The 57,671-nt window shown below is 64.6% G+C and carries 47 protein-coding genes and 1 pseudogene (1 of these 48 running past the window's edge); 26 read left to right on the top strand and 22 right to left on the bottom strand.

Going from position 1 to position 57,671, the window contains the following annotated elements; all coding sequences use genetic code 11:
• From mtaB to MF134_RS22040, 4 genes are all read left to right on the top strand, one after another.
• Positions 1-415 carry the 3' portion of a tRNA (N(6)-L-threonylcarbamoyladenosine(37)-C(2))-methylthiotransferase MtaB gene (mtaB, locus tag MF134_RS22055; RefSeq protein WP_255341574.1) on the top strand. The gene continues 911 nt to the left of window position 1, outside the view, so only the last 415 of its 1,326 coding nucleotides appear in the window; the start codon falls outside the window, past its left edge; the stop codon is at positions 413-415.
• Positions 408-728: a hypothetical protein gene (locus tag MF134_RS22050; protein WP_255341573.1), complete on the top strand. Its 321-nt coding sequence runs from the start codon at positions 408-410 to the stop codon at positions 726-728. The genes mtaB and MF134_RS22050 overlap by 8 nt, the downstream gene beginning before the upstream one ends.
• Positions 662-2,032: a signal recognition particle-docking protein FtsY gene (ftsY, locus tag MF134_RS22045; RefSeq protein WP_457590046.1), complete on the top strand. Its 1,371-nt coding sequence runs from the start codon at positions 662-664 to the stop codon at positions 2,030-2,032. Before MF134_RS22050 ends, ftsY begins: the two co-directional genes overlap by 67 nt.
• An 81-nt stretch (positions 2,033-2,113) precedes the next feature.
• The gene (locus MF134_RS22040) at positions 2,114-2,764 is read left to right on the top strand and encodes a septation protein A (protein ID WP_255341572.1); all 651 of its coding nucleotides are present in this window, start codon (positions 2,114-2,116) and stop codon (positions 2,762-2,764) included.
• Positions 2,765-2,771: 7 nt separating this feature from the next.
• On the opposite strand, the gene MF134_RS22035 is transcribed toward MF134_RS22040, so the two are convergent.
• The 4 genes from MF134_RS22035 to MF134_RS22020 form a co-directional block, all read right to left on the bottom strand.
• Positions 2,772-3,605: a CDP-alcohol phosphatidyltransferase family protein gene (locus MF134_RS22035; protein WP_255341571.1), complete on the bottom strand. Its 834-nt coding sequence runs from the start codon at positions 3,603-3,605 to the stop codon at positions 2,772-2,774.
• On the bottom strand, positions 3,605-4,303 hold the full coding sequence (locus MF134_RS22030) for a phosphatidylserine decarboxylase (protein WP_255341570.1): 699 nt from the start codon (positions 4,301-4,303) through the stop codon (positions 3,605-3,607). The genes MF134_RS22035 and MF134_RS22030 overlap by 1 nt, the downstream gene beginning before the upstream one ends.
• A gap of 176 nt (positions 4,304-4,479) precedes the next feature.
• The gene (locus MF134_RS22025) at positions 4,480-6,294 is read right to left on the bottom strand and encodes an ABCB family ABC transporter ATP-binding protein/permease (RefSeq protein ID WP_255341583.1); all 1,815 of its coding nucleotides are present in this window, start codon (positions 6,292-6,294) and stop codon (positions 4,480-4,482) included.
• Between the two features lie 256 nt (positions 6,295-6,550).
• Positions 6,551-11,275 (bottom strand): LysM peptidoglycan-binding domain-containing protein, encoded by a 4,725-nt coding sequence (locus MF134_RS22020; RefSeq protein WP_255341569.1) that lies wholly within the window; start codon positions 11,273-11,275, stop codon positions 6,551-6,553.
• Between the two features lie 292 nt (positions 11,276-11,567).
• Here MF134_RS22020 and rpmH point away from each other — a divergent pair, with 292 nt between their 5' ends.
• From rpmH to yihA, 6 genes are all read left to right on the top strand, one after another.
• Positions 11,568-11,702, top strand: a complete 135-nt coding sequence (gene rpmH / locus MF134_RS22015; RefSeq protein WP_207350729.1) for a 50S ribosomal protein L34 — start codon at positions 11,568-11,570, stop codon at positions 11,700-11,702.
• 31 nt (positions 11,703-11,733) lie between these two features.
• Positions 11,734-12,123 carry a ribonuclease P protein component gene (gene rnpA, locus MF134_RS22010; RefSeq protein ID WP_255341568.1) on the top strand — a complete coding sequence of 130 codons (390 nt, stop codon included), beginning with the start codon at positions 11,734-11,736 and terminating at the stop codon, positions 12,121-12,123.
• The gene (gene yidC / locus MF134_RS22005; RefSeq protein ID WP_255341567.1) at positions 12,123-13,925 is read left to right on the top strand and encodes a membrane protein insertase YidC; all 1,803 of its coding nucleotides are present in this window, start codon (positions 12,123-12,125) and stop codon (positions 13,923-13,925) included. Before rnpA ends, yidC begins: the two co-directional genes overlap by 1 nt.
• Positions 13,926-14,196: 271 nt before the next feature.
• The gene (locus MF134_RS22000) at positions 14,197-14,742 is read left to right on the top strand and encodes a hypothetical protein (protein ID WP_255341566.1); all 546 of its coding nucleotides are present in this window, start codon (positions 14,197-14,199) and stop codon (positions 14,740-14,742) included.
• Positions 14,743-14,851: 109 nt separating this feature from the next.
• A complete protein-coding gene (locus tag MF134_RS21995) occupies positions 14,852-15,490 on the top strand; it encodes a CatB-related O-acetyltransferase (protein ID WP_255341565.1) in 639 nt (212 codons plus the stop codon).
• Complete coding sequence (gene yihA, locus MF134_RS21990) at positions 15,487-16,149, top strand: ribosome biogenesis GTP-binding protein YihA/YsxC (RefSeq protein WP_255341564.1); 663 nt, start codon at positions 15,487-15,489, stop codon at positions 16,147-16,149. The genes MF134_RS21995 and yihA overlap by 4 nt, the downstream gene beginning before the upstream one ends.
• A gap of 9 nt (positions 16,150-16,158) precedes the next feature.
• Here yihA and MF134_RS21985 read toward each other — a convergent pair whose 3' ends face one another.
• The 4 genes from MF134_RS21985 to MF134_RS21970 form a co-directional block, all read right to left on the bottom strand.
• The gene (locus MF134_RS21985) at positions 16,159-16,644 is read right to left on the bottom strand and encodes an arsenate-mycothiol transferase ArsC (protein ID WP_457590045.1); all 486 of its coding nucleotides are present in this window, start codon (positions 16,642-16,644) and stop codon (positions 16,159-16,161) included.
• A gap of 278 nt (positions 16,645-16,922) precedes the next feature.
• The gene (locus tag MF134_RS21980; RefSeq protein WP_255341563.1) at positions 16,923-17,408 is read right to left on the bottom strand and encodes a UPF0262 family protein; all 486 of its coding nucleotides are present in this window, start codon (positions 17,406-17,408) and stop codon (positions 16,923-16,925) included.
• Positions 17,409-17,418: 10 nt separating this feature from the next.
• Positions 17,419-18,711: a histidinol dehydrogenase gene (gene hisD / locus MF134_RS21975; protein ID WP_255341562.1), complete on the bottom strand. Its 1,293-nt coding sequence runs from the start codon at positions 18,709-18,711 to the stop codon at positions 17,419-17,421.
• A gap of 92 nt (positions 18,712-18,803) precedes the next feature.
• A complete protein-coding gene (locus MF134_RS21970; protein ID WP_255341561.1) occupies positions 18,804-19,256 on the bottom strand; it encodes a DUF2948 family protein in 453 nt (150 codons plus the stop codon).
• Positions 19,257-19,501: 245 nt separating this feature from the next.
• On the opposite strand from MF134_RS21970, the gene MF134_RS21965 reads away from it, so the two are divergent.
• The gene (locus tag MF134_RS21965) at positions 19,502-20,695 is read left to right on the top strand and encodes an acyltransferase family protein (protein WP_255341560.1); all 1,194 of its coding nucleotides are present in this window, start codon (positions 19,502-19,504) and stop codon (positions 20,693-20,695) included.
• A 106-nt stretch (positions 20,696-20,801) separates the two neighbouring features.
• On the opposite strand, the gene MF134_RS21960 is transcribed toward MF134_RS21965, so the two are convergent.
• Positions 20,802-22,130 carry an O-antigen ligase family protein gene (locus MF134_RS21960; protein WP_255341559.1) on the bottom strand — a complete coding sequence of 443 codons (1,329 nt, stop codon included), beginning with the start codon at positions 22,128-22,130 and terminating at the stop codon, positions 20,802-20,804.
• On the bottom strand, positions 22,099-23,079 hold the full coding sequence (locus MF134_RS21955; RefSeq protein ID WP_255341558.1) for a glycosyltransferase family 2 protein: 981 nt from the start codon (positions 23,077-23,079) through the stop codon (positions 22,099-22,101). The genes MF134_RS21960 and MF134_RS21955 overlap by 32 nt, the downstream gene beginning before the upstream one ends.
• Before the next feature lie 211 nt (positions 23,080-23,290).
• On the opposite strand from MF134_RS21955, the gene MF134_RS21950 reads away from it, so the two are divergent.
• The 3 genes from MF134_RS21950 to MF134_RS21940 are packed head-to-tail and all read left to right on the top strand — an operon-like array spanning position 23,291 to position 26,300.
• Positions 23,291-24,532 carry a glycosyltransferase family 4 protein gene (locus MF134_RS21950; protein ID WP_255341557.1) on the top strand — a complete coding sequence of 414 codons (1,242 nt, stop codon included), beginning with the start codon at positions 23,291-23,293 and terminating at the stop codon, positions 24,530-24,532.
• On the top strand, positions 24,532-25,338 hold the full coding sequence (locus MF134_RS21945; protein ID WP_255341556.1) for a WecB/TagA/CpsF family glycosyltransferase: 807 nt from the start codon (positions 24,532-24,534) through the stop codon (positions 25,336-25,338). The genes MF134_RS21950 and MF134_RS21945 overlap by 1 nt, the downstream gene beginning before the upstream one ends.
• Positions 25,339-25,343: 5 nt before the next feature.
• On the top strand, positions 25,344-26,300 hold the full coding sequence (locus MF134_RS21940) for a DUF6492 family protein (protein WP_255341555.1): 957 nt from the start codon (positions 25,344-25,346) through the stop codon (positions 26,298-26,300).
• Here the strand turns inward: MF134_RS21940 and MF134_RS21935 are convergent.
• On the bottom strand, positions 26,272-27,594 hold the full coding sequence (locus MF134_RS21935; RefSeq protein ID WP_255341554.1) for a lipopolysaccharide biosynthesis protein: 1,323 nt from the start codon (positions 27,592-27,594) through the stop codon (positions 26,272-26,274). The genes MF134_RS21940 and MF134_RS21935 overlap by 29 nt on opposite strands.
• A gap of 90 nt (positions 27,595-27,684) precedes the next feature.
• Between MF134_RS21935 and MF134_RS21930 the strand changes: the two genes are divergently transcribed.
• On the top strand, positions 27,685-28,791 hold the full coding sequence (locus MF134_RS21930) for an endo-1,4-beta-xylanase (protein ID WP_255341581.1): 1,107 nt from the start codon (positions 27,685-27,687) through the stop codon (positions 28,789-28,791).
• Between the two features lie 141 nt (positions 28,792-28,932).
• Positions 28,933-31,020 carry a GumC family protein gene (locus MF134_RS21925; RefSeq protein ID WP_255341553.1) on the top strand — a complete coding sequence of 696 codons (2,088 nt, stop codon included), beginning with the start codon at positions 28,933-28,935 and terminating at the stop codon, positions 31,018-31,020.
• A 63-nt stretch (positions 31,021-31,083) separates the two neighbouring features.
• Here the strand turns inward: MF134_RS21925 and MF134_RS21920 are convergent, their stop codons facing one another.
• The 4 genes from MF134_RS21920 to MF134_RS21905 form a co-directional block, all read right to left on the bottom strand.
• The gene (locus MF134_RS21920; protein ID WP_255341552.1) at positions 31,084-31,647 is read right to left on the bottom strand and encodes a type 1 glutamine amidotransferase domain-containing protein; all 564 of its coding nucleotides are present in this window, start codon (positions 31,645-31,647) and stop codon (positions 31,084-31,086) included.
• 159 nt (positions 31,648-31,806) lie between these two features.
• Positions 31,807-32,364, bottom strand: a complete 558-nt coding sequence (locus MF134_RS21915; protein ID WP_255341551.1) for a regulatory protein RecX — start codon at positions 32,362-32,364, stop codon at positions 31,807-31,809.
• 4 nt (positions 32,365-32,368) lie between these two features.
• Complete coding sequence (locus tag MF134_RS21910) at positions 32,369-32,641, bottom strand: hypothetical protein (protein ID WP_255341550.1); 273 nt, start codon at positions 32,639-32,641, stop codon at positions 32,369-32,371.
• 59 nt (positions 32,642-32,700) lie between these two features.
• Entirely contained in the window at positions 32,701-36,159 is a 3,459-nt protein-coding gene (locus MF134_RS21905) for an indolepyruvate ferredoxin oxidoreductase family protein (protein WP_255341549.1), read from the bottom strand.
• 402 nt (positions 36,160-36,561) lie between these two features.
• On the opposite strand from MF134_RS21905, the gene MF134_RS21900 reads away from it, so the two are divergent.
• The 3 genes from MF134_RS21900 (at position 36,562) to MF134_RS21890 (ending at position 40,293) form a co-directional block, all read left to right on the top strand.
• Positions 36,562-37,203 (top strand): TRAP transporter small permease subunit, encoded by a 642-nt coding sequence (locus MF134_RS21900; protein ID WP_255341548.1) that lies wholly within the window; start codon positions 36,562-36,564, stop codon positions 37,201-37,203.
• Positions 37,200-39,173 (top strand): TRAP transporter large permease subunit, encoded by a 1,974-nt coding sequence (locus MF134_RS21895; protein WP_255341547.1) that lies wholly within the window; start codon positions 37,200-37,202, stop codon positions 39,171-39,173. Before MF134_RS21900 ends, MF134_RS21895 begins: the two co-directional genes overlap by 4 nt.
• Before the next feature lie 124 nt (positions 39,174-39,297).
• The gene (locus MF134_RS21890) at positions 39,298-40,293 is read left to right on the top strand and encodes a DUF4424 domain-containing protein (RefSeq protein WP_255341546.1); all 996 of its coding nucleotides are present in this window, start codon (positions 39,298-39,300) and stop codon (positions 40,291-40,293) included.
• Between the two features lie 259 nt (positions 40,294-40,552).
• Here the strand turns inward: MF134_RS21890 and MF134_RS21885 are convergent, their stop codons facing one another.
• Positions 40,553-41,707, bottom strand: coding sequence for a polysaccharide biosynthesis/export family protein (locus tag MF134_RS21885; protein WP_255341545.1), 1,155 nt, complete (start codon positions 41,705-41,707; stop codon positions 40,553-40,555).
• Positions 41,708-42,332: 625 nt separating this feature from the next.
• Here MF134_RS21885 and MF134_RS21880 point away from each other — a divergent pair.
• The 7 genes from MF134_RS21880 to MF134_RS21850 all read left to right on the top strand — a co-directional run bounded on the left by MF134_RS21880 (position 42,333) and on the right by MF134_RS21850 (position 49,924).
• Entirely contained in the window at positions 42,333-43,184 is an 852-nt protein-coding gene (locus MF134_RS21880; protein WP_255341544.1) for an ABC transporter permease, read from the top strand.
• Positions 43,185-43,591: 407 nt separating this feature from the next.
• Positions 43,592-44,713: a hypothetical protein gene (locus tag MF134_RS21875; protein ID WP_255341543.1), complete on the top strand. Its 1,122-nt coding sequence runs from the start codon at positions 43,592-43,594 to the stop codon at positions 44,711-44,713.
• On the top strand, positions 44,710-45,531 hold the full coding sequence (locus tag MF134_RS21870) for an ABC transporter ATP-binding protein (protein WP_255341542.1): 822 nt from the start codon (positions 44,710-44,712) through the stop codon (positions 45,529-45,531). Before MF134_RS21875 ends, MF134_RS21870 begins: the two co-directional genes overlap by 4 nt.
• Before the next feature lie 48 nt (positions 45,532-45,579).
• A complete protein-coding gene (locus MF134_RS21865) occupies positions 45,580-46,908 on the top strand; it encodes a glycosyltransferase family 4 protein (protein ID WP_255341541.1) in 1,329 nt (442 codons plus the stop codon).
• A 132-nt stretch (positions 46,909-47,040) separates the two neighbouring features.
• Positions 47,041-47,610, top strand: a complete 570-nt coding sequence (locus MF134_RS21860; RefSeq protein ID WP_255341540.1) for a glycosyltransferase family protein — start codon at positions 47,041-47,043, stop codon at positions 47,608-47,610.
• A gap of 29 nt (positions 47,611-47,639) precedes the next feature.
• Positions 47,640-48,353 (top strand): glycosyltransferase family 4 protein, encoded by a 714-nt coding sequence (locus MF134_RS21855; RefSeq protein ID WP_255341539.1) that lies wholly within the window; start codon positions 47,640-47,642, stop codon positions 48,351-48,353.
• Between the two features lie 374 nt (positions 48,354-48,727).
• Complete coding sequence (locus MF134_RS21850) at positions 48,728-49,924, top strand: hypothetical protein (protein WP_255341538.1); 1,197 nt, start codon at positions 48,728-48,730, stop codon at positions 49,922-49,924.
• A 275-nt stretch (positions 49,925-50,199) separates the two neighbouring features.
• Here the strand turns inward: MF134_RS21850 and MF134_RS21845 are convergent, their stop codons facing one another.
• The 6 genes and pseudogenes from MF134_RS21845 to MF134_RS21820 form a co-directional block, all read right to left on the bottom strand.
• Positions 50,200-53,079, bottom strand: a complete 2,880-nt coding sequence (locus tag MF134_RS21845) for a DNA translocase FtsK (RefSeq protein ID WP_255341537.1) — start codon at positions 53,077-53,079, stop codon at positions 50,200-50,202.
• A 134-nt stretch (positions 53,080-53,213) separates the two neighbouring features.
• Positions 53,214-54,617 carry a cytochrome P450 gene (locus MF134_RS21840; protein ID WP_255341536.1) on the bottom strand — a complete coding sequence of 468 codons (1,404 nt, stop codon included), beginning with the start codon at positions 54,615-54,617 and terminating at the stop codon, positions 53,214-53,216.
• 88 nt (positions 54,618-54,705) lie between these two features.
• Positions 54,706-55,983 (bottom strand): NAD(P)/FAD-dependent oxidoreductase, encoded by a 1,278-nt coding sequence (locus MF134_RS21835; protein WP_255341535.1) that lies wholly within the window; start codon positions 55,981-55,983, stop codon positions 54,706-54,708.
• 2 nt (positions 55,984-55,985) lie between these two features.
• The gene (locus MF134_RS21830) at positions 55,986-56,150 is read right to left on the bottom strand and encodes a DUF3096 domain-containing protein (protein ID WP_255341534.1); all 165 of its coding nucleotides are present in this window, start codon (positions 56,148-56,150) and stop codon (positions 55,986-55,988) included.
• A gap of 112 nt (positions 56,151-56,262) precedes the next feature.
• Positions 56,263-57,042 (bottom strand): 3-hydroxybutyrate dehydrogenase, encoded by a 780-nt coding sequence (locus MF134_RS21825; protein WP_255341533.1) that lies wholly within the window; start codon positions 57,040-57,042, stop codon positions 56,263-56,265.
• A gap of 214 nt (positions 57,043-57,256) precedes the next feature.
• Positions 57,257-57,671: pseudogene (locus tag MF134_RS21820) on the bottom strand (methyl-accepting chemotaxis protein); the annotation flags it as partial.

Raw genomic sequence — 57,671 nt, 5'->3', positions numbered from 1 at the left:
CGAGACCGAGGCGATGTTCGAGAATTCGCTGAAGCTCGTCGAGGAATGCGGGCTGACCTTCCTGCACGTCTTCCCCTTCAGCCCGCGCGCGGGAACACCGGCCGCGAAGATGCCGCAGCTTGCAAAGCCGGTGATCAAGGAACGCGCCGCCCTCCTGCGTGCCGCAGGCGAGATCGCCCACGAAGCGCATCTTCAAAGCCGGGTCGGCACCCACCAGAATATCCTGATCGAGCGGGAAGGCCTTGGCCGCGCCGAGGATTTCACCCTGTGTCGGATCGACGCCGGCCTCCCCGGGAGGATCGTCGACACTATGATTACCGGTATCGCCGATGGCGTCCTGACCGGAGTGCCGACGCTGACCGAAGGTTCTGCCCGGCCATCCTCGAATGAAAGAACGAACGACAGTCATGGCTGAGAAAAAAGGCTTCTTCCGGCGCATCTTCTCCTTCGGATCGGCGAGCGAGGAAGCACGCACGCCCGAGAACGGACAAACACCGCGCCCGACCGACACCGAACTCGGACGGCCGGAAGCCCCGGATCCGGAGGTTCGCCCCCAGGCGGCCGCCCATTCGGTGGCCGATTCCGAAGCGGGTGCCGATCTGTCCGACGATACCGGCGGCATCACCCCACTTTCCGAAGTGGCCGAGCCGAAGCCCGAAACATCGAACGTGCCCGAAACAAGCGGCGAGGCTCAAAAAAAAACGCTGATGCGCAGTCGCTGGACCTAGAAGACCCGGAAGACGACAGCGATTTCTCCTTTCTCGACAAGGAACCGGAGCCGGTCGAAGCCGACGGTGACTTCACCTTTCTCGACGAGCCGGTAGAGCCGATCGAAAGCGAGACGCGCGAGCCGTCACAGGACGCCACCGAAACCGCCCCCGACGTAGCCCCGGCAACGCCGGACGATCATCTCGGCGTCGAGCCGGCCGAGCCCGGCGAGGACGAGGCCGACTTTTCCTGGCTCGACGAGGAGTTGCCGCCGGAAGAGGAGGACACGCCTTCCTCCACTGCCGTTGCGCCTCAGCCACCCCGCGCGCCGATGCCGGACGATGCCGGCTTCCGCCTGCGCGAGCGAGCCGAGCCGACACCCGGCCCCGCCGAAGCGCCGCGGACGTCCTGGGTGCAGCGCCTGCGCGAAGGTCTGTCGCGGTCCTCGAACCAGCTGTCCGGCTCGATCACCTCGCTCTTCACCAAGCGGCGGCTGGACGAGGACACGCTGCAGGATTTCGAGGATGTCCTGATCCAGGCAGACCTCGGCGTCGAGACCGCGATGCGCATCACCGACCGCCTGTCGGAGGGTCGTTTCGGCAAGGAGATTGCCGGCGCCGAAGTCCGTCGCATCCTGGCGGAGGAAATCGAGAAGACGCTCGATCCGGTCGCCCTGCCGCTGGAACTCGATCTCGAAAAGAAGCCGCATGTCATCCTGGTGGTCGGCGTCAACGGCACCGGCAAGACGACCACGATCGGCAAGCTTTCGGCGAAACTCACCCGCGCCGGCCTCAAGGTGACGCTCTGCGCCGGCGACACCTTCCGCGCGGCCGCGGTAGAGCAGTTGAAGATCTGGGGCGAGCGCACGGGCGCTGAGGTCGTCGCCAAGCAGATCGGTGCCGACGCGGCGGGGCTTTGCTACGAGGCCTATGACCGGGCTTTGGAAAACGACTCCGACGTCCTGATCATCGACACGGCCGGCCGCCTCCAGAACAAGGCCGAGCTGATGGCCGAACTGGAAAAGATCAACCGCGTGCTCGCCAAGCGCGAGCCGGACGCCCCGCACACCGTCCTCCAGACCCTCGACGCGACGACCGGCCAGAACGCGCTCAGCCAGGTCGAGATCTTCCGCAACGTCTCCGGCGTCAATGGCCTGGTCATGACCAAGCTCGACGGCACCGCCCGGGGCGGCATCCTGGTCGCCATCGCGGCGAAACATCGCCTGCCGGTCTATTTCGTCGGCGTCGGCGAAGGCGTCGACGACCTCGAGCCGTTCAAAGCCCGCGACTATGCCAATGCGATTGCGGGGATCGAGCGAGCCTGACGCGATCGATTCTCCGTTTTCCGATTCAACGCCTATCAATCGCCTGGGTCATCGCCCATATGAGCGGCGCAAGAGGTGAGCATGAAAGACCATATCTTCGAAGAAGACCCGAACGCGCCCGGCCGCAAGGAAGTGAACCCGCTTCTGAAATTCGCGCTGGAGCTCGGGCCGCTTCTCGTCTTCTTCTTCGCCAATTCCCGCGGCGAGCAGCTCGCCGCCATGTGGCCGGCGCTGGGCGAACTGGGCGGGCCGATCTTCATTGCGACCGCCCTCTTCATGGCCGCGATGGTGATCTCGCTCTCGGTCTCCTGGGCGATCACGCGGACGCTGCCGATCATGCCGCTGGTCACGCTCGCGGTGGTGCTGGTCTTCGGCACGCTCACGCTCTGGCTTCAGGACGAGACCTTCATCAAGATGAAGCCGACCATCGTCAACGCGCTCTTCGCCGCCGTGCTTCTGGGCGGCCTGCTCTTCGGCAAGTCGCTGCTCGGCTACGTCTTCGACCAAGCCTTTAAGCTCGACGCCGAGGGCTGGCGCAAGCTGACCCTGCGCTGGGGCCTGTTCTTCGTCTTTCTGGCCATCATCAACGAAGTCGTATGGCGGAACTTCTCGACCGATTTCTGGGTCGGCTTCAAGGTCTGGGCGACCATGCCGATCACCATCGTTTTCATGCTCACCCAGTTTCCTCTGATCAAGCGCCACTCGCTGGAGCCGATCGGCGGCGGGAAATAGGCGCGCCTCAATCCGCCTTCGGGAAGGTCAGCCGGTTTTCCCGCTGGGTACGCCGCTCGAACTCGCGCCAGGAGAACGGGATCGAGAGATAGTAGGCGAGCGCCGTCACCGTCAGGGTCGCCCAGAAGAAGCTGACCAGCGTCGCGACATAGAGGACGACGAGCAGCATGATCGGGATCGCGTAGCTGCGGGGCACGCGGATGCCCGCCCCCTTCCCGGACCAGGTGGGGATGCGACTTGCCATCAACAGGCCGACGAAGACGAGATAGAACGCCGTGAAGCCAGCCGTGACCTGCGGCAGACCGGCGTCGATGCCGATCAGGCTAACATACATGGGCAGAAGTGCGAGCGCGGCACCGGCCGGTGCGGGAACGCCGACGAAGAAGGCCCCGTGCCATTTCGGCCGGTGCGGATCGTCGAGCATGGTGTTGAAGCGCGCAAGCCGCAGGGCACAGCCCGAGACGTAGAGAAGCGCCGCGGTCCAGCCGAAGGCGCCGGCCTCCTTGAGCACATAGGCATAGAGCACGAGCGCCGGCGCCAGGCCGAAATTGACGATGTCGGCCAGTGAGTCCATCTCGGCGCCGAACCGGCTCTGGCCCTTCAGAAGCCGAGCGACACGCCCGTCGATGCCGTCGAGAAGCGCCGCGCCCAGAACCATCGCGATCGCCAGCTCGAACCGCCCCTCGAAGGCCAGCCGAATGCCGGTCATGCCGGCGCAGATCGCAAGGATCGTGATCAGGTTCGGCACGATCCGGCGAAACGGAATCCGGCGGGATCGCTGGCCCTCCGGCTCGTCGGGCGAGCCGGGATCGAAAGGCGGAAAGAGCTTTTCGAGTGCCATCAGTCGCGCCTCGCCGGCCAGGATTTGAGATTCTCGCCATATTCGGCGATCACGGTTTCTCCGGCATAGGCGCTCTGGCCCTCGGCAACCCGGGCCCGAACATCGCCCGGCAGATAGATATCGAGCCGAGAGCCGAAACGGATGAGGCCGAAGCGCTCGCCCGCCTCGATCCGGTCCTCCTGCTGCGACCAGCAGATGATGCGCCGCGCAATCAGGCCGGCGATCTGAACGACGCCGATCTCGCCCTTCGGGGTCTCGATGACCACCGAATTGCGCTCGTTCACCTCGCTCGCCTTGTCGAGCTCGGCGTTCTTGAACTGGCCCTCACGGTAGATGATGCGGGCGATGCGCCCGCGCATCGGCGCGCGGTTCACATGGCAATCGAACACCGTCATGAAAACCGAGACGCGCAGGACCGGCTCGTTGCCGAGCCCGAGTTCCACCGGCGGTGTCACATGCCCCACCAGCGAGACACGGCCATCGGCCGGGCTGATCACCAGATGGTCGGCGACCGGGGTCACGCGCTCGGGATCGCGGAAGAAATAGGCGCACCAGAGGGTGAGGATCAGGCCCAGCCAGAACAGCGGCTGCCACAGAAAGCCGAGGACGATCGAAGCACCGAAGAAGGCCGCGATGAAGGGATAGCCGGCCCGATGAACCGGGACGAGGACATTGCGGATGGATGCGATGATATGCACGGCGTTCAAGTGTCCTTCTGGTTTCGGCGGCCCTTCTGTCTCCGGCGGCAGGGGCGGAATTGTCTATCTTCAAGTGTCCGAGGTGGCAAACGAGTGCCGCCTTTGCCGCGCAGAAACGCAACGCGGCCATGTGCGAGCCCGTTCCGCCGCGTGACTCGCGCAGCGAGACCGCCGGCTCACACCGGATCCGTGCGCCGCCGCTCGATCACGCCGAACTCGTCGGATTCCCGCGCCTTGCGCAGCGCTTCTTCGGCCTCGGTCGCCTCGCGCTGCATCGCCCACATTTCGGCATAGAGGCCGGCATTCGCAAGGAGTTCGCGGTGCGAACCGCGTTCGACGATCTCGCCGGCCTTGAGCACCAGGATCTCGTCGGAATCGATGATGGTCGAAAGCCGGTGCGCGATGGTGAGGGTCGTGCGGTTCTTCGAGACCAGGTCGAGGGCCGACTGGATTTCCTGCTCGGTATGGGTGTCGAGCGCCGACGTCGCCTCGTCGAGGACGAGGATCGGCGGCGCCTTGAGGATCGTGCGGGCGATCGCCACGCGCTGCTTCTCGCCGCCGGAGAGCTTGAGACCCCGCTCGCCCACCATCGAGGCGAAGCCTTCCGGCAGGTCGCGGATGAAGCCGGCGATCTGGGCGAGTTCCGCCGCGCGCTCGACCTCCTGATCGCTGGCGTCCACGCGGCCATAACGAATGTTGTAGGCGATGGTATCGTTGAAGAGCACCGTATCCTGCGGCACGATCCCGATCGCCGCGCGCACGCTTTCCTGGGTCACCTGGGCGATGTCCTGCCCGTCGATGGTGATGCGCCCCGAGCCGACATCGTAGAAGCGGAACAGAAGCCGGGAGATCGTCGACTTGCCCGCGCCCGAGGGTCCGACGATCGCGACGGATTTGCCCGGCGGGACCTCGAAGGAAACGCCTTTCAGGATCGGGCGGGCCGGATCATAGCCGAACTTCACGTTCTCGAAGCGGATCGCGCCCTCTGACACCGCCAGCGGCTCGGCATCGGGCCGGTCGACCACCTCTTCCCGGATGCCGAGAAGCCGGAACATCTCCTCGATATCCGTCAGCCCCTGACGGATTTCGCGATAGACGAAACCGATGAAATTGAGCGGGATCGACAGCTGCATCAGCATGGCGTTGACGAAGACGAAATCGCCCAGCGTCTGGGTGCCGGCGCGAACCGCCATCGCCGACATCACCATGACGATCGCCATGCCGGTGCCGAAGATCACGCCCTGGCCGAAGTTCAGCCAGCCGAGCGAAGTCCAGATGCGCGTGGCCGACACCTCGTAGCGCGCCATGGACCGGTCGAAGCGCTCGGCCTCCATCGCCTCGTTGCCGAAATATTTGACGGTCTCGAAGTTCAGGAGTGAGTCGATCGCCTTGGTATTGGCGTCGGTGTCGGAATCATTCATGTCGCGGCGGATGCCGATCCGCCAGTCGCTCGCCTTGATGGTGAACCAGCCATAGAGCCAGATGGTCACCGCGATCACCGCGACATAGAGAAAACCGTAAGCGAAGGCGAAGATCGCAGCGACGAGGATGAACTCCAGGATCGTCGGCAGCGTGTTGAGGATGGTGAAGCGGACGATCGCCTCGATCCCCTTGGTCCCGCGCTCGATGATCCGCGACAGCCCGCCGGTGCGCCGCTCCAGATGGAACCGGAGCGACAGGCGGTGCATGTGGACGAAGGTGCGGTAGGCGAGCCGGCGCACCGCGTGCTGACCGACGCGGGCAAAGAGCGCATCGCGGAGCTGGTTGAGCCCGACCGAGACGACGCGAGCGACATTGTAGGAGACGACGAGGGTGATCGCGCCTGTCAGAGCGAGGGGGAGCCAGCCGGGGGTCTCGCCCGCATTGTCGAGGGCATCGGTCGCCCATTTGTAGAAATACGGAACGCCGACAGTCAGGAGCTTGGCGAGGACCAGGAAGATGGAGGCGTAGATGACGCGCATCTTGAGGTCCGGCCGCTCGGCCGGCCACATGTAGGGCCAGAGATTGAGGAGGGTCGACAGGGTCTTGCCGCTGTCGCCGGAAACGCGATCATCGCGATTGTCAGCCAAAAGTTTCCCCTTCGCGGCCGGCAGGCGGCCGCGCCGTTATCCCGTCTGGACCGTTCTTTGGAACCGATCTAATGCCGCGCAAGGCAAAGGTCGACCGGTAAGCGCTCCGACATGAGAGCGCAGGCCGGGCTTTCGCCGCCGCCCCTGGAAGGCGGCAGCAGGTGTCCTGGCGCCGGGACTATCCGTCCGAACGGCCGCTCCCGGCTTCGCCGGAGGATTCCTCGTCGTCCCCCTCGGGCATCTGGAAGACCTGCCCGGGATAGATCAGGTTCGGATCGCGGATCTGGTCGCCATTGGCCAGATAGATCACCGTGTAGCGCCGGCCGGCGCCATAGGCGTCCCGCGAAATCCGCCACAGCGTGTCGCCCTTGCGGATGATCACCCGGCTGCGGTTTGCCGTCGACAAGGCCGCCTGGCGGCGTGTCGGAACCCGGCTCGACTTGTCCGAGGCCGCGGTCTCGCCAAGCTGAAGCGCCGGCGCATCGGCCGGGCCCGGCTCCGAGGCCTCGTCCATGGCGGCGGAAGCTGCCGGGACGCTCTCGTCCTGGACCTGCGACGGCTCGGCGACAGCGACCCTGTCCGGCTCTCGATTGCGGCCCGCGACAGGGTCGTCGCCGAACCTGCCCACGTCCGGCTCAATGCCCTGAGCTGGCAGGGCTTCGAAATCCCCGGAAGGCGACAGTCCGTCCCGTGCATCCTGATCCCGATCGGCCGTGCGCGGTTCCTCGACGGCAGCGGACGGCTGGTCGGCCGCGTCAGCGGGGCCGGCGTCCGCCGCGGCGGAATCGGGCGAAGCCGTTGTCTCGGCCGTTTCCGTCGTCCCTGCCGAATCCGGGCCATCCGCATTGGCGACGTCCGGCGACCCCGCCGGCTTGCCGGTCGCGGCCGCATCCGTCGTCGGCGCGGAGCCTTCGCCGGACTCTCCACCGGGTTGCGGCCGCGCCGCCTCCACACCGTCTCCCGCCTCGGGGCCCGATGACGCGGCCGGCATCGTTTCGCCCGGGCCCGAGGGGCTCGGATCACCCGCCGGGGCTTCGGCGATCGCCGGTCCGTCCTCGGCCACGGCGTCATTTGAAGTCACCGACGACGCCGGCACGTCCGGCTCCTCTGCCTGCCGCGACACACGCCGACTCTTGCGCGCGTTTCCGCCATCGACGTGGGAGCCGTCCCCCTGACCCGGCGCGGCACCGGCCTGACCCGAGCTGTCGTCGGCGACGGCGGCCAATTGCGACCCTTCCGGACGATAGAACGGCACCTCGACCCGTGCGACGACGTCGCCGTCGGGCGCCAGCCGGTCGACGCGGATCGTGTGGTCGCCGACACCGAGATCCTGCGCGGAGGAGATGACGAAGCGGCCATTGGCGTCGGCCCGGCCGCCGGCAAAGGGCTCGTTGTCCACATAAACGCGGAACGCCGTGCCGGGCTCGGCCGAACCGGCGATGAACATCCGGTCGCCGTCGATCTCGACCGCCTCGACGCGCAGCGGGCTTCCAAGCCGCGTTCCGCGGTTCGACGTTGCGTCCTCCTCCGGCCCCGCGGCTTCATCCGGCGCGGCGCCGTCGCCCGGCAAAGCGGCCATGGTCTGATCGCTCGCGGCGCCATCGGATTGCGGCGTCTCGTCGTCGTTCGTAGAAGCCAATGGAGCCTCGTCGCTCGACGTGCTTGAAGATGCAGGTGTTTCCGTCATGGGGGGCGCAGGAGCCGCCGACCCGTCAGAACCAGCCTCATCCGAGGCGGCGGCGTTCTCTGCCGCATCCGATCCCGACGACAACGCCCGCGGCACTTCGATCAGCCGCGAGGCCTCGCCGGGCCGCTCGACCATGGCCAGGAGTTCGTCTGCATTTCCGTCCTGCGGCACGCTGACAACGGCCGTTTCGCCGGAAACCTTTTCGTCACCGTCCGGCGTCTCCGAATGGATCCGGATCGAATGGTCGCCAGCCGCCAGCGGTTCGTCGAGAACGATGACGAAATCACCGCCCCGCGTCGCCTTTTCGGTGGCAAGCGTCTTGTCTCCGTCGCGCAGCGTCACGGTGCTGCCCGGCTGCGAACGCCCGGCAATCACCGCAGACCCGTCCGGCTCGACCCGCAGAAGATCGAAGCGTGGTTCGTCTTTGTCCTGCGCATCGCTCGCCTCGCGGCCGGGCGACGAGGGACGCGTTGCGTCTTCGGTGTCGATACCAGCGACATCATCTCCCTCAGGCGGAGCAAGCGTGGGAAGCGAGGGCGCCGGGTCCGTCCGCGCTACGGCGCTATCCGGATCAGACGGCAAGGCATCGGACGGCGCCGAACGGTCCTCAGAGGCCGTGTCCGTCGGAGATGCGATCGACGGGGTCTCTGCCGCGCCATTGCCAGCCGCAGCGTCCGCGGCGTTGTCAGCGCTCGAGGACGGCTCGGGAGAAGAACCGCCGGAATCCTGGTCGCGACCGGCCGCAGCATCCGGCGCATCGGCAGCCCCCTCTTCGTCAGATGCGGAGTCCGCAGCATCCGCCTCGTCCGATGGAAGCGAGGCCGGAGGCGCCGTTAGGGCCGAGGAGTCCGGCTGGTCGGAGGGCGTCGCGGCGCCCTCCTCCGCGTCCAGGGCCGCCAGCGGTCCTGTCGCGCTCGCCTCGCCATCGGATGCTGCGGCATCCGCCGGGTTCGGCTCGGTCGCCGTGCTGGAATTGTCAGCGCTCGAGATCTGATCGCTGCTGCCGGACGTGGCATCGTCTTCCGGGCCGTTCGATGCCCGAGACGCGGCCTGGCGCTCGGCTTCGTCGAGTGTCGGTGCGGGAACCGGCGCCGTTGTTTCGGCCGAGACTCCTTCGCCCGCATCCGACGGGGCCCGGCCGGGGGCCGGGATCGTGTCCGCGGTTTGTTGGCTCGCGGCCTCGGGAGTGTCATCGACGGTGCCGACGTCCTCCTTCTCAACGCCACCGTCCGGACCAGCTGCAAGGACATCCGTAGCCGGCGCCGGCGCGGTCTCGGCCGCCCCGGCGGGAGTCTGTGCCTCGACGGCATCCGTGGCGGGCTCCTGCCTGCCGGGTCCGGAGGTTCGGCCCCCTGTGGGCTCGACCATGGCGGTATCCGTGGCGCCGGGCTCGGAGCCTGCTTCCGCTTCGCCTGCGTCGGCAACGGCATCCGCGTCTCCCGGCGCCCCATCGTCATTCGCCGCCTGCACCGCGGTATCGCGGTCGGTCGTGGCGTCGGATGGACTTGAAGGGCCTGGAGTCGGCGTCGTCGCAGATCCGGGCGAATCGGGAACGGCCGCGCTCGCCGGTTCAGACGATCCGGCGGTCTCCGCTTCGGTGGACTGCAGCGGATCATCCGACACCGGGCTCGAATCCGCTGTGGGCCCTGGCTGTTCGCCATTCGAGCTTTCAGCCGTCGTACCCTCCTTGGTCGCGGCATTTGCCTGGGACACTTCATCTTCGCCCGCGGAGCCGGGCGAAGATGCGGCGCTGTCCTGCTGCTCGCCGTTTCCTGTCCCGCGGGTAGACCGATCCGCCGTTTCGTCGGCCGCAACACGGTCGTCGGGAGATGGCGCGGCATCGCCGGTACGGGTCTCGACGAGCGCCATCGCATTCTCGCCGGTAGTCTCGGTCGCACTGGACCGGTCCTCAGCGTCGGCGGATGCCGGAGCCGATTGGTCCGAGGCGTCTTCTGAGGAGGCGGTCTGCAAGGTGCCCCCTTCGGACCCATCCGGCGCAGTCGACCCTGCGGAATCGGTCGACGTCGCAGATGTCTCGTCATCGCCCCGCGCCTCACCAGACGGAGGCGGCGAGGATGGTGCGGCGCCCGTAGCAGTATCGGAAGTCTGGCGATCTTCGGCCGAAGCGGACTCGTCCGACCCATTCGCAGCGTCGGAGCGGTCATTGGAGGCAGCCGCAACACCACCACCCGCGCGCGCATCCTCACCACCATCATCGCCGGCCAGAGTTGAAGGTGTCGCGCCATCCGCCAAAGCGTCTTCCGCTTCCGGATCGCGCAGAGCGGTCGCATCATCGGCGGGCGCCGGAGCCGCAGCCGCCAAGGAATCATCCAGGGCGCTTGACCCCACTTCGGAATCATCCTCCTCACCTGAGGCCGCCTGCGGCGGTCTCGCGGCCTCGGAGTCCCCCGGTGCCGTGGCCGAATCGCCGGCAGATGATGCGTTCGCAATCCGGTCGCCCTTATCGGAGGGCTCGCTTGCCGAACCCGCCGCATCATCCGGCGTGCCGGCCGCAATCAACTGGCTCCCGCCGTCCTCACCCTGAGACGGCGTTCGGGCGTTCTCCCGCGAGGCGTCGCCCGAAACCGAACTGCTCGCTTCCTGGGTTCCCGCCGAGCCGGGATCGTCGGCAGTGCTGACCGGCCCCTGCGCCTCTTCGCCGGCATCGCCCGACGCCACATCCGAGGGCTCGGGCTCAGCGGATGACCGGGAATCACTGCCAGAAGGAGCCTCGACCTGGGCGTTCGCATCGCCGTCGATGCCCTCACCGGTCGCCTCGTCGCGCGCATCCGTGGCGCCCGGCTCCTGCTCGCTTGGACCCTCATCGCCCGTGCCCGCATCAGACGTTGCGGCCGCGTCAGCCGAAGGTTCGGCACCCACTGCCGGTTCGCTCTCGTCACCGGCGGAATCGGTGGCGCCGCTCGGTCCATCGGTTGCCGCGACGTCGACCGCACCGCTGCCGTCACCATCCGCCGGGCCCGCAGCCGGGCTTTGTGCCTGGCGAGCGGCCTGTCCATCGTCCGAAGGCGAACCCTCCGCGTCCCCGGTCGCGACTCCTGCGACGTCGCTCACGGCACCGGCATTCTCGCTGGCGCTTCTTTCGCTGCGCTCGGCGATGCGCAGGCGTTCGCTGTTCAGCATGTCCCAATAGCCGGCGACGATCGCCGCCAGGAGAACGAGACAGAAAAGGACGATGCCCAGGGCTCTACGCTGCATGTATTCGCTCGACGTTCCGGAAGATCATCGTCGCCTCAGCCATTTTCTCGACGACGCTTGACAGTTAACGAAGCTTGGCCGGCGCCACAAGCGAGGAAGGCGGTACGCGCGACACGTCTCGGCCCAGTTTGAGTGACCGGGATGATTGACATTCCTGCCCTTGCCTTCTTATAAGCCCGACAGCGAGCGGGCGGCGTACCGCGCGACGGGTGTTTGCGCTCGGATGGCCGCGCCGGTTTCCCGGATTACACAGATTGAAGGGCCCGCGTCCGGAAACGCGGGTATATTGACGATGAAGCGTACCTATCAGCCTTCGCGGCTCGTCCGCAAACGTCGCCACGGCTTTCGCGCCCGCATGGCCACCAAGGGCGGCCGCAAGGTGATCGCGGCCCGCCGCGCCCGCGGCCGCAAGCGGCTGTCGGCCTAAGGGTTGCCGGGCGGTCAGCGGATCGCCCGCCATGGCTCTTCACACGCTCAAGAAGCGCGCGGAATTTGTCGCCGCGCGAAAGGGCCGTCGCCTGAACGGCCCGTTTTTCTTTATCGAAGCGTTGCGGCGCGGCGACACGTCGCCGGCGCGTTACGGTCTGACCGTGACCCGCAAGGTCGGCAATGCCGTCGAGCGCAATCGCATTCGCCGCCGCCTGCGTGAAGCGATTCGGGTCTCTGGTGAGGCTGACATGCTGCCCGGCATCGATTATGTGATCGTGGCGCGCAGGGAGGTGCTTGGCGCGCCTTTCGCCGAATTGTCGCAGGAATTGCGCCGCCGCTTCGCGAGGATGGCCGAGCCCAGACGCGAGACGGCCGAAACGCAGCGGCGCCCGAACCGGCGCCGATCGAGGTCTGACTGATGGAAAACAACCGCAACTTCCTGATCGCCATGGCGCTTTCCATCGCGGTCCTTGTCGGCTGGCAATTCCTCGTGGTCAGCCCTCGCATGGAAGCGCAGCAGCAGGAAGCCGAGCGCATCGCCGCCGAACAGGGCTCTCTGCAGACGCCGCAGACCTCGGCTGGCACCGACCAGAGCGACATCGCCGCGCCTTCGGGCCGCGAAAGCGTCATCTCCAGCCCGCAGCTGCCGGCCGCCCAAGATCGCGAGGCGGTCATCGCAAACGGCAATCGCGTGCCGATCGATACGCCCGAACTGTCCGGTTCGATCAATCTGACCGGTGCACGGCTCGATGATCTGCGGCTCAAGAACTATCATGAGACCGTCGACGAATCCTCGCCGACCATCGTCCTGCTCTCGCCCGAGCAGCTTCCGAACGGCTATTTCTCGGAAAACGGCATTCTCGTCCCGGGGCAAGGGCCGGTCGTGGGTGCATCGACCGAGTGGCAGGCCGAGGACGGAGCGCGACTGACACATGATTCGCCCGTCACGCTGACCGCAAGCCAGGGCGATCTCACCATCCGCCGGACGATTTCCGTCGACGATCATTTCATGTTCACGATCGAAGACCAGATCGAAAACACCGGCTCGGAAGCGGTCAGCGTTTCGCCCTATGGCCGGATCGTGCGCTATTCCAAACCGGAAGTGGCGGCCGCCTATGTTCTCTTCGAAGGTCTTTTGGGCGTCTTCGGCGAGGAGGGCCTCGACGAAGTCTCCTATTCCTCGATCGAGGACGATCAGCGTGTCGACCAACCGCGATCGACCGGCGGCTGGCTCGGCATCACCGACAAGTACTGGGCGACGACGCTGATCCCGGAAGGCAACCGCGCCTTCGAATCCCGCTTTCTCTACCGCACCGGCCAGCGCCCGCACTACCAGACGGAATTCGTCACCGATGCGCTGACGGTTCAGCCGGGCGAGAGCGTCACGTCGCTCACCCGCAACTTCGCCGGCGCGAAGGTCGTGGACCGGATCGAGGGTTACGAGGAGGCGCTGGAGATCCGCCAGTTCGGCCAGCTGATCGACTGGGGCTGGTTCTATTTCATCACCCGGCCGATGTTCTATGCGCTCGATTACATCTATACGCTCATCGGCAATTTCGGCGTGGCGATCCTGATCGTCACCGTCATCCTCAAGCTCTTCTTCTTCCCGCTCGCCAACAAGTCCTACAAGTCGATGGCGCGCATGAAGACCGTGCAGCCCAAGATCATGGAGCTGCGCGAGCGCTTCAAGGACGACAAGCAGAAGCAGCAACAGGAGATGATGCGGATCTACAAGGAGGAGAAGATCAATCCGGCCGCGGGTTGCTGGCCGATCCTCATCCAGATCCCCGTCTTCTTCGCGCTCTACAAGGTGCTGTACGTCACCATCGAGATGCGGCACGCGCCCTTCTTCGGCTGGATCCAGGATCTCGCGGCCCCCGATCCGACGTCCATCTTCAACCTTTTCGGTCTCATCCCGATCGAGATGCCGTATATCCTGATGGTCGGCGTGTGGCCGATCCTGATGGGCATCACCATGTTCATCCAGATGCGGCTCAACCCGACGCCGCCGGATCCGACCCAGCAGATGATCTTCACCTGGATGCCGGTGATCTTCACCTTCATGCTGGCGTCTTTCCCCGCGGGTCTCGTGATCTACTGGACGTGGAACAACTTCCTCTCGATCATCCAGCAGAGCGTGATCATGAAGCGCAACGGCGCGAAGATCGAACTCTGGGACAATCTGAGGGGCTTGTTCCGACGAAAAGAGAAGACCTCCTGACGAACAGCGGACGGCGTTCGCCCTCCGTCAGCACGCCGGCGCCATCCAACCCCACACGTCACGGCGTGGCGCTGCCTTGCGGATATCCGGCGTCGCCCCGATTTGCAGCCATTCCGGCGCGTGAACGCCTTCTCAACCGTCCCTGCGTCAGACTGCGTGAGTCTGACCGGAGCATTGCTCCAATGCCGCCAGATGGATTGGACGAGGCCATTGCGGGGAAGGAAGAATCATCATCGCCAGTACATCGCGGACGGAACGAGCCGTCGGATTCGTGATCGACAATCATCAAATCGTCTCTGCACTCATGGTCATGCCGGGCATCGCGGTGCTGCTGATCCTGGCGGTTCCCAATGGCCTTAACGACTTCCTCACATCCCGTGCCTACGGCGATCGAATGATGCCCTTCGCGGTCGCGGCCAGCGTGTTCGTCGCGCCGCTCCTGAGCTTCGAACTCTACCGCGCCCTCGCCTATGCCGATCGCCACCCTCGCTTCGCGGGCCGTGTCAGGAGCTGGCACAAGACGGTCGCCGCCCTCCTCGTTGGACCTTTGGCCGGCTTTTGCCTCTACAAGATCCTTCTCAGTCCCGTCCCGTTCGTCCTCCACCAGTTCAGCTTGGCCTCGCCCGCGACATATTCGTTTCAGGTCGAGGAGAAGATCAGTGAGAGGAATTGCTACGGCTACAGAATCGCCAATGAACGGTTCTTCTCGAACACGCTTTGCGATACCTCCATCGGCTCGAGCATTCTGGGCGGGCGGGTCCGGCTCGAAGGTCTGGAGTCCTATTATGGGCTGCAGATTTACGACGCGATCCGGTAGAGTCGCGGCGAGGTGAAGATGGCCGGTACGTGCAGCCGGTTGCTTCGAAAATACGTCATGTCGCGGGGATCGGCGCCGATCGTCTTGCGGGCAGGGCCAAGGACAAGACATGCAGGGACCATCACCCGACACGCTCTATCCCCTCCCCGGCTTTCCGCGGGCGGTGTTCCTCAAGGACGTCATTACCCGACCGAACATCGAAGTCGGCGACTACAGCTATTATGACGATCCCGACGGCGCCGAGCGCTTCGAAGAGCGCAATGTCCTGCACCATTTCGAGTTCTACGGCGACAGGCTGATCATCGGCCGCTTCGTCGCGATCGCTTCGGGCACGCGCTTCATCATGAATGGCGCGAACCATGCCATGGGTGGCTTTTCGACCTATCCGTTCAACATCTTTCAGGGCGGCTGGGAGGAAGGGTTCGACGTGAACACGTGGCTCGGCCAGAGCCGGGGTGATACGGTGGTCGGCAACGATGTCTGGCTCGGCATGGAAAGCCTGATCATGCCGGGCGTCAGGATCGGCGACGGCGCGATCGTGGCCGCCCGCTCGACAGTGGTCACGGACGTGCCACCCTATGCCATCGTCGGCGGCAATCCCGCCCGCGTCGTCCGCATGCGTTTCGACGAAGCGACGGTGGCAAGGCTCCTGGAAATCGCCTGGTGGCACTGGCCGGTAGACAAGATCACGCGCAATCTCGACCGCATCCGCGGAGCCGATGTCACGGCGTTGGAGGAAGCCCGATGAACAGCGACGCCCCCTCCCCGCTTGACCTGGTCGACCGGCGCTTCTTTCGCACCCCTTGGGTCTTCGTACGCGGCGTGCCGGCGCTGAAGTTTCTTCCGCCAGAAGGACCGCCCGAAATCGCCTTCGCCGGGCGTTCCAATGTCGGCAAATCGTCGCTGATCAATGCCCTGCTCGGCCAGAAGGGGCTCGCCCGCACCTCGAACACGCCGGGCCGGACGCAGGAACTGAACTATTTCGTGCCCGACGGCTACGGCGACCCCGCCGCTGGCCTGCCCCCGATCGCGCTGGTGGACATGCCGGGCTATGGCTATGCCAAGGCGCCGAAGGACCGGGTAGATGCCTGGACCAAGCTCGTCTTCGACTATCTTCGCGGACGGCCGAGCCTGAAGCGGGTCTTCCTCCTGATCGATGCGCGGCATGGCCTCAAGGCGAACGATCTGGAGGTCCTAGACCTTCTCGATCGCGCCGCGGTCTCCTATCAGATCGTTCTGACCAAGGTGGACAAGATCAAGAAGCCGGCGATCCCCAAGCTCGTCGATGACACGCTCGCGGCGATCAAGCGGCGACCCGCCGCATTCCCGACGCTGATCGCGACCTCATCGGAAAAGGACGTGGGGCTCGACGATCTGCGCGTGGCGATCCTGCAGCTCGCTGACTGACCACACGTGTCAGGCTGCGCCGCTGAAGCGCTGCCGCAATCTTTGTTCGATGCGCCCAAGAAGATCGCGATAGGCGTCGAGGATCTGCTCGCGCGAACCGGTGACGACGGAAGGGTCCGGCATCGGCCAGAATTCCACCTCGACCGACGATGTCCCGGTCGCGTCCAGCGCCGCATGGTGGGCCTCGGGCGCCATGGTGACGATCAGGTCGAAATAGCTGTCTTCCAGATCCTCGTAGCGCTGCGGCTGGCGTTCGCCCAGGGAAAGGCCCCGTTCGGCAAGCACGGAATCGACGAACGGATCGCGCTGACCGGACCGCACCCCGGCCGAGGCGATGTAGACCGTCGGCGGCAAGATTTCCCGAGCGAGCGCCTCGGCAATCGGCGAGCGGATGGCGTTCATGCCGCAGAGAAACAGGACGGAGGAGATCTTGTCTCCGCTGGCCGGCGGACTTTCGTTGCCCGCCGAAGGGATCGGATGATCCGGCCCGTTCACCGATGGGCTCCAGGGTCAGAGTGGGGAATGGCTATCAAGACGCCCTCCATACCCCCCTCTGTCACTGACGTGACATCTCGCCCACAAGGGGGGAGAGTGGTGGGAGCCAGCGTCCATGAAGGCCTTTCTCCCCCCTTGTGGGGGAGATGCCGGCAGGCAGAGGGTGGTCGTACCGCTAAACTGCAATTGCCGATTGGCAAGAGCCTGGCAGCGGCCGACCAACCGCTTACCGAAACGGCCAAATTCCCCCTGCCGACAAAGAACCCGGCCAACACCGATCAGCTCCGCCAGTGGAGGACGCAGATCAGGGTAAAGAGCCGGCGTGCCGTGTCGAGATCGATGTCGATCTTGCCCTTCAGGCGCTCCATCAGGGTCTGGGAGCCGTCATTGTGAATGCCGCGGCGGCCCATGTCGATGGCCTCGATCTGCTGCGGCGTCGCCGAGCGGATGGCTTCGTAATAGCTGTCGCAGATCATGAAATAGTCGCGAATCACCTTGCGAAACGGCGTCAGCGACAGGATGTGCGTCACCAGCTGCTGGTCGTTCTCGTCGCGAATGTCGAAGACGAGGCGCTTGTCGGCCAGCGAAAGCTTCAGCTTGAACCGCGCCCCCTCGGGCGCACCGGCCGGATTGAAGACGTTTTCCTCGATGAGATCGAAAATCGCGACCGCGCGCTCGTGCTCGACGTCCGGTGTGGCGCGGCCGATGGTTTCGTCGAGCTCGACATCGACGAGGCGGCCCTGGGATTGGCTTTCATCCGCCATGGCGTCCGCCTCACAAATTCAGCCGGATCGCGACCGAGCGGCCGTGGGCGTCGAGACCTTCGACACGCGCCAGTTCGATCGCCGCGGGGCCGAGAGCCCGCAACTGGTCCGGCCCGAGCTTCAGGATCGACGTGCGCTTGACGAAGTCGAGCACCGAAAGCCCGGAGGAAAACCGCGCCGAGCGCGCTGTCGGCAGCACGTGATTGGACCCGCCCACATAGTCGCCGATCACTTCCGGCGTGTGCCGGCCGAGGAAGACAGCCCCCGCGTTGCGAAGCTTCGCAAAGAGCCGGTCCGGCTCCTCGACGGCAATTTCAAGATGCTCCGGCGCGATCCGATCCGACAGCGGCACGGCATCTTCGAGGGACGGTACCACGATGATCGCGCCGTGTTCGGCCCAACTCGCCGCGGCCGTCTCGGAACGCGACAGACGGGCCAGCTGGCGCTCCACCGCCTGTTCGACCGCGTCCGCGAAGGCGGCGTCATCGGTGATCAGGATCGACTGTGCCGCCTCGTCATGCTCGGCCTGGCTCAACAGATCGGCCGCGATCCAGTCCGGATCGTTGTCGCCATCGGCGATCACCAGGATCTCGGACGGACCGGCGATCATGTCGATCCCCACATGGCCGAAGACCTGGCGCTTGGCCGCGGCGACGAAGGCATTGCCGGGACCGACGATCTTGGCGACAGGGGCGATGGTCTCGGTGCCGTAGGCGAGAGCCGCCACGGCCTGGGCGCCGCCGATCCGGTAGATTTCATCGACACCGGCAAGCCGGGCGGCCGCCAGAACAAGCGGATTGAGCGCGCCGCGCATGGCCGGCACGACCATGGCGATGCGCTCGACCCCGGCGACCTTTGCCGGCACGGCGTTCATCAGGACAGACGAGGGATAGCTCGCCTGCCCGCCCGGCACGTAGAGCCCGACGGACTCGACCGCCGTCCAGCGGCTGCCGAGTTCCACACCGGCATCGTCCACGTAGCGGTCGTCCTTCGGGCGCTGGCGTTCGTGATGAGCGGTGATCCGGCGATGGGCGAGTTCCAGGGCCGATCGGGTCTCGGCGGGCGTCGCTTCGAAGGCGGATTCGATCTCCGCGTCCGAAACGCGCATCGTCGCAGGAGTGAGTTCCAGCTTGTCGAACCGATGGGTGAGTTCCAGAACGGCGGCATCGCCCTCGGCACGGACCCGCGCGATGATCCCGCGCACCGCGTCGTCGACATCGGCCGCCTGCTCGCGCTTGGCGGAAAGCAGCGCGGCAAAGCGCGCCTCGAAATCCGGATCGCCGCTTTCAAGCCGCCAGGGCAAGTCTGTCTCCCTTTTCACTCCCGAGCGCAGTTGCGATCGGCAACAGCGCGACAATGACTGTCATGGGGGCTGGCCTTCGCCGCAGCGGCCTTTCACCCGCCATGATTGGGCCGCGCCGCGGCGCTCCAGGCGCCGCCGACATCGGTCAGTTGCGCTTCCACGACCTCGACGTCGAGCCTTATCGCGGAGCCGCCGGCAAAGACAAGCTCGATGACGCCGGAGGGCGCGCTCGCCTGTTCGAAGCGCACGGCCAGGAGCACGAGCACGTCCTCGGCCCCCATCTTGTCGAATCCCAAACGCTTCGCGCCCGTCACCCGGTCGAAATGCAGGACTGCGCGCCGCCGTTCGTATTGCGGGCGATGAAACAGGGAAAAGCGTTTCGGCGAGACGACCTTCTCCCAGACGAAGCGGTTCATCTCCATGACGAATTGCTGATCATGCGGGAAATATCGACAATCCTCGACGCGGATCACCGCGTCCTGACAATGCGCCGAAAGGATCGCAAGGTCTTCAGCGTCGACAGCAAGCAGGCGCAATCGATCCATCGGGGCCGGCAACCTTTCCATAAACAACGAGATCGTCCCGGCGCGTCACTTAGGCGGGAAGTCCGGCGCTGCAAGCAAGCTCATCGGGAGACGGCCTCGCGGCCCCGCAGATCCTCTCGACAGATCGAAATGCGAGCGGCCGATTAACGTTTCCTTGCCCTTGCTGCGTCTAGGCTTGGCTCTCGCGCTCACGAGCGAGCGCCGTCCCGCCCCATGCCCGCCGGAAATCGCGGAGAAGAGAGCCCATGATTGCCGTGAAGGCCAAGCAGCGTTCTTCGGGGGCAGGCAGATTTGCGGCGCTGGATGGCTGGCGCGGCATTTGCGCTCTGCTGGTCGTCTGCCTGCATGCGCCGGTCTCGGGTTTCATCCACGAGAGCGCCTTCTTTCGCCATGGCTTTCTATTCGTCGACTTTTTCTTCGTTCTCTCCGGCTTCGTGATCGCCCACGCCTTTCACGACAGCCTGGCAGAGAAGCGCAATTTCGGCGGGTTCCTCCTGCAGCGCGTCTTCCGCGTCTACCCGCTGCACATCGCCATGTTGGCCCTGTTCGTGGCTTACGAGGTGGCGATGCTCCAGCTGCGCGGACCGGACGCCGCATTTCAAGGCGGTGATTCGGTCTCTGCGCTCGTTCACAACGTTCTCATGACGCACTCCCTCGGTGTACTCGACAGTCTGGGATGGAACTATCCAAGCTGGAGCATTTCAGCCGAACTGCTCGCCTATACGGCTTTCGCTGCCGTGGTGGTCTTCGCGCCCACCTTTCTCATTCCGCTCGCCGCGATGACGATCGCCATCGGGCTTGTGGCGATCGCATTTTTCGACGGCACGATGGACACGACCGTGCATCTCGGCTGGCTGCGATGTCTCGCCGGCTTCTCCGTCGGCGTGCTCATCCGGCGGATCGCGTGGGAGGAGACGACCGAGCCGGGTCACGAACGGTCCTCGGGGCTCTGGAGCGTTGCGGAGTGCGCGACCGTCGTGATGGTGGCGGTCTTCGTGACGCTTCTCGGCGGCACCGTTCTGTCGGTGGCCGCACCCTTCGTCTTCGGCTTCGCCGTCTATGTCTTTGCCCATGAGGGCGGCGGAATCAGCCAGGTGCTGAAGTCGCGTCCGATCGCCTTCCTGGGGGCGATCTCCTATTCGGTCTACATGACCCACGCCTTCGTGATCTCGCGCACGGAAAACGTCGCCACGATCCTTGGCCCGCATATTCCCTGGTCCGTCTTTTCGGAAGCCGCCGATGGCAAGCGCCTTCTCGGTGCGAACGAGGGGCAGGCGCTCCTGGCGATTGGCCTGATCATGGCTGGAACGATCGTGTTCAGCGCGCTCACCTACCGTTTCGTCGAGCGACCGGGCATCGCCCTTGGCCGACGTCTGGCGAAGTCGGGCAACCGAACGACGACGAACGGCGCGCCCCTTCAAAAGCAGGCAGCGGCTTAGGCTCCCGCACCGCTCCCTCGGCTCTACTCGATCGATTGCTTCAACTCGTGAGAGAAGGCGCGACAGCTTCGGATCGAACGATGCCCTTTGCTTGCGCTTTTCGCTTTCAATCTCCGGGCGCTGCCTCGACCCGGTGACGGGCGAGCAGCCTGAGACCCACCACGGCGAACCAGACCAGCATCCAGACCGGATTGGCCCGTTCGAACAGAAAGCTCTCGAGAAACGAATTCAGGAGCAGATAGGTCAGGATCATCAGGAGCATGTCACCAAGGCAGGTGCTCTCTGCGTCACGGCCAATCCGGGCATAATCGATCAGCGGCAGGATGACGAGCGCGATCACCGCGATCACAAGGCCCGGCACCCCCATCGAGATCGCAACATCCAGATAGCCGTTATGGGCGTTCGGACTGCCGCGCGGATCCCAGGTCAGCTCGAAATTCCTCTCCGTGTGTGCGACCACATCGGTCTGCCAGAAGGCATTCAGGCCGAAGCCCGTCCACTCGTGACCACGAAAGATCTCGAGGGCGAAGCGCCAGAGATCCATGCGCCCGGTGAAGGTGGTGCCCGGCACCGCCCATTGCACGATCGCGTCGAGGGTCGGGGAGAGCACGGTTCCGAGCGTCAGCAGCGCCATAGTGACCAGCGTTGCGAAGATTGCCACCGACAAGAGCCGGCGACCGCCCATCAGCCGCAGCCCGATGACCAGGACGGTGACCAGAGGCAGGAGGCCCGTCGCGGTCTTCGAACCGGTCTGCAGGACGAAGAAGCAGGCTCCGGCGGCAATTGTCACGCCAACCAGCTTCATGTTGGAACGAAAGAAATAGATGCCGAAGAAGAACAGCGAGCCGATGACCGCGCCGGCGACGTTCTTGTGGGAATAGATACCGCGCCAGAGTCCGGCATGTTCGGCTTCCGATCCCACCCCGCCGCTCGCGTCGTGGATCGCCGACGCCGGCATGGCAATGACGCCGAAATAGGACAGGCCAAGCACGGCCAGCGCACCGATGGCAAGGACCGTTCGAAACGCCCGGCCATCGATCGGAAAGCAGAAGACGCCCGTGACGGCGCTCATCGCGAGAAGCGTGAAGAGAGCCGAGCGAAGGGCGTTTTCCGGACTGGGTGCCCAGAAGGCGCTCGCCAGCAGCCATCCCGCCATGATGATCCACCAGGGTCGCAGGAGCGACAGGCCGACGCGAGGTTTGGTGAAGACGAGATGGCTGGCGAGAACCAACCCCGCCAGGGCCGAATAGCCGAGCTGATTGATCAGCGAGCCCGCGTCCTGATTGCCCTCGAACGTCACGGCAAAGGGCGTGAAGGTGACGAGGAGCGCGCAAAGGACCGCTGCCGCGACAACCAGCCGGACGAAAGCGATCCAGTCCTCAGCGCCGATCGCGAGGTCCGGCTCAGTTCTGCTCAGGTCGGCGGTATTGCTCATTCACCTGTCCGAACTCGGCGAAAAGCCGCCCAAGTGCCACCTGGAGGTGGTAGATGCCGATCAGCGGCGATCCGGTACCCCAGGCGAGCACGAGCGAGCGCCAGGGCGAGGCGGCCAGCAGCGCCAGGCTCTTGGCGACACGTTTCCACCCCGCCAGCGCGCCGCGTCCGCGCCGGCTCTCGATCATCGCGGAGATGGCCCCGTTGCGCAGGCCGCGCGCGTTGAGCCAGGAAAACTCCGTGCGCCGCGCTGGTACGCTCTCGTAGACGCAGGCCTCTGCGCACCAGCCGAAGCGAAAGCCCCGCTCCTTGCAGCGCGAATAGAAATCGCTGTCACCGCCGCCGATGAAGTTGAACGCCGTGTCGAGGAACGGCGCGCCCATGGCTTCCAGCACATGTCGGCGGATCAGCACGTTGCCGGATGAAAACAAGATCGGCACGACCCGGGTTTCGCGATAGTGCGGCACGAAGACCGGATGTCGGCTGAGCGCCATTTTCGCTCCTGCCTCGAAACACGGCACTTGCGGCCCTCCGACGATATCGGCGCCGAGACCATCGGCCGCCGCGATCATCGTCGCGACCCAGTTTTCGTCGGCCGTCTCGTCATCGTCGATGACCAGGAGATGGCGCATATTGGGGAAATCGGCGAGGGCAGTCTGCCAGCCGGCGTTGTAGGCCGAGCAATTGCCCCGCTCATGGGCAATGAGCACGAGCCCGGCCATCGTACCGTCTTCAAAGAGCGGTCGCGCGGCCTGGAGCCCCTCCTGCCCTTCGGCATCGTTCTCCATGACGATGACGGCGAACGGCCCGGCATTTCGCTGCCGGGCCAGGCTGGACAGGGTCTTCAGGAGATGATCCGGCCGCCGAAAGGTCGGCAGCGTCACCACGGTTTCGATGCGTGCGGCTTCGAGACCCGGCGAAACACATTCAATCGTGATCTTCTGCGACATGCCTGCTGCGTCCCGGACGGCTTTGAAAGGCTGGCCGCAGCAAAGCATGACTTCGTGAACAATCTCTCGCCCAGACACAACGAAATCCCATCGATTTCGCACATGCCCCACAGGAATGACGCGTTGATCGAAATTGTCGCGATTGGATTAGGAGGATCGCAAGGTGTTTGTCGCAGCTTGTGGTGCCATTACGTAACCAGGCCCCGGCTGAATGCACCTCCTCTTCGTCACCTCCTTGCTGCCGGAACGGGATCCGACGACCGGCTTCGAGATCGCCAACCAGGCGATCATCGCGGCCTATCGTCGGCAGGGCGTGCGACTGAGCTTTGCCGGTTTCAGACGGCCGGGCAGCCGCCCGCCTGGCCACGACTCCGTCGATCTCGGCGAGATCGTAATCGAGAATGCCCTCGCCTCGCGCAAGCAAAAGGCGCTGTGGGCGCTTCGGGCGATGGCCTCGGGACGCACCATTTCGGCCCAGAAGCTCGCACTTTATTCGCGCGCCGCCCTGATGAAACGTCTGGCAGAGGCCGGACCGGTGGACGGATACATCCTGAACTCCGTGCAGATGCCCGGCGCCTATCCCTTCCTGTCACGCGAAATGCCGTCGATCTTCATCGCCCACAATGTCGAGCATCGTTCGGCGCTGGAGAATGCGAAGAACGCCACAGACGCGACTTCGCGCCTGCTCTACCGCCGTGAAGCCGCCCTGCTCAAACGCGTCGAGACGCGGCTCTGCCGGCAGGCGAGAGTGATTCATGGCCTCAGCGCCGCCGATCTGGAGGGCCTCGGACTTGCCGGCGATCCGCGTGCCCTGCCGCTTGCCCTGTCGATCGGCCGGCCCGCTTCGAAGCATGACGCCGGCGAGCGCAGGCACGACGTGGGCCTGATCGGCACGTGGAGCTGGGCGCCCAACCGGGTCGGCCTCGACTGGTTCGTGAACGAGGTCGCGCCGCATCTGCCGAACGACATCACCGTTGCCATCGCCGGGCGTTTCGATGGAGGCCCTCCGGCTGCGCCCGCAAACATCCGCTATGTCGGACGCGTGCCCGATGCCCAGGCCTTCGTCCGAGCTTCGCGCGTTCTGGCGCTGGCTACAAGGGGCGGCACCGGGGTGCAGTTGAAGACGATCGAGACCTTCGAAGAAGGCATGCCGGCCGTTGCGACGCCTGCCGCCCTGCGCGGCATCGGCAGGATCCCGGCCAATGTGCGGACGGCCGATGATGCGCGCGGTTTTGCAAACGAGCTTGCGGCACTGGTTCGCGCGGAGCGGGCCGGAGCCAATCTGCGCCTGGACGGATCGGCCTTCGCCATGAGCCAGAAGCTGGCCCTCGACCGTGCAATTCAGGACGGGCTTCGGCGATTCGACCGCGCCCATGAGCTACACAGTCGCGGCGCAGCGACGGCATCGCCACAGGCTGGACGCCTCGTATCCCTCTCACCGGAGCGCGGGTGATGATCGTGGACGCACTCACCGATGCCCGGAACTCACCCGCCATTGCTCCTCATAACGAGGCCTGCCATGCAATTGGCGGGATCGCGGTAGCAAACACGACGGCTGCGACGGCCATCGGCTATGTAGAGGCCGCACTGCGGGGCGGCCGGCCCATGAAGCTCGCCTTTCTGAACGCCCATTGCGTCAACATCTCCCGCAAGAACGCTAGCTATCGCAAGGCGTTGCGCGACTTTCTGGTTCTGCCCGACGGGGTTGGCCTCGACATCGCCGCCAAGCTTCTGCACGGGTCGCCTTTCACCGAGAACCTCAATGGCACAGACTTCGTGCCTCGCCTCGTCGCTGGACTCTCGGGACATCGTCGCGTCGCCCTTCTCGGTGCGGCGCCCGGCGTCGCCGAGCGGGCCGCAATGCGCCTTCGTGAACTGGCGCCCAACCACGAATTCGTGGCGGTCTCGGACGGCTTCTTCTCCCCCGACGATCTTCCCGACGTCCTTGAGCGCCTGGAACAGGCCAAGGCCGATATCGTCATCGTCGCCCTCGGCGTTCCGCGTCAGGAACTCTTCATCGGCCGTCATCTCGATCAGCGCCACGGTCAGGTGTTTCTGGCCGTGGGCGCCCTGTTCGACTTTCTGGCAGGCGACGTGCGGCGGGCGCCCCGTGCGGTTCGCGCGCTGCGGCTCGAATGGGCCTGGCGTCTGATCCTCGAGCCGAAGCGCCTCTGGCGCCGCTACGTCCTGGGCAACCCGGCCTTCATGAAGGACTTGCTCCTCGACAAGCTGCGGCTATGGTGTGTGGGGAGCCTGTAGGCTCCATGTTGCGAGATCCCGATATCCTCGATGGCATCTCAATTGGCCGGAACATCGGGGCGATGGCACCAGACGCGACGAAACTTCCGACCATCATGGTCACCGCGAGCTATCGCGGCGATTTCGAGCGCTGCAAGCTCCTCTGCGAGAGCATGGACGCCCGCGTCACAGGCCACACCCGGCATCTGATCCTGGTCGAGGCGGCCGATGTGCCGCTGTTCAGCCAGCTTGCCGGCCCAAGGCGGGAGATCATTGACGAACGGGCCTTGCTCCCGGTCTGGCTACGCCCCTTTCCCGATCCCCTTTCCGGTGGACGCCGACGCATCTGGCTGTCGCCCTTCGGCCCTCCGTTGCGCGGCTGGCATGTCCAGCAATTGCGCCGTTTCGCCATCGCTGCCGAGATCGACGAAGCGATCATGGTCTCGATCGATTCCGACGTCGTGTTCCTGCGCGAATTCGACGTCTCCGCCTTTTCCCGCGACGGCCGGATTTCCTTCTATCGCAAAGCCGATGCGCTGGCGGACGTCGCTCCCGACATGATCGACGACCATCTCGCCTGGTCCCGCAAGGCCGGAGAGTTACTCGGGATCACCGCGCCCGAAACCACGGATACCGGATACATCACGACCCTCGTCCCCTGGCGCACCAGCGCTGTCAGACGGATGGTCGAGCGGATCAAGACCGTGACCGGCCAGTCCTGGATGAAGGCCTTGTCACGCACCCGCCAACTGTCTGAGTGCACGATCTACGGTCGCTTCGTCGACGAGGTCGAAGGGCGGCAAGACGACTATGCGGTGATGACGGAGTCGCTGTGCCACGTCTACTGGTCCGGCCAGGCTCTCGGCGAAAAGGCGCTGGCAAATTTCGTCGACGATCTTGGCCCGCATCAAGTCGCTGCCGGCATCCAGTCCTTCACCGCGACCGACCCCGCCCTCATTCGCCGGGCTGCGGGGCTGCTCTAGCCGGCGCAGCCTCCGCGCGCATCCGCCAGCGACGGCCCGGCTGCCAGTCGAGGGCCGTATAGCTCGCCGAGGCCGAGACGATCCACAGCGTCAGGAAAAGTCCATTGAGGCCGAGGATCCAGGAGTTCTGGTCGGGCATGGCCCGCAACAGGACCATCAGCAGGCCCGCCTTCATCATCCCCACGATCGCGAGGATCAGAGCCCGCATGGCGGTCTTGCCGCGAGCGTAGAGAAGCTCGCTCTGATACTCGACGAGGTTGCGGAAGGCCGGGACGAAAAGCGCCAGCAGAACGAGCGGCGCAACGTCGGCCACATTGTCTCCGAGCGCACGCGGGAAATAGTGCAGAAAGCCGCCGAGGAAGGTGAGTCCTGCAACCGAGACGAGCGCGACGCCGGCCTCGATCCCCCAGCGCACGCGCCAACTCTCCAGCCATTGCGGCGAGCGCATCAGCTTCTGCACGACCATGGTATTGAACGAGCGCACCGGAAGCGCGGTCAGATCGATGAGACGCATCAGTATCGCGTAGATGCCAGCCGTCTCGGCGCCCCCGAACGACAGGACGAGGAGCTTGTCGAGTTCGGACTGCAGGTAAAAGATGATCTCGGCCCCGGCCACCGAAACGCTGTCGCGCCAGCGCGCGAGATAAAGGGCGGGACGAAACCTCAGCCGGCGGCGCGGATAGTAGATGATCGCCACGACGAGAAAGGCGATCGCATTGGCGGCGAGATAGGTGAAGGCCCACGCCGTCAGGCTTCCATCACCGAGGGTCACGAAGCCGACGGCCGCGGCGGCGCGGACTGCCGAGCCAACGATGACGATCACGGCCCCGGCGAAGAACCGGCCCATGCCGTTATTGACGATGCACACGACTTCCAGAAGCCGCCAGCACAACACCTCCGCCACGATGATCGCGACAAAGGCGGGAAGCGGCATCTCGCCTGCGAAGAAGACCAGATAGAACCCGCCCGCCGCGACCGCGACGAGAGGCAGCGACACGACCAGCGCCAGGAGAAAGCCGACCGTGTAGGTGCCGATGAGCTGAGGACGGACGGTGGCGACGCGGTAGAGCGGCGAGACGAACCCCAGGCCGGCGATACGCGACAGAACGATGCCGGTGGCCGAGGCAGTCGCGAACAGACCGAAGTCCCCGACACTCAGGCCGTTGGCGATCGAAACGAAATAGGCGAGCGAGAGCACCAGCCGGCCGACCGAGCCGGAAAGCAGGGAGCCGTAGTCCCGGACCAGGTTTAGGTTGGCCTTAAGCCTTTCCATCCACAATCCGTTCAGCGGCATGACCCTGTTTCCCCGGAGAGATGACGTGCCATGAAGACAGTCGATGCTTCCGATGACGCCGGCGAGCCGAGCGCGATCGATTGCGCTAGCATGGCGGCACGGCGACGCAACGCCGATGGCGGTGACCCCATCTATCGCAGACGAAACTTAACGCGACGTTCTGTCCTGGCGGGCGCGGCCGCGCTTGCGATACCGGGGAGCACCGGCCCCTCCCGTGCAGCACGGCAGACCGTCCCGTTCGGGAGCGCCATACAGGCCGAGATCATGGACGCAGATGCCGCCTATCGGCAAGCCTTTCTCGACCATTGCGATCTCGTCATGCCGATGAACGCGCTGAAATTCGACCTGCTTCGACCGACGCGCGAGACTTGGAACTTCGAACCGGCCGACAAGGTCGTCGACTTTGCGCTCAGTCATGGCAAGACGACGCGCGGCACCTGCCATGTCTGGTGGGGTGCGACGCCCGACTGGGTCACGATGCTCGATAGCGAAGCCGACGTCGAACGGGCCCTTGTCGAGCACATCGAACAGGTCTGCGACCGCTACAGGGGCCGACTTGTCGGCTGGGACGTCGTCAACGAGGTGATCGCCAACGACCCCTTCTATGACGGCCAGTCGTTGCGCGACACGTTCTGGCTGAGAAAGCTGGGCCCCCGCCATATCCCGATCGCCTTCGAGGCCACCGCCCGCGCCGATCCTGAAGCCCGGCTCGTCATCAACGAATACGATCTGGAATATCGCGGCCCGCATTTCGAGGAGCGGCGGGTGATCATGCTCTCGATCGTGCGGCAGCTTCAGGACGCCAACATTCGGGTCGATGCAGTGGGGCTTCAGGCGCACCTCTACATGGACCGCGAGATCGACGCCGACGCACTTCTGCGTTTCAGCCGGGAGCTCGATGCGTCGGGCGTCAAGCTCATCGTGACCGAACTCGATATCATCGACTGGCAATCGCCGGCCGATCCCGAAGCCCAGGACGCCGCCGCGCTTGAAAAGGTCTCGACCTTTCTCGACGCGATCTTTGCCTGGAAGCCGCCCGAGGCCGTCATCACCTGGGGCATGACCGACCGCTACAGCTGGATCAACGACGTCATGCCACGCCCTGACGGCAATGAAAGCCGCCCGCTTCCCCTCGACCGGTCGTTCAGGCCGAAGCCGTGGCTCGATCTGATCAAACGGCGCCTCGCCTCGGCCTGAAATTCCGCGGGCGAAGAGCGGCGCAATTTGAGCCCGCTACGGAGCCGTAGCCGGTCTTATTAACGATTTGTTCACCATAATTCCGCACCTTGGCGAACCAGTTTCCATGGTTCCCGAGTAGTGCTAGCGGCGGTAGGGTGAATGTTCGCAGATCCGAGTTCTTCAGGCGGAGCGAGGCGCATTCCCACGCAAAACGACACCGCCGCTCGGCAGAACTCGGGCGCGTCGGGCCTTGGCGCGCTGGTCGACCCGCTCTTCCTCATCAGTGAAATCTGGGCCGCCAAGCGAATGATCGTGCTTGCGACCCTGCTCGGATTTGCGGTCGCCACTCTCCTCGCGCTCTCCACGCCGAAGAAATACACCGCCATCACCGAGGTGCTGGTGGACCCGCGCGACATCAAGGTCGTGCAGAACGAGGTGACCCCGAACGGCCTGCCGAGCGACGCCACACTCGCCCTGATCGAAAGCCAGATCGCCGTCATCTATTCGAACGACGTGCTCACCCGCGTCATCGAACAAGCCGACCTCACCGAGGACAGCGAGTTCAACGGCGAGGCGGAGAGTTTCTTCGCCCCGGTGCTCGCGCCGATCCAGTCGGTCTTGAATAGTGAAGACGACGAGGCCTCGCGGGAGACGCAGAGGCTCTTCCTTCTGCGGGCCCTTCGCGAAGCACTCCATGTCAGTCGCGATCCGAAGAGCTTCGTGATCAATGTCGCGATCGAAAGCCGCGACCCGGACAAGTCGGCGAAACTTGCCAATCTCGTCGCCGATTCCTTCATCGAGGAGTTGGCGGAGGTCCAGTCGGAAACCGCCCGCCGGGCGAGCAACGCCCTTTCCTCGCGTCTCGCCGAACTGCGCCAGAGCGTCGTCGAGGCGGAACGGGCGGTCGAGGACTACAAGAGCCAGAACCGCCTCGTCGGCGTCGGCGGCCGCCTCGTCGACGACGATTATATCGTCCGCATCAACGACCAGCTCGCGAGGTCCCGCGGCGAGACCACCTCGCTCAGGGTCCGCGCCGAGCAGATGAAGAACGCCAGCGTCGACGACGTCGTCGAGGGTTCGTTTCCGGAGGAATTGCGCTCCGAAGCGCTGACCAGGCTGCGCAGCACCTATTCCGACCTCGCCCAGCAAAGGGCGGTTCTTGCCGCGACACTCGGCCCCCGCCACCCGAGACGGATCGGCATCGAGGAAGCGCTCTCCTCGACGCGCCAGGCGATCCGCCAGGAACTCGCCCGGATCGTATCCGGGGCGCAGATCGAGCTTTCGCGTGCGGAGGAAACCGAACGCCAGCTCGCCGGACAGGTCAGCGAGCTGAAGGACAAGCAGCTCGAAACCAGCGGATCCTTCGTGAAGCTGCGTGAGCTGGAGCGCGAGGTCGACGCTTCGCGCGCGGTCTATGAGGCGTTCCTCTTGCGCGCCAGGGAAACAGGCGAGCAGGAGCGCATGAACACGGCCAATGTGCGCATCATCTCCGCGGCCACGCAACCACTCGATCCGTCGAGCGCCAGCCGCAAGATCCTGGTCCTGGCTGGCGGTCTCATCGGGTTCCTGGGCGGCGTCGGCGTCGCCGCGGGATTGGCAATCCTCAAGGTCATCCGTCAATCGATGCGGCGGCCCCGGCCGGCCACGGTAATCGCTCCCGCAATGACGCTCGACCACTCTGCAGCGGACGAAGTGTACGCGCGCGATTACACCCAACCTGCAGGCCATTCGCGGTCGGAGGCCGACCGTGGTTTCGATCATTCGCTGGAAATGCGACCGAGCGTCCACGACGCACCGGCTTCGATGCGTTCCGGTTCCGCCCCGGCCGACGACATCGAAAGCAAGCCGAGCGAAAATGCGGGCGAGCCCGTGCAGAGTTCGGCTGCACCCTCTGCGTCAGCCGCACAGGCACTGAGCCTGGAGGCTGCGCTGCGCCGACGTCGGGCGGAACTCGACAGGACACCGGCAAGAACCGCCCCGGCCGTGGCCGTGGCCGAAGCCGAACCGCCGATTGCCGCGCCACGACCCGCGATCGAGGCTCCGTCGTCTACCGAGCCACCGGTCGGGGACCTGCTGCCGCGCGATGCCTTGCGCGCCCGCTTGCGCGCGATTGCCGAAACGGCCGCGGTCGACACGGCCGGACGGCCGATGTCTCCCCTCCACGACGAGGAACTCGCGCGCCTCCAGCGCGACATTCTCGCCGTCAAACGCAATATCGCAGAAGCAAGGAGCCGGCGGCCCGAATAGGGGCGCCGGCTCCTCACATAATTCACGAATTCCACTGCAGGTCACCTGCAGTGAGCATTGGCCTTACGCGACCTTGCGATCCTCGTGGCGGCCCTCTTCGACTTCCTCGATGATCTTCGCGATGAAGGCCGGAAGATCGCCGGGATTGCGCGAGGTGATCAGGGCCTGATGAACGACGACTTCCTCATCGACCCAGTTGCCGCCCGCATTGATCACGTCGGTCTTGATCGATTTGTAGGAGGTCATGTCGCGACCGCGCACGACATCCGCTTCGATCAGGAGCCACGGCGCATGGCAGATCGCGGCGAGCGGCTTCTTGGAGTTGAAGAACTCGCGCACGAAGCTGACGACCTTAGGATTGGCGCGCAGCACGTCCGGGTTGATCTGGCCGCCCGGCAGGACCAGCGCGTCGTAATCCGTCGTCCGGATCTCGGACAGTTCGTGATCGACCGGGATTTCCTTGTCCCAATGGTCCTGATCCCAGCCCTTGATGGAGCCGCTCTTCGGCGAGACGACGTGGACGGTAGCACCGGCTTCGCGAAGCTTGTCCAACGGCTCGGTCAGTTCGGCCTGTTCGAATCCGTCCGTGGCGAGGATTGCGATCTTCGCTTCGGTAATCTTTGGCATTGTTCCTGTCCTTGTCTTTAAAAGGCCGGCAAGGACCAGCGCCGACTTCTACTGGTCGGGCGGTCGATACCGACGATACTGTTGGCTTGGTCGGGATAGTAACGGCGACCCGCCCGGGAGGTTCCAGGCGCGAATGATCGCGCGATTACAAGTAGATGGTCAGTCCGAAGCGTCCGACTGACCCGGGCCCACTTCGAGCTCGCCGTCGATCGCAGCGACCGCCAGCCGGAGCGGAAACCCCGCCCGCACCATGGCGGCGATTTCCTTGTCGCGCCGATCGCCGCGGCCGGGATTGCGATAGGGACCAAAACGCCTGCGGCGGACATAGGCCGCGGCCGCTTCAGCCTCGCCGCTCTCCTCGTTCGCGAGCGTCTCATCGATCAGTGCGCGCGGCACGCCCTTTTCCTGGAGCTTCGCGGCAGCCAACGCCCGCGAGGTACCCCGGCGTCTAAGGCTTGCAAGCTTCGCCTCGGCAAAGGCCTTGTCGTCCAGAAGGTTGAGTTCGACGAGACGGGCAATCAGCGCATCGAGCATGGCATCGAGATCAGCCGGGAGCTGGTCGATGCCGCCGACACGGCGCGCGGCGCGGCGCCGCATGACTCGCCGCAATCCGTCACTGGAGGCCGCATAGCGCTCCAGATAGTGAAACGCCGAGCGCAGCAGCCAGTCCTCGGTCACCGGTTTCGGCTTGGACTCTTCCGCCTTCGTGCGCGCCACGGGATCACGCGTCGGCCGGCTTCGGCTTCGCCGGGGCCTTGTCGCCGCCGGGAACGTAGCGGTTGTTGGCCTTGGGCGGCTGATCGCAGAGACCCGCCACCCAGTCGAAAAAGCGCGAAACGGCGGCTGAATCGGTCTTCCCCGCCACCACGTCTTTCGCCGGAAACTCCTTGAAACCCCGGTAGTGCCGCAAGGCCCGTTCGGACAAGCCGAAATAGGCACGAAGATCCTTGTCGCTCATGAAGCGGGGCCAGTGGCGGGCGGGTTCGTCGGACATGGGGCACATGTCGCATCAAGCCGCGAGCCTGGCAATGGCGGCCGATACCCGAAAAAGCGTTATTCTGCGGCTTCCGCCACCACCTTGCGGGTCGAAAAAGCCTTCTCGGCCTCCTCGCGCCGGGCATGGGCCAAAGCCGCCTTCTGTCGCCGCACCGGCCCGAAGCCGTTGAGGTCCTTCGGCCAGCCGGCCAGCGATACCGCTGCGGCATGGTTCTCGGGCGTCAGTCCCTCCAGGATCATGTCGAGCGTGCCACGATAACGGTCGAGCTCCTCTCCCGCCTCACGCCGCTCCGCCGAAAAGCGAAACGGATCGATCATCGTGCCGCGGATCCGGCGCATCCGCGCCATGAGGCCAAGCACCGGCCGCATCCAGGAGCCGAAGGCGCGTTTCCGTGGCCGCCCGTTCGGCCCGGTCTCGCCGAAGATCGGCGGCGCGAAGTGAAAGGTCAGGCGCCCGCCCTTCTCGAAGCCCTCCGCAAGCTGCGCGGCAAAGCCGCCATCGGTGTAGAGCCGGGCGACCTCGTATTCGTCCTTCACCGCCATCAGACGATAAAGCTCGCGGGCGACGGTGCGGCTCAGATCCTCGCGGCCGGACGCGACGCGGCTCTCTGCTGCCCGTATCGCCTCGACCATCTTTGCGTAGCGCTCGGCATAGGCGGCGTCCTGATAGGCGGTCAGATCGGCGACGCGACGTGCGATCATCTCGTCCAGCGAGACCGAGAGGCGGCGATGGTCGAGCGAGGTCTCGCTCGCCCTTGCCGCGTCCGGCAAGCAGGCCGGATCGTGGCCGATCGCGCGCCCCCATTCGAACGCCGCAAGATTGGTCTCGACATCGACGCCATTGAGCCGGATCGCGCGGCGGAGCGCCTCGCGGGAGATCGGCAGGGCGCCGGTCTGCCAGGCGAGACCGAGCATCAGCATGTTGGCGAAGATCGTGCTGCCGAACAGCCGGCGCGCCACCGCTTCCGCATCGATGCGCTGGACCCGGTCCTTGCCCGCTGCCGCCTCGATCGCTTCGATCAGGCGGCGGTTCGGGAAGGAGAAATCGACATTGTGGGTGAACTCCCCCGAAAGCGTCTCGTGGACGTCGAGAACAACCGCGGTGCTCCCCTGCGTGATCGCGGCGCGCACCTTGGCCGAACCGGCGGTGACGAGGTCGCAGCCGATGACGAGCCGCGCCTCGCCGGCGGAGACGCGGATCGCCTTGACGTCACCCGGCGTCGGCGCGATGCGCACATGGGAGGTGACCGGGCCGCCCTTCTGAGCCAGCCCCGCCATGTCGATCACGCCGGCGCCATGGCCGTCGACATGCGCCGCCATGGCGATGATCGCGCCGATCGTCACGACCCCCGTGCCTCCGACGCCGGTGATCACGATGCCGACCGAGCTCTCGGGCTCGGCGACCGAAGGCTCCGGCGTTTTCGGCGGCTCGGCGGTGGCGACCTCCGCCGTCTTCAAGGCCGCCCCCTCGAGCGTCACCAGAGCGGGGCAGAAACCCTCCAGGCAGGAGAAGTCCTTGTTGCAGGCCGATTGATCGATCGCGCGCTTGCGGCCGAACTCGGTCTCGACGGCGGTGATGGCCACGCAGTTCGACTGCACGCCGCAATCGCCGCAGCCCTCACACAGGCGTTCGTTGATCACGACGCGGCGGTCCGGATCGGGAAAGGTGCCGCGCTTGCGGCGCCGGCGTTTTTCGGCGGCGCAGGTCTGGTCATAGATCAGGACGGTCACGCCGGATATTTCGGCAAGCGAGCGCTGGACCGCATCGAGATCGTGGCGATGGTGGAAGGCGACTCCGGCCGGCAGGCCGGATGCGCCCTTGTGCTTGTCCGGCTCGTCGGAGACGACGACAACGCGCCGGACGCCGGCCGACACGACCTGCGCGGCGATCATCGGGACTGTCAGGCCGCCTTCGTGGGGCTGGCCGCCGGTCATGGCGACGGCGTCATTGTAGAGGATCTTGTAGGTGATGTTCGCGCCCGAAGCGACCGCCGCTCGAAGCGCCAGCGCGCCCGAATGATTGTAGGTGCCGTCGCCGAGGTTCTGGAAGACGTGGTCGCGCCTGGAGAAATGCCGCTCGCCGATCCAGTTCGCCCCTTCCGCACCCATCTGGGTGTAACCTTCGGTGTCGCGGTCCATCCACTGGGCCATGTAGTGACAACCGATCCCGGCATAGGCCCGAGAGCCTTCCGGCACGCGGGTGGAGGAATTGTGCGGGCAGCCGGCGCAGAAATAGGGGGTACGCGCTGCGATCTCCGCCGTCGCCGCCAATTCGGTCTGCAGCGTTGTCAGAGCCTCGACGCGGGCTTGCAGTGCCTCCTCTGGTGTCCGGACCAGAACCGCCCGACCGATCGCCACCGCGATGTCGTTGGAATCGAGCGCCCCCTTCACCTTGAAGAGCGTTCGCCCGTCCTGATCGGCCTTGCCGACGACCACCGGCGCGTTCGCCGTGCCGTAGAGGATCTCCTTGACCTGCGGCTCGACCACCCCGCGCTTTTCCTCCACCACCATCAGGAGATCGAGACCTTCGGCGAAGCGGCGCACGAAGCCGGGCTCCAGCGGCCAGGGCACCGCGACCTTGCCGAGGCGGAGGCCAAATCGCGCCGCCGCCACCTCGTCGATGCCGAGCGAGGCCAGCGCCTGCTCGACGTCGAGCCAGGATTTTCCAAGCGAGAGAACCCCGATCTTCGGGTTGCGACCGCCAGAATGGACGATCCGGTTCAGGCCGTTCGCGGCGATGAAAGCGAGAGCCGCCGGCAGACGGTGCTCGTGGAGCATCGCCTCCTGCTCCAGAGGATGGGCCGCGCGGCGGATATTGCGCCCCCCCGGGGGCGAAGCGATCTCCGGCACGACAAGGGCCAGACGATCCGCCGCCGCCTTCACCGTCGCCGTCGACTCGATCGTGTCCTTGACGCACTTCATCGTCGTCCAAAGACCCGAAAAGCGGGACAGGGCGAAGGCGGTGAGGCCGTAGTCGAGAATTTCCTGAACGCCCGCCGGATGGAAGATCGGCATCATCGCGTCGATGGCGGCCAATTCCGACTGGTGAGCCGAGGTCGAACTTTCGCAGGTGTGATCGTCGCCCAGAAGCGCGATCACACCGCCATGGGGCGAGGTGCCGGCGAGATTGGCATGCCGGAAGGCGTCGCCGGACCGGTCGACGCCCGGCCCCTTGCCGTACCAGAGGCCGAAGACGCCGTCATAGCGCCCCTCCCCGCGCAGTTCCGCCTGCTGCGTTCCCCAGAGCGCGGTCGCGGCGAGATCCTCATTGAGACCGGGTTCGAAGACGATGGAATTCTGAGAGAGGATCTCGCCGGCCCGGGCGAATTGCTGATCGAGACCACCGAGCGGGGAACCACGATAACCCGTCACGTATCCTGCCGTCGCGAGCCCCGCGGCGCGGTCATGTGCGGCCTGCATCAGGGTCAGCCGCAGAACGGCCTGCGGGCCCGACAACAGGACGTCCTCCACCCCGAGATCGAAGCGATCCCGCAAGGACACGTTGCGCACTGCCATGTCATTCCTCCCAAGGGGCCTGATCATCGAACGCAAGACGCCGCGCCCACCAATCCCCCAAGAGCAAGATTTGGACCTTTGACCTTTGATCGTCAAAGCTTTTTCCGATCACGAAGGATGGAGGTCCGGGGCGGACGCGTTGAAGTCTGTTCCTCGGCCGGACTTCGATCGGAAACTCCGCGAGCCGCTTCTTGAGGCGCGACGATCAGGCGTAGCGCGCATGCTCTTGCGCGAAGGCGCATTTTTCCCTAACGCACGGGGACTTTTTCCAAAGTGTCGATCTCGGCGAGAGCCCTGAAAACAGGCGAAGAGACCGAGCGACGTTTCTGACAACGCCCAGACCGGCGCCTCGCTCGGCGATGCCGCTCGCCGGGACGGACGAACGGGGGGAGATCAGGCCGCATGTCGGCTCTCATGTCTTTGGCGCGTGGAATCGACAGGATCACGTCGGTGATCGGTCGAGGCGCCGCTTGGCTCGTCCTCGTCGTCGTTCTGGTCAGTGCCGGCAATGCGGTGATCCGCAAGATCTTCGACATGTCGTCGAATGCCTGGCTCGAAGTGCAGTGGTATCTGTTCGGCGCGATCTTCATGCTCGCCGCCGCATGGACGCTCCAGCGCAACGAGCACATTCGCGTCGACATCATTTCGAACATGTTGTCGAAGCGCACGCGGGACTGGATCGACTTTCTCGGCCATCTCGTGATGCTCCTGCCCTTCACCATCCTGATGGTCTACATGCTGGTGCCTTATGTGCTGCGGTCCTACACGACCGGCGAAGGCTCGCCGAATGCCGGCGGCCTGATCGTCTGGCCGGCCAAGGCGTTGCTCCTTGCGGGCTTCATCCTTCTGGTGATGCAGGGCGTTTCGGAACTGATCAAGCGCGCGGCCATCCTGTTCTTCCACTATCCCGACGACACGCCGGCCGGCTCCAGCCACGCTGCACCGGACGAACTCGCCGCGCTTGCGCCGGAAAAGCCGCTGGGAGGCGCAGACGCGCCCGACCCGGCGCATCCCGCCGCGCCTGATCGGGAGACGCGCCGATGATCGAGTTCATCGCCCACAATCTCGCGCCGATCATGTTCGCCTCGCTGGTGATCGTGCTCCTGCTTGGCTATCCGGTCGCCTTCGCGCTCGCGGCCATCGGCCTGTTCTTCTTCGTCATCGGCGTCGAACTCGCGCCCCTCTCGAATGACATCAATCTGTTCTGGCCGCTGCTGACGGCCCTGCCCGACCGGTTCTATGGCGGCGTGATGTCGAATGACACGCTGCTTGCCATTCCCTTCTTCACCTTCATGGGGCTCATACTGGAGCGCTCCGGCATGGCGGAGGACCTGCTCGAGACCGTCGGCCAGCTCTTCGGTCCCTTGCGCGGCGGTCTCGCCTACGCCGTGATCTTCGTCGGTGCGCTTCTCGCCGCGACGACCGGCGTCGTCGCCGCCTCGGTGATCGCCATGGGCCTGATCTCCCTGCCGATCATGCTGCGCTACGGCTATGATCGACGCCTTGCCTCGGGCGTCATCGTGGCCTCGGGCACGCTCGCGCAGATCGTGCCGCCCTCGCTGGTGCTGATCGTGCTCGCCGACCAGCTGGGTCGGTCGGTCGGCGACATGTATTCCGGCGCGCTCGTGCCGGCCCTGGTCCTCTCCGGGCTCTATCTCTTGTACGTCTTCGGCATGACGATGTGGCGGGCGAACTCCGCGCCGGCCCTGCCGCCCGAAGCGCGCACGCTCGGGCGCGGTGTCACCTCGCTCCTCGTCTCGCTCGTTGTGACGATCGCGATCAGCTATGCGGCTTCGGTCTATCTGGAAGGCCGCGTGCAGCAGGGTGCCGCTATCTGGGGCGCGGTCGTGGGCGTATCCGTCATCTACACGGTCGCGGTGATCAACAGAGCTCTGAAACTGCCGCTTCTGTCTTACCTCACCCAGCAGGTCATCATCGTGATGATCCCGCCGCTGGCGCTCATCTTCCTCGTGCTCGGTACGATCTTCCTCGGCGTCGCCACGCCCACGGAAGGTGGCGCCATGGGCGCCGTGGGCGCGCTGATCCTCGCCTTCTCGAAGCGCAAGCTGAACCTGTCGCTGATGACCCAGGCGATGGAGTCGACGGCGAAGCTCTCGGCCTTCGTGCTCTTCATCCTGATCGGCGCGCGGGTGTTCTCGCTCACATTCTACGGCGTCAACGGTCATATCTGGGTCGAAGAACTGCTGACGGCCGTGCCCGGCGGCGAGACGGGCTTCCTTATCGTCGTCAACATCCTCGTCTTCCTGCTCGCCTTCTTCCTCGACTTCTTTGAGCTCGCCTTCATCATCGTGCCGCTTCTGGCACCCGTGGCCGACAAGCTCGGCATCGATCTGATCTGGTTCGGCGTCCTTCTCGGGCTCAACATGCAGACGTCGTTCATGCATCCGCCCTTCGGCTTCGCGCTGTTCTATCTGCGTTCGGTGGCAGCAAAGGTGCCTTATCTCGACCGCATCACCGGCAAGCGCATGGAGCCGGTCACCACAGGGCAGATCTATTGGGGCGCCGTGCCCTTCGTGTGCATTCAGCTCATCATGGTGGCATTGACGATCGCCTTCCCGCAGATGGTCATGCGCTACAAGACGGAAGCGCCGCCGCCGAGCACGTCGGGCGACAATCTGGGCCTGCCCGATCTCGGCCTGCCGTCGAGCGGCAATGGCCCGGCCTTCGGCCTCCCGCCGCTCGGTCAGCCATCGAATGGCAGCGGTCAGGGCAACTCCGGCAATAACGGCTTCGGACTTCCGCCGCTGAATTTCCCGGGCTCGCAACCCGCACCCGCAACTGGATCCGGCGGATCGGGGTCAAGCCAGAGCGGCGGGTCACAGCCGGCCTTCGGCTTGCCGCCGCTCGAACTTGGCAACCCCGGGGGGTCGCAAAGCGGTGGACAGCCGGCACAACAACAGGCGCCAGCCACACCGTCCGAGGCCCCTGCGACGGACGATGGCGACAGCGTTCCAGGTGCAATCGACCTGTCGCAGCCACCCTCTTTCAACTGAGCGCGTCCCGCGCCGATCCCGTTCGACGCCACGACATCAGACTTGCCGTCGCTCCCGCTTCCCGGCACTCTCGCCGCGACACCGGACCGACGCTTGGTCCGGCATTCGGGAGATCGGCGCGTTCATGAGAGAGTTTGTCGCCAGCGTGCTGTTACTGGCTTCGCTTCTGCCAGCCGCGGCCAATGATTCCACGGCGAATATTGCCGTCGGCGGGCTGACCCTGACCAGGACCGATGCGATCGAGATGCGCCGGGAAGATCTATCGATTTCGCTCGACCAGATCACGGTCGACTATGTCTTCGCCAACATCACCGACAAGCCGGTGACGACCACCGTCGCCTTCCCGCTTCCCGAAATCTACATCGCGCCCTTCGACTCGGTGATCGATCTGCCGAGCAACGAGGCGGACGATCCGTTTCAGTTCGAGACCACGGTCGACGGTTCGCCGGTCGAGATGATGATCGACCGCGCCGCCTTCCACGACGGCAACAACGTCACCGCCCGACTGGAGGCGCTCGAGATTCCCTTGGCGCCCTATTCGGAAGCGACAGCAAAGGCGCTCGACGCCTTGCCGCAGAGCGACAAGGATGCGCTGGTGTCGGAAGGAATCGGTGAAATCGTCAGCTACGATGCCGGCAAGGGCTGGGAGGAGCACCTCCTGCCCAATTGGTCGTTCCGCCTCGCCTATCACTGGGAACAGACCTTTCCGCCGGGCCGGACCGTCAGCGTTCGCCACAGTTACAAACCCTCGGTCTCGAGCTTCGTCGCGACCGAGGTCGGAGCGGATTATCTCAGCCCCGAGGAGGACCGGGCATTTCGCGAGCGCTACTGCATCGAGGACGACATCGTCCGGGCGGTGAAGAAAGCGGCCGCAAACGCTCCGGCGGACGTCTACAGCGTCTTTCAGGATCGGAAGATCGATTACGTGCTGACCACCGGCGCCAATTGGGCAAAGCCGATCGGCCTCTTCCGTCTCGTGATCGACAAGGGATCGCCGAAGAACCTCGTCAGCTTCTGCGGCACCGGCGTGAAGAAGATCGCGCCGACGCGTTTCGAGGTGGTCTATGAGGATTTCGTCCCGAAGGAAGACCTACACATCCTGTTTCTCGTCAGGCAATAGGAGCGACGAAACAGCCTTCGCAGGAGGCGTGTTGCGCGCCTTCGATCGAGATTCGGGGTTCATGGACCGGGCGCATCTGCGCAGTGATGAGGTCGGTCCGCGCCCGCTGCCCCGTCGACGCAAATTCTCGCACTGCGCGCCATCGGACGCCCGGCGACCTGCAGCATCGGACCGAAAAGTGGGCCCGGTTTTCGGGTAATCCGATGCGAAATCAATGAACTAAATCATGAGACCCGATTCCGAAATCGGGTCCCATGCCCTAGAAGCGCGCCGAGGTCGCCGCAACCGCCGCAGCAGTAGCCGCGGCCGGCGAGACCACACCGGTGAAAGCGTCGAAGGCCTGCTTGAAGGGCACGTAAGGCGCGGTCGCGACATAGAGCATGTCGCCCTTGTGGACCTCGAACTCCTGCGCATAGATCAGGCCAGTGGGTTCGCGCAGATTGAAGCGGTAGATAACCGGAATTTCACCCGACAGACGAGTCGCCTCTTTTTCGTAAGGCGGTACGCTCTCGAACGCCTGTCCCTCATATCGTGCGATCATCTCGGCCGCTGGCTCCCGGCGCAGGAGGAAGACCCCGGTCGGATTGGCGAGCTGCGGGTTGAGCCCGCCAACCTGAGCGAGCGCCTCCGACAGTACCATCTGATATCCCTGAAGCGGTAGCTGATCGTTGGATCCAGTAGCGCCAAGCGCAACATAGGTCCGCGGCTGGCGCGTGACGAGAACGACGTCACCGGGCTGCACGAAGACATTTTCGGATGGCTTGTCGACCAGAGCCGAGAACGGCACCTGCACCGTGCGATTGCCGCGCGTCAGCGCGATCGCGGTCTCGTAGATCGGGGCGGTCGGCCCACCGACGCGGGCGATGAGATCGAGAACCTTCAATCCGCTCGTCGGGACCGGAACCGAGGCCCCCGCCACCGCGTCACCGGTCACGGCAACGGCAGTCGACGTTCCCTGGACAACGGACACCACCGCCTGCGGCTCTATCGCCCGCTCACGAAGTGCGGCGACGATCCGCTGCTCGACCGCGCTCGTCGTGGAGCCGGCCACCTGAATGCGCCCGGCATAGGGAATGGTAATGGAACCGTCGCGAGCGACCTGCTGATTGGGAAGTTGGACGAAAGACGATCCCTGGCCATTGGCCCCCATCGAGGAAAACAGTCCGCCGACGCCGGCCTCGAACAGCGTAACCGAAACGACGTCGCCGACACCGATTCCCGTATCCGCAGGCAGGCCGAGGCTGGCAATCGAGCGAAGGCTCGGGCGCGCTTCGGGACGCTGATAGGCCAGCACAGTGCGATCGACGGGAATCAGCAGATAACCGTCGCGAAACTGAACAGCGGTCTCGTCCACGTCGCCCACGAAGGCGCCGGCGGAGGGACCTGCTGATGGCAGGGCCGCACATCCGGCCATCAACCCCGCCATGGCAGCGGCGATCACGGTGCGAGCCGGACCTCTGGCAAGTCGCACACTTCCGGTTGGTGGTGTGGTCTTCGATGGCTTGGGCCCCGCCCCGTCTTCATCCCGGGCTTCCGGCAGAGAAGTCCCCTCAGCCTGCCGTGCCAATCCCGTCGCCACCATTGCGAACTCCAAATGCCAGATGGATCGCCTCGCGCCAAGCTTGAAGCTACCCATTCCCCCGTTCTTCCGATCCGAGTATGGACCGGCACCCCGTCGTCGTTCCGCGCAAAGCCGGTTGCCGGTTCTCACCAGACGACGCGGCACGCGGATCGCCGCACGGAATTGTTCTTGGCATAGCGCTACACAACAGGGGTAAACACAGGCCAGACTTTGCTTTCATGCGACGCTGTTTCCTCGGAGCTTGTTGGGTTTTTGCCACAGCGTCCCTTGGCGAGGAGCGAACGATCACAAAAACGGCGCAAGACCTCCCTAAATGCTGCAACCGCGAAGGCGCCCCCGAGGGGACTTGCCCAAGCCAGACACGAACCGCTAACTCAGGTTCAGGACTCTGCGGTGCTGCCGTGCCCCCCTTTGGCGTGTCCCGTATCGGAACGAGAGCAAGGTTGCGAACAAGCCCATGACCGCGAGCACGGAGCGTTTTGAAGGTCCATCAAGAACACGATCCTCTTTGTCCGCCTTGTCATGGATGCAGGCGTTCTTCTCCCGCTTTGCCGTGCAGGTACGTGTCGTTCGCGCTCTGATGATCCGTGACATCATGGCCCAATATGGCCGTCAGAACCTTGGCTTCCTCTGGCTCATCGGCGAGCCCATGGCGCTGATTGTCGGCGTGATCATCTTGTGGTCTTTGATGAAGGGTTCCACGACACATGGCGTCTCCGTCGTCGCCTTCACTCTTACAGGGTATTCGATGCTGACGCTTTGGCGTCACCTACTCACGCGGGGAGGCAATGGGCTTAGCCGGCACGCCACGCTCCTGTTCCATCAGAACATTCGCCTGCTCGATATTCTCATTGCGCAGATCTTGATGGAGATGATCAGTATCTTCCTGTCATTTCTTGTCTGCTACCTGCTTCTCTTCCTGTTCGGCTATGTCGAACCGGCAAACGACAATCTCCTGCTGGTCTCGGGCTGGTTGCTGATGTCTCTGTTCGGTGCTGGCATGACTTTGCTGCTTTCCGGCCTGACCGAGATGTCGAAGCCGCTGAAACGCTTGCTGCAACCGATACTTTATTTCACGCTTCCCTTGACGGGCGCCTTCGCCATGTGCGCCTGGCTACCCGAGAGAGCGCGAGACGTCATTCTCGTGTTCCCCATGGTGCATGCCATGGAGTTGTTTCGAGCAGGCTTCATGGGTGAGAGATTTACTTTCTATTATAATATATGGTACCTTTTCGCTTGGGGCATCGGCACTTTTTTCTTGGGACTGCTTGTCATGAAACGCGCTGAGCGCCATTTGCATATCGGATAGGCTCAACCATGTCCCGCCCTATCAAATCCCTAGTGGACTCCTCCAAGCGGAGAGAGCTCAGAGACGATGTGTCCCGATCCCTGTCGAAAAAGCCGGAGGCCAGAGAGGCCAAGGGCGAGAGAGCAGGAGACGTGAAACGAGCAAGCTCGGCAACGCGGGACTCGTCGCAGAAACGGAGCGGCACGCTGCCGCGAAAGCGCGCCCGTCCCAAGGCGCTGACGGCGGTCGCCAATGCGTTTAGTGCGATCGAAACGCTCGAGTTCCGGCTTTTCCGGCGCGGTGCACCTTCCGAACTCGCCCCCACTCGCAAGCCAGCCCCATCGCCTGCCACTTCTCGCCTAGATACTCTTCCCAAGCGGAAGACGGCCTATGAGATCGGCCTTCCCGGGGATGGGGCGGTTCCTGAGGTGCGCAGGCTCGACGCTCCCGACGCATCCGCCGATGTCAGTGCCAGCCGCAGGCCGCCATGGCTCTTTCTGCTGCTCGTGGTCCTGCCGATCCTCGCGGCAGCGGTCTATCTCTTCATTTTCGCTGCCGATCGCTACACGTCCGAGGCCTCCTATGTGGTCCGCAAGGGCGGCGACGCGATCCTCTCCTCGGCATTTGCCGTTCCGGGGATGAGCCGCAGTGACGAATCGAGTGAGGTGATCAAGGTCTATTTCCAATCCCGCGATGCGGCGGAGCACCTTGCGCAGGATGTCGATCTCGAGGCGATGCTCTCTCGGGCTCCATCCGATTTTCTGACGGTTTATCCCGGGATATTCTATGATGAATCGAGAGAAGGTCTCTTCGCGGCCATGCAGGACACGGTGTCGATTGACATCAACGACTCGACCGGAATTTCCACTCTCTCGGTCACGGCCTACACGCCCGAGGACGCTCGAGCCATCGCCACCTCTCTGCTCGATGAGGCCGAGCAGCTCGTCAATCGTATGAATGATCGCGCGACAAGCGACACCATCCAGTTTGCCCAGTCCGTTGTGGCGGAGGATGAGGCGCGAGTTCGTGACATACAGACGCGAATGACCGACTTTCGCAACGATGAGAGCATCCTCGATCCCAACGCGCAATCCACATCGCAGATCGAGCTGATGACCAACCTCTCTCAGCAGTTGACCGAAGTGGATACCGAGATTGCCCAACTGAAGGCAAGCGCACCCAAAAACCCCCGTCTAAACAGCCTCAATGAGCAGCGCGACGCTCTCGCAAGACAGGTGGAGAAAGTGAGGAACGAACTCGCTGGGTCGACGGACTCGCTTGCACCGAAGCTCTCTGCCTACGAGAACCTGTCATTGGAGCGTGAACTGGCAATCCAAGCGCTCACGACGAGTTATCGTTCGCTCGAAACCGCGCGACAGGAGGCTTTTGCGGAACGGCTCTATCTACAAACGATCTCGTCTCCCAATCTGCCCGATCGCGCGTCCCATCCACGGGTCGGGCTCGTCCTCCTGATCACAGCGGCCTTTGCCGTGGCTGCGCATCAGATCGCCAAAAAGCTTCTTGCAAACACCATGGAACACATGCCGTGAAAGGGGCGCTAGAAAAGGGAAGCGGCAAATCCGATGCTGCACTCGCGCCAATCAAGAATCTTGACGACAGTCAGAAGGCCCACAGACCGAAGACGCGTTTTCTGGAAGACGAGAAAACCGTATCACCCGAGCCGCCCGCACCTCTTGGCCCAGCGCCGTCCGACCGCGACGTCACACTCACTCATCTGGTCAAGGTCTATGATGGCGAAACCGGCCCGGTCAAAGTCCTGGACGGAATCAGCTTCTCGATCGGCGTGGGGGAGAAGATTGCGGTTCTCGGCAAAAACGGAGCCGGGAAGTCGACTCTCGTCAAACTTGTCGGAGGGGTCGAGAAGCCGACCGCCGGACACATCCGTCGCGGGATGAAGATGTCCTGGCCCCTGTCCTTCGGCGGCGGCGGCTTGCAGCCGCAGATGAGCGGCCTCGACAATATCCGCTTCATCGCCCGGCTCTATGGTCGGTCCATTCCGGACATGATCGACTTCGTCAGCGATTTCTCGGAGATCGACCGGCATCTTCGCTATCCCGTCAACACCTATTCCTCCGGCATGCGGATGCGTCTTGCCTTCTCCCTGACCCTGGCCGTCGATTTCGAGTGCTATCTCATCGACGAAGTGCTGGGCGTCGGTGATCAGCGCTTCCAGAAGAAATGCCGGGATGCGCTGTTCGGAGAGCGCGGTCACTGCGCCATGATCCTGGTCAGCCATCACCGACAGACCGTCCTGGAGTACTGCTCCAAGGCGCTGGTGCTGAAACGCGGGCGCGGGCGTCTCTTCGACGACGTCGAGTTTGCGCTCAATCTCTATTCGACCCTGTGATCGGAGAGCGGGCGGTCGTCTGATCGCTTGCTGGAGTGCCAGGACATCATGACCATCTTTCTCGATCTCACCCGGATTTCCTCGCGCCTGCTGCGGGGGGCGCCGACGGGCATCGACCGTGTGGAATACGCTTATGCCCAGGAGATCGTGACGAAGGAGCGCTACGGTCCGGCCGTTCCCGTAATCACGCTCCCGCTTGCCAATGGCGCCATACCGCCGGAGACGATGCAGACCCATCTCGCCCGAATCGAGGCAGGCTGGATGCGCGACCGGGAATCCGGAGCCGACGATCCGTTCTATCGGGAACTGAAGACTGCGATCGAGGCTCCCGCCGATCCCCGGCAGATCGGAGCGCGGCGTCTCAAGCGCCAGAGCCGTCGTCAGGCGGCGGCGAAGACGCTGCAATTTCCGTTCCGGCAGATCACTACCGCGCCGACCCTCCTGCGACGTCGCCTCGCCCAGACACGAAACGAGGCGCGATGCTATTTTCACAGTTCACACACTCAACTCGACCGGCCCGACCGCTTCGCCTGGCTCGACTCCCATCAGATGGAATCGGTCTTTCTGATTCATGATGCGATTCCCGTCGACTATCCGGAATTCTGCTCGCCGGGCTCGGCCGCACGCCACCATGCCCGTCTGCAGACCGTGTCGAGGAAAGCGGCGATGATGATCCTCAACTCCGCCGCCACCCAGACGGCCGTTTCGGACTACATGCGGGAACAGGGCTGGCATGTCCCCCCATCGAGAGTGGTGCCGCTCGGCGTCGACCAGTGGTTCGCCGACCGGGAATCGCCGCGACCGCCCCTTCCCCAGGCTCCGTATTTCGTCAGCGTCGGCACGATCGAACCACGCAAGAACCTGATCTTCCTGTTCAATGTCTGGCGCCAGGTGGTGAAACGTCTGGGTGCTAACGCCCCGAAGCTGGTGCTCGTCGGCCGGCGGGGATGGGAGAACGAGAACATGCTGGACGTCCTGGAACGCTCCCGCGAAATCGGGCCGCACCTCATCGAGGTCGCGGATCTGTCCGATCTCGGGCTTGCCGCGCTGCTGAAAGGCGCACGGGCGCTCCTCGCCCCCTCCCTGGTCGAAGGTTTCAGCCTGCCCGTTGCCGAAGCATTGTCCATGTCGACGCCCGTCATCGCCTCCGATATCGCCGTGCATCGGGAAATTGCCGACGGGCGCGCCCTGCTCCTGGGCGAAATCGACGGGCTGGCCTGGACCGACGCGGTCGTGGACATGACTGCATCGGCGAGCCCGTTGCGCGAGGAGTGGCGGAACCGGGCCCATGGGTACCGGGCTCTGAGCTGGGAGCGCCATGTGGAGATGGGCATGGACGCGATCAATGCCGTAAAGCAGGGGCGGACCTTGTCGTAGAATGACATGACGAGAGCCACTTGTCCGTTCGATGGCTCTTTGCCTCGCCGTTGACAGCGCCGGGACGAACCTCGTAGCGGGTCCCAATCACGCTCGACCCACCCCATCAGCACTTCACATGCAGGACCACAGATGACGGCACCGGTTTTGATCGAGGGTCGCAATCTCGCGATCAAGCAGGGGACCGGCATCGCGTCCTACGCCCGCAACCTCACGCAGGTGCTGAGAGGGCAAGGGCATGAACTGGATGTCCTTTTCGACACCGAATTCCCGTTGACGCCCAATCAGCCGGAATGGAACGAGATCAAGCTCTACGATCCTTCGGCCGGAAACCGCTCGATCTTCGCCCGTTTCCGGCGGTTTCGTCGGGCAGGCCAGTACATGGCCGCTGCACCTTTCGGCGTCACCGCCAGCGAAATCGCTTGCACCCACGGCGAAAGCGACAGCCTCTTTCCTGACCTGCAGGGCTTTGCCCGTCAGCAGGCCGTCGAGATGCTGTTTCTCAGGGCCGATTGGCATGTCCAGAGATACGGACGCCGGCTTGCGGTCAAGCCGCTCCGCCAGCCGAAACTCATGCACGCCACCCATCCGGCTGCGATCGAGGTGAAGGGCTGCCCTAATATCTACACGGTGCACGACCTCGTTCCCCTGCGCCTTCCCCATACCACGCTCGACAACAAGCGCGCCTTTCTGAGACCCTGACCACGCTGGCCAAGACCGCGGACAGGATCGTGACGGTCTCGGAATCGTCCCGGCGCGACATCATCAAGTATCTGGGGGTGGACGAGGACCGGGTCGTCAACACCTACCAGGCCGTCGCCCTGCCCGAACGCCACCGCGCCCGGCCCGCAGAAGAGAAATTGCGCGAGATCGCGGCATTTCGCCTGCGGCCCCAGCGCTACTTCATCTTCGTCGGCGCCGTCGAACCCAAGAAGAACATCGAGCGGCTGATCGACGCCTACCTGTCGACCGGCTCGCGCTATCCCCTCGTGATCGTCGGCAAGCTCGGCTGGGACTATGAGAGGGTCGTCGAGAAGATCGAGAGCGCCGCGCCGTTGTTTTCACGCCGGAAGGCCCCGCCGCGGCAGCGGATCATTCACCTCCCCTATCTGCCATTCTTCCAGATGCTGTCGCTGGTCGAGAATGCCCGCGCCATGCTCTTTCCTTCGCTTTACGAAGGCTTCGGCCTTCCGGTCCTCGAGGCAATGCTTCTGGGCACGCCGGTCGTTGCGGCCAATACCAGCTCGCTTCCCGAGGTGGTGGGCGAAGCGGGGCTCCTGGCCGACCCTTACGACAGCATGGCCATCGGCCAGGCCATCCGCATGATCGACCACGACGATGATCTCCGGGCCGAACTGTCTCGCCGCGGTCCGGAACAGGCCGCTCAGTTTTCGCCGGAGCGCTATTCGGAGCGGGTCAAGGCGCTCTATGACGAACTGCTATAGGCGCTACATGCCTGAAATTCTCTTCCATTCCGGTCCCATTCTCGCCGAATTGCGGAAGCAAGTGGACGCCCGAATGCACATCCTGCAACAAGCCAGCGGCGAATGATGATGTCCTGCTTGGTGACCGGTCGTGACCTGCTGCCGGGACCGCCGTTCTTGCGGGGACGCCAGACCGCGGCCTCTCGCACGGGCCTTGAGGACCTCCAAGACTGCAACGGCTTGACCTCTCGAGCGAATAATAGCACTGAAGATGGACACCGGGACGCGATGCTGCGCCAATGCGGCCATAGCGGAGAGACCCTAGTGAAAAGACATGCCGGCTCGTCCGGGACAGAGCGCTCAAGGCAATGGTTCCGGTGTCGCGAGGTTGATGCGTGTCGCTTCTGAACCCCACCACTAGGAAGGCGCTTGACGTCCCCCGTGCAGGCACGCAGGGCAGTGCCCCCGCCAAGCCCGCGCGTCTGTCGTCGTCGTTTTCGTTGGGATGGTTGCTGTTTATCGCCGTGGTCCTCGTCCCCACGGTCTGCGCATTCGTCTACTATGGAGCGATCGCGAGCGACCGCTACGTCTCGGAGAGTCGCTTCCTAGTAAGAAGCGCTTCGACCCAGGACGTGAGCGGCCTCTCCTCGTTTCTCCAAACCTTCGGCATCAGCCGCGCCGATGACGACAGCTACGCCGTCCAGAGCTACATCGAGTCTCGCGACGCCCTGCGCGATCTGATGAAGACGCTTCCCATGGAGACCTATCTCAACCGCGAATGGGTCGATCCGATTTCCGTTTGCTACAAACCCTGGAGCGAACGGACCTTCGAGACATTGTACGAGTGCTATCTTTCTTACGTCAGCATCGTACGCGAACAAGACACCGGGATCAGTTGGCTGCGCGTCGATCTGTTCACGCCAGAAGACTCCCAGAACGTCGCCCAGGAGCTCTTGCGTCTAAGCGAGCAACTGGCCAACAGAATGAACCAGCGGGCCGAAGAGGATGCGCTCTCCAACGCGAACAATCTGATGGCGCAGGCGGAAGAGCGCGTGCTCGAAGCGCAGAGCAATCTGACGCAATTCCGCAATCAACAGATGTTCCTCGATATCGAAGGGGAGGCTTCGCCGACGGCTTCGGTGATCGGCGAATTGACCGGAGAACTCGCACGAACACGGGCTGCGATTGATCAACAGACCCGCGTCTCCCCCTCGAATCCGACGATTGCATCCCTGAAGACCAAGGCGAGCGTTCTCGAAGATCAACTGAGCGAAGAGCAGCAAAAGCTGACAGGCACAGACGATGCCTTGTCGAACCAGATCTCCACGTTCGAGGAACTCACTCTGCGAAAGGTGCTCGCCGATCAAGCTCTAACTCTGGCCTCCAAGGCCATCGATCAGGCGCGCCTCGAAGCCCGACGGCAGAGCATTTATATCGAGACGGTGGTCAGGCCGAACCTGCCCGACGATTCGACGGAACCGCGGCGATTCCGAACCATCATCACCGTGCTACTGGTCTCCATGATGCTGTTCGCGGTCACCTGGATGATATTGATCGGCGGGCGCGAGCACCTCAATAGCTCGCAGTCGTAGGGCAAGAGTGCAGCGCGGCCGCCAGCAGTTCGGGCTACGCCCTGAGAGGTGCATGGGCGTCGTCATCGAGATGATCTGCCGCAGGATCGCTTGCTCCCAAGCAACCGGACCGAGGAAGCCCCCACAACCAAAGCCATAACGGGCCTGCGGGCGTGGTTCGTGCAGCGCGGCAAGGGCCGATCTCCTGCAGAAGAAGATCGGTCTTGCCGCTATACGACTTGCTTGAACGGGAGCGTCACGCTCTCATCGAGAGCAATGCCCGGCCTCTCGCCCGGTCACATCTCGTCTTCGGTCGGGACCAGGATCTCGCGCTTGCCGGCGTGATTGGCGGGCCCGACGATCCCCTCCTGCTCCATCTTCTCGATGATCGAGGCGGCGCGGTTGTAGCCGATGCCGAGACGGCGCTGGATGTAGGAGGTCGAAGCCTTGCCGTCGCGCAGCACCACGGCCACGGCCTGATCATAGGGATCGGCCGAGTCGTCGCCGGCTCCGCCGGAACCTCCGCCCGAGCCACCGCCGCCACCGGCCGATCCGCCACCATCCTCGTCTTCGTCTTCCAGGATGGCGTCGAGATAATCCGGCACCCCTTGCGACTTCAGATGATTGACGATCGCCTCCACCTCGGCATCGTCGACGAAGGGACCATGGACGCGCTGGATGCGGCCGCCGCCGGCCATGAACAGCATATCACCCATCCCAAGGAGCTGCTCGGCGCCCTGCTCGCCGAGGATCGTGCGCGAGTCGATCTTCGAGGTCACCTGGAAGGAAATACGCGTCGGGAAGTTCGCCTTGATCGTGCCGGTGATCACGTCGACCGAGGGGCGCTGGGTTGCCATGATCACGTGGATGCCGGCGGCACGCGCCATCTGGGCGAGGCGCTGGACGGCGCCTTCGATATCCTTGCCGGCGACCATCATCAGGTCGGCCATCTCGTCGATGATGACGACGATGTAAGGCAAGGGCTCGAGGTCGAATTCCTCGGTCTCGAAGATCGGCTCGCCGGTCTCGCGGTCGAAGCCGGTCTGGACCGTGCGGGAGATAGTCTCGCCCTTGTCGAGCGCGCTCTTCACCCGGCTGTTGAAGCCGTCGATATTCCGCACGCCGACCTTCGACATCTTGCGATAGCGGTCCTCCATCTCGCGGACCGTCCATTTCAGCGCGACCACCGCCTTCTTCGGGTCGGTCACGACCGGCGAAAGGAGATGCGGGATCCCGTCATAGATCGACAGTTCGAGCATCTTCGGATCGATCATGATCAGGCGGCACTCGGCCGGCGTGAACCTGTAGAGGAGCGACAGGATCATCGTGTTGATGGAGACCGACTTACCCGAGCCGGTCGTACCGGCGACGAGAAGATGCGGCATCTTGGCGAGATCGGCGATCACCGCCTCGCCGCCAATCGTCTTGCCGAGGACGAGCGGCAGCTTGCCCTTGTTCTGGCTGAAAGAGTCGGACGCGATCATCTCGCGATAATAGACGGTCTCACGCCGCTGGTTCGGCAGTTCGATGCCAATCGCGTTCTTGCCCGGGATGACGGCGACACGCGCGGCGATTGCCGACATCGAGCGGGCAATATCGTCGGCCAGGCCGATCACGCGGCTCGACTTGATGCCGGGGGCCGGTTCGAGCTCGTAGAGCGTGACGACCGGGCCGGGACGAACCTCGATGATCTCACCCTTGACGCCGAAATCCTCCAGCACCCCTTCGAGCAGCCGTGCGTTTTCCTGCAGCGCCTCCGGCGACATGGTCGCGTCGCGGCCCTTCGCCTTGGGCGGCGAGAGGAATTCGATCGAGGGCAGTTCGAACAGCTTCGGATCCGGCAGCGTCGTCGCCTGGGGCTTCAGGGCGACCGCGCGGCCCGAACCGGTGCGAAGCCGCTGCTGATCGGCCGTCACGGTCTGTTGCGGCACGACGCGGGTTCCGCCGTCTGACTGGGGGGCGCGAGCGCTTCCGCCCTGCGCGGAAGCCGGGCGCGGCCTGTCGTCGACCCGTGGCGGCCGCGGCTCGGCGCGTCCGTCCTCGGGCGAGCGCTGGCCCCTCTTGCCTGGAAAAGCGACGATATTGCCCGAGAGAAGACCGCGCCAGCCGCCTCCGGCAGTATCCTGTTCATCGTCCTTCGCAGTGACGCGGTCGTCCGGATCGAGCGAGACCCTATCCGGCGCCCCAGGTCCGAGCGCCTCCTCGACCGAGGCCCAGGGGTCGGTTTCGCCGAACTCGTTCCCGTCGTGCCGGTCTTGATCGTCATAACCCCGGTCATAGGGCTCGGCGTCGTCATCCTCCTGCCACTCGGCCGTGTCGAAATCCGAGGCGCGCGCCTCACCCGGCATGGCCACCCGGATCGAACGATCGACCGGGCGCGGCGATGGCGCGGCTCGATGGACAGGAGCCATGTCCTCTTCGTGCCAGTCGTCGAAGCGATCGCCGAATTCCGCCGGCTCGCGGCGGGCGTTAAAATCGTCTCTGCGTCGGGCATAGGCTGCCTTCGCGGAATAGATCGCGTGGGCGCAGGCACCGATCACGAGAGACAGCTTGCCTTCCCCAGCCTCTTCGTCTTCCTCGTCACGGCCGAGGCCGGCAATGCGGCGATTGCGCGTTTCCCAGTCACGGCCGATCAGCCCGGCTCCCATCAGGTCCAGCCAGATCGCGGGAACCGCGAAGAGCAAAGCCAGGGGAATCGCCCAGAAGCCCGACGGATAACCGCCGAAGAGGCTTGCCGGGACGCGCAGGACGAGATCACCCGCGACGCCACCGATTCCGATCGGCAGCGGCCAACTCTCGGGTGCCTGGAAACAGCCGATGGCCGCGCAGGTGAGAACGATCCCGCCGACGGCATACCACCCGCGCCGGGAGATCCGCCCGATCGGGCGGCCAGCGAGAAGCAACGTGCCCCAGATCGCCGGCCAGGCAATGACCAAGACGGCGCCGAGACCGAAGACCTGCATCATCAGATCGGCCACGATGGCGCCCGCCGGGCCCGCCGCATTTTCCACCATGTTCTGATTGGACTGGCTGAGGGACGGGTCGGTGACCGTCCAGGTGACGCAGGCTAGGCTGAGAAAGCCGGCGAGGAGCCATAGGAGAACCCCGGCCGTCGCCTCGAAGCCGCGCCGGAAGATGGATGTCTGCTGGTGGTGGTCGACTGCCGTGATCGCCATGGACTGACCCGTATCGCTTCGTATCAGCGCCGCATCGATTCGACGCGCGCATTCGGGTCGCGATCCTAGGTTCAACGGGGTTAAGGCTGGCTTAAGATTAAGAGGCCGTTAGGGAAAACGCCTGAGCTCCGAGGTCAAGCTGCAGCCTCGGCCGACGGACCGGCATCCTCGAACGAACCCTCGTGCCGACGGGGCAAGGCCACGGCCTGAAAATTCTCTGCCGGTCGCAAAGTGACGCGATGGAGCGGCCTCGGCTGCTCATCGGCCGCTCGGCTGAAACGGACGTGTTGGAGGAGCGTCGCGAGTCCGGCCGTCATCTCGACCAGAGCCAGTTGGGCACCCAGGCAGATCTTCGGCCCGGCGCCGAACGGCATGTAGACGGTGCGCTGGATGCCAGCATCCTTGCCATTCGTGAATCGATCGAGATCGAAGACGTCCGGCCGATCCCAGAAGGCGGGATGCCGATGGATCAGATAGATCGGGATCAGCACCGCGGTATCGGGTTCGAAGCGCATGCCGCCAAACGTCTCGGCCTTCACCATCCGACGCGAGAGACCCGGTGCAGGGGGAAACAGCCGCATCGTCTCCTCGATGAAGGCGCGCACCGTGCCCAGCTTCTCGATATCGGCATGTTCGATGGGACGATCGCCAACCGCGGCATCGATCTCCGCGATCAGGCACTCCTGCACCTCGGGCATTTCCACCAGGCAGTAGATCGCCCAGGCAAGCGCATTGGCGGATGTCTCGTGGCCGGCCGACATCAGCGTGAGGAGCATGTCGACCGTGTCTTCGTCCGTCAGCCGCCGTCCGCTCTTCGGATCGGACGCCGCGAGCAGGCGATTGCAGAGATCGTCGACGCCTCCGTCATCGGCCCGGCGGCGCGCCACGAACTCGGCCAGCACGGCCTGGACGGCATCCCTGGCGTTCTCAAGCTTGCGACGTCCCGGAAAGGGCAGCTTTTCGGAAATACCGAACAGGGAATAGGCCACCATCCAGGACGTCGGAGCGAGATAGTCGTCAACATGCCGTTTGATGAGCTCGGGATCGATCTCGCGGCGGCCGGCAAACAGCAGCCTGTCGATGACCGAAAGCGTGGCGGATTTCATCCCGTCGGACGCGTCGACGCGCCCGCCGGCCGCCTGCCATTCCAGCGCCAGTTCGCGGAACGGCGCGACGATCTGAGGCATGAAGCGGCGCATGGCCGCCGGTGAGAAGACGGGCGCTGCCAGCCGGCGTTTCCAGCGCCAGTCCGCCCCTTCGGCGAGGAGCAGCCCGTCGCGGAAAATCGGACGAAGGATGCGATTGTCGATCGGGCCCTTGGGGAAATCTTCCGGCCGTTCGACGAAGATCGTCTCCAAAGCCTCCGGGTCCGCGACATAGACGAGTCGGCCCTTTGCGAAGGGCGGTGCAAAGACGGGCGTTTTCAGGAGTTCGGCCGGGGCAGCGGAAGCCGGATTGCGCAGGAGCCTGTTGATAAAGGTAAGGCGCTTGCTGCCTTCGGGCATGACGTCCAGTTTCACGGGCTCGAATGCCGCCATCGCTCGCCCTCGTCACCGCTTCGCAAGTCTCCAATGAAGAGATGCGTCGCACGAAGCGGCGTCGATTGCCAGCCCGGTCCCGGATCGCTCAGCCGTGCAGCTTCAGCTGCGCACCCTTGGCCGGGGAGATCATGTCGGCAAAGATCGCCAGCCCACCCCTCACCGGCCCGAGCAGCGTCCATTGGTGTCGCCGCTGCAGGCTCTTGTAGGCGGCGTTGGCGAACTGGCCCTTGACCAGGATGTCGCTCTTGCGGCCGAGGCCGATCATGCCGACCGAGCCCGCCCGCGCCAGCGAGAGGAGCCGCCCCTTGTCGTCGTAGACGAAGGGCTCCGGCTCGTCGCCCCGGATGATCTTCGGCAGTGCGTCGGCCAGATAGTCCGCCTGCTGACTCGCGCACTGGGCGGTCGGTGGCAACGGCATGTCCTCGCCTTCGGGTGTGAAGCTCGCAGCGTCCCCGAAGACGAAGATGTTCGGGTCGAGACTGCTGCGCAGATGCTGGTCGACGACGATCCGCCCCTTCTTGTCCAGTTCGAAATCGGCGATCTCCTTGAGGCACGGATTGCCGACCAGGCCGGCCGCCCAGACAGAAATATCGGCCGGATACTCAGTGCCGTCGGCCGACTTCACGCTGTCCGCGGTAATTTCCGAAATCTTGGCGTCGGTGACGGTCTCGATGTCGAGGGCGTGGAGACGGGCCTTCACGTCGGCGCGGAGCGTCTCGTCGGCACCCGGCATGAGCTGCGGGGCAGCCTCGGCAAGAGTGATCTTGAGGAGGCCCTTTTTTCCGCCGTTCTGCGGCTGGAAGAAAGCCTGCTCGACCTGCCTGAGATGCGCCGCAAGCTCGGTTCCGGTGGCGCCGGAGCCGACGATCACGATCCGCGTGGGGCGACCCTTTTCCCGCGCCGCGATCATCGCGGCCACGAAGCGGGAGCGAAACCGGTCGGCATCCTGACGTTCGTCCAACCGCACGGCATGCTCCGCCACGCCCTTCGTGCCGAAATCCGGCGTCACGCCACCAAGGGCAACGACCAGCGTATCATAGGCGATCCTGCGCGGGCCGGGACGAAACCCGTCCGGCGCATCGGGCCCGTCCAGTTCGACGGTTTTCGCCGCCGGGTCGATCCGGCGCACCTCGCCCTGCTCGAAGCGAAAGCCGCGCATGCGGCCGAGCATGTAATAGCTGAGTTCCGAAAGGGTCGAATCGATCGTGCCGGCTGCAAACTCATGCAGGCGCGGCTTCCAGAGATGGGCCGCCTGACGATCCACCAACGTCACGTCGCACGCACCATCGCTCCCCAGCTGCGAGGCGAGTTCGGATCCGCCGGCGCCGCCGCCCAGAATGACGACGCGAGGTTTGCCCGCCATCGTCACCCGGCTCCCGGTACGCCGCCTGCAAAGTAGCCGGGAAACAGGCCCATCAGGCCGATGACGATGAGATAGATCGCCACGACGATATTCAAAAGCCGCGGGACGATAAGGATCAGGATGCCGGCTATGAGCGCCACAACCGGCTGAACAGCGACGATTTCCATAAGGTTGTCCTCCGATCAGGCAGGATAGTTAGGGCTTCGCCGCACCATCGAAAGGTCGGCGGTTGCCGAACGCGACGGTCAGCCCTCCACTCCTGCCTTTCCACGATCCGGGTCAGGCCATGTACCAGCCATGGCTCGGCACGATCGACTGGCCGGTAAGGGCGTTCGAACCGAAGCTCGCCAGGAACACGGCGACTTCGGCCACGTCCTCCATCGTGGTGAACTCCTGGTCCACCGTCTCGCCCAGCATGATCTTGTTGACGACGTCCTCCTCGGAGATGCCGAGGTTCTCTGCCTGTTCCGGGATCTGCTTCTCGACAAGCGGCGTCTTCACGAAGCCGGGGCAGATCGTGTTCGACCGCACCCCGTGCTTGGCGCCTTCCTTGGCCATGGTGCGCGCAAGGCCGAGAATGCCGTGCTTGGCCGCGACATAGGCGGTCTTCAGTGCCGACGCCTCGTGACTGTGCACCGAGCCCATATAGATGAGCGAGCCCGATTTGCGCGGATACATGTGCTTCACGCAGGCCTTGGTCAGGAGAAACGATCCGTCCAGATGGATCGTCACCAGCTTGCGAAACTCCTCATAGGGGAAGTCCTCGATCGGATGGACGATCTGGATGCCGGCGTTCGAGACCATCGTGTCGATCCGGCCATAGCGCTCGGCCACCTCATCGACGCCGCGATTGACCGCCTCTTCGCTGGTGACGTCCATCTCGACGGCCATGGCGTCGCCGCCTTCGCCGCGAATGTCCGCGGCGGCCTTCTCGGCGCCGTCCATGTTGATGTCGCAGATCGCGACCTTGGCGCCATCGCGCGCGAAGGTGTGGGCGATCACCTTGCCGATCCCCGAGCTCGCTCCGGTGATGACGGCGACGTTCTGATCAAGTTTCATCGTCCGCTACTCCTGTATTTCGCATGTGCAGCAAGATGGACGACGCACTGCAGACAGCAAGGCAGGCAAACGAAGATGACCGAAGTTTAACGCGGCTCGCCAAGAGACCGCAGATCCGGACGCCAGCCTACCCTCGCACCCCGTAAACCGGCCTTTCAAAAAGCAAAGGCCGGCGGATCTCTCCGCCGGCCCCAACCGAGACGGGACTGCCGCCTCAGAACTCTTCCCAGTTTTCCTCGGCCGGCGCGGCCACCTTTTGCGCGGCGCCTCCGGAGCCGGTCGCGCGCATCTGCGGCACGGGCTTGGAGGACGACCGCGAGACCGCACCGGAGGGGTTGGCGGGCTTGGGCGCCGGTCGCGCTGCGTGGGCCGCAGTGCCGCCGGCCTTCGCCGTCTTGAACCGCGCCACCACCTGGGCCAGTTCGTCGGTCTCGCTCTGCAGCGTCTGCGCGGCCGCCGTCGATTCCTCCACCATCGCCGCGTTCTGCTGCGTCACCTTGTCCATCTGGTCGGCCGCTCCCGACACCTCGCGAAGGCTCGTCGCCTGTTCGCGCGCGCTGTCGGCGATCTTCGCCACCACATCCGCCATGCCAGAGACCTCCGCCACGATCTCGTCCAGCGACCGGCCG

This window comes from Jiella marina, assembly GCF_024359545.1.
Classification (GTDB): domain Bacteria; phylum Pseudomonadota; class Alphaproteobacteria; order Rhizobiales; family Rhizobiaceae; genus Jiella.
The sequence above is the reverse complement of the archived record's forward strand: the minus strand, read 5'-3'. Positions and strand labels throughout refer to the sequence as shown.

Bases quoted from the DNA above. Each gene is read 5' to 3' on its own strand.
- yidC (WP_255341567.1), top strand. From the start codon at position 12,123: ATGGAAAACAACCGCAACTTCCTGATCGCCATGGCGCTTTCCATCGCG.
- MF134_RS21965 (WP_255341560.1), top strand. From the start codon at position 19,502: ATGATTGCCGTGAAGGCCAAGCAGCGTTCTTCGGGGGCAGGCAGATTT.
- MF134_RS21890 (WP_255341546.1), top strand. From the start codon at position 39,298: ATGAGAGAGTTTGTCGCCAGCGTGCTGTTACTGGCTTCGCTTCTGCCA.
- MF134_RS21840 (WP_255341536.1), bottom strand. From the start codon at position 54,617: ATGGCGGCATTCGAGCCCGTGAAACTGGACGTCATGCCCGAAGGCAGC.
- rnpA (WP_255341568.1), top strand. From the start codon at position 11,734: ATGGCTCTTCACACGCTCAAGAAGCGCGCGGAATTTGTCGCCGCGCGA.
- rpmH (WP_207350729.1), top strand. From the start codon at position 11,568: ATGAAGCGTACCTATCAGCCTTCGCGGCTCGTCCGCAAACGTCGCCAC.
- MF134_RS21955 (WP_255341558.1), bottom strand. From the start codon at position 23,079: ATGTCGCAGAAGATCACGATTGAATGTGTTTCGCCGGGTCTCGAAGCC.
- MF134_RS21860 (WP_255341540.1), top strand. From the start codon at position 47,041: ATGACGGCACCGGTTTTGATCGAGGGTCGCAATCTCGCGATCAAGCAG.
- MF134_RS22040 (WP_255341572.1), top strand. From the start codon at position 2,114: ATGAAAGACCATATCTTCGAAGAAGACCCGAACGCGCCCGGCCGCAAG.
- MF134_RS21865 (WP_255341541.1), top strand. From the start codon at position 45,580: ATGACCATCTTTCTCGATCTCACCCGGATTTCCTCGCGCCTGCTGCGG.
- MF134_RS21835 (WP_255341535.1), bottom strand. From the start codon at position 55,983: ATGGCGGGCAAACCTCGCGTCGTCATTCTGGGCGGCGGCGCCGGCGGA.
- MF134_RS21995 (WP_255341565.1), top strand. From the start codon at position 14,852: ATGCAGGGACCATCACCCGACACGCTCTATCCCCTCCCCGGCTTTCCG.
- MF134_RS21905 (WP_255341549.1), bottom strand. From the start codon at position 36,159: ATGGCAGTGCGCAACGTGTCCTTGCGGGATCGCTTCGATCTCGGGGTG.
- MF134_RS22050 (WP_255341573.1), top strand. From the start codon at position 408: ATGGCTGAGAAAAAAGGCTTCTTCCGGCGCATCTTCTCCTTCGGATCG.
- MF134_RS21910 (WP_255341550.1), bottom strand. From the start codon at position 32,641: ATGTCCGACGAACCCGCCCGCCACTGGCCCCGCTTCATGAGCGACAAG.
- MF134_RS21930 (WP_255341581.1), top strand. From the start codon at position 27,685: ATGGCGGCACGGCGACGCAACGCCGATGGCGGTGACCCCATCTATCGC.
- MF134_RS21925 (WP_255341553.1), top strand. From the start codon at position 28,933: ATGTTCGCAGATCCGAGTTCTTCAGGCGGAGCGAGGCGCATTCCCACG.
- MF134_RS21900 (WP_255341548.1), top strand. From the start codon at position 36,562: ATGTCGGCTCTCATGTCTTTGGCGCGTGGAATCGACAGGATCACGTCG.
- MF134_RS22020 (WP_255341569.1), bottom strand. From the start codon at position 11,275: ATGCAGCGTAGAGCCCTGGGCATCGTCCTTTTCTGTCTCGTTCTCCTG.
- MF134_RS21885 (WP_255341545.1), bottom strand. From the start codon at position 41,707: ATGGCCGGATGTGCGGCCCTGCCATCAGCAGGTCCCTCCGCCGGCGCC.
- MF134_RS21845 (WP_255341537.1), bottom strand. From the start codon at position 53,079: ATGGCGATCACGGCAGTCGACCACCACCAGCAGACATCCATCTTCCGG.
- MF134_RS21940 (WP_255341555.1), top strand. From the start codon at position 25,344: ATGTTGCGAGATCCCGATATCCTCGATGGCATCTCAATTGGCCGGAAC.
- MF134_RS21825 (WP_255341533.1), bottom strand. From the start codon at position 57,042: ATGAAACTTGATCAGAACGTCGCCGTCATCACCGGAGCGAGCTCGGGG.
- MF134_RS22035 (WP_255341571.1), bottom strand. From the start codon at position 3,605: ATGGCACTCGAAAAGCTCTTTCCGCCTTTCGATCCCGGCTCGCCCGAC.
- MF134_RS21945 (WP_255341556.1), top strand. From the start codon at position 24,532: ATGATCGTGGACGCACTCACCGATGCCCGGAACTCACCCGCCATTGCT.
- MF134_RS21970 (WP_255341561.1), bottom strand. From the start codon at position 19,256: ATGGATCGATTGCGCCTGCTTGCTGTCGACGCTGAAGACCTTGCGATC.
- MF134_RS21935 (WP_255341554.1), bottom strand. From the start codon at position 27,594: ATGCCGCTGAACGGATTGTGGATGGAAAGGCTTAAGGCCAACCTAAAC.
- MF134_RS21880 (WP_255341544.1), top strand. From the start codon at position 42,333: ATGACCGCGAGCACGGAGCGTTTTGAAGGTCCATCAAGAACACGATCC.
- MF134_RS21950 (WP_255341557.1), top strand. From the start codon at position 23,291: ATGCACCTCCTCTTCGTCACCTCCTTGCTGCCGGAACGGGATCCGACG.
- MF134_RS22025 (WP_255341583.1), bottom strand. From the start codon at position 6,294: ATGTGGCCGGCCGAGCGGCCGGACCTCAAGATGCGCGTCATCTACGCC.
- MF134_RS21960 (WP_255341559.1), bottom strand. From the start codon at position 22,130: ATGAGCAATACCGCCGACCTGAGCAGAACTGAGCCGGACCTCGCGATC.
- yihA (WP_255341564.1), top strand. From the start codon at position 15,487: ATGAACAGCGACGCCCCCTCCCCGCTTGACCTGGTCGACCGGCGCTTC.
- MF134_RS21830 (WP_255341534.1), bottom strand. From the start codon at position 56,150: ATGGAAATCGTCGCTGTTCAGCCGGTTGTGGCGCTCATAGCCGGCATC.
- MF134_RS21895 (WP_255341547.1), top strand. From the start codon at position 37,200: ATGATCGAGTTCATCGCCCACAATCTCGCGCCGATCATGTTCGCCTCG.
- MF134_RS21920 (WP_255341552.1), bottom strand. From the start codon at position 31,647: ATGCCAAAGATTACCGAAGCGAAGATCGCAATCCTCGCCACGGACGGA.
- MF134_RS21980 (WP_255341563.1), bottom strand. From the start codon at position 17,408: ATGGCGGATGAAAGCCAATCCCAGGGCCGCCTCGTCGATGTCGAGCTC.